The organism is Mesorhizobium sp. ISC11 (assembly GCF_037162595.1).
GTDB lineage: Bacteria > Pseudomonadota > Alphaproteobacteria > Rhizobiales > Rhizobiaceae > Mesorhizobium > Mesorhizobium ciceri.
The window spans coordinates 2,358,011-2,415,681 of record NZ_JAVSPW010000001.1; the positions used below are offsets into that span (position 1 = coordinate 2,358,011).

A 57,671-nucleotide genomic window follows, 5' to 3' on the forward strand; every position below is an offset into this window, starting at 1 on the left:
ACGAGATGCTCCAGTCGTTGCGGTAAATGTCTTCGAACAGAAAATTGATGGGATGCATGACACAACTCCCTACTTGATGTTGAATCGATCCAATTCTGCCAGCAGACGTTTCCTTGGATCGATTCAAACATAGGCCCTGTCGAAGCCTCGATCAAGCCAAAATTTGAACCGATCCAACGAAAGTGTTAAATGGGAAGAATTCAGGAGACGAAGATGGCGCCACTTATCTCTGCAAAGACAAGACCGGTCCGGCTGGCGGACATTGCCAAGGCAGCCGGCGTGTCGCACGGCACCGCGTCCAACGTCTTCGCCCGTCCGGAGATCGTGCGCGAGGAGGTCCGTGAACGGGTCAAGGCGGCAGCCGAGGCCATGGGATATGGCGGACCGGATCCCAAGGGCCGGCTGCTGCGCGCCGGCAAGGTCAATGCCATCGGTGTCGCGACCGCGGAACCCCTCTCCTATTTCTTCGACGATCCCTTTGCCCGGGTGATGATGGCCAGCATCTCGCAGGCTTGTGACGCGACCGGTGCGGGGATTTCGCTGGTCTCCGCCGTCAATGGCGAGCAGCTCGCGTGGAACATCCAGAGTGCGCTGGTCGATGGCTTCATCGTTTTCTGTGTCGATGGCGGCTCAAAGCTGGTCCAACTGGCACGTGAACGCAAGCTTCCCTTTGTGGCGCTGGACCTCGATTCGGACGACGACGATGCGGTCGCGGCGATCGGCGTCGACAACATCGCCGGTGCCGGCCTGGCGGCCCGCCACCTGACCGAACTCGGACATCGCCGCTTTGCCGTGCTTACCCTGCCCTGTGCCGACGCAGGCTTCGGCCCTACCACAAGGGAGCAGGTGGAAATGGCCCTCTATTCCGCTACGCGGGACCGCTTGCGTGGCTATCTCGCGGAACTCTCCCGCGTCGACATCGACGTCTCGCGTGTGCCGATCTACGAAACCGTCAATGACGAGAAGAGCGTGTGGGCCGGCCTCGACCATATTTTCGCCGGTGCCGAGGCGCCGACAGCCATCCTGGCGATGTCGGACAGGATGGCGCTCCATGCGCTGGACTGGCTGCGGCAGCACGACATTGCGGTACCGGGCGATGTTTCTGTCGTCGGCTTCGACGGTGTTCCGGAAGGGGCGGTTTCCAAGCCGCCGCTGACCACGATCGTCCAGCCGATCGCCGAGATGGGCCGCCTTGCCGTCAAGGCGATCCTTGAAAATGATGGTTCGTTCAGCCGGCAATCGCTGCCGGTCGAACTCGTGGTGCGGGCCTCATCCGGCCCCTCGCCCGCCTGAGCTCAACGGCCCATTCTTGTCGCCATGCCCGGCATCGCGAAGGATGCAGCATGGACGGGCGGTGCGGCGCTGTGAGCCGGCCTGCTTTTGGCGGACCAGCCAAGGCCCGATAGCCATTCGAGATAATAGGCGAGCGCGAACTGCATGACGATGCCGGCCGATATCAACAGGCTGTCATAGGCAAATCCGCCCGGATTGATCAGCTTCAGTACCTGCGCCGCCATTGCAAGCACCGTGCCGGCAATGAAAACCGGCAGCGATCGTTTGCCCAATATGGCAAGCGGATGATCGCGCCCGGTGCGAAACAGATTCGAGATCGCCGGGAATGCCACGATCAGGTAGCTCACTGCGAGTATATGCAGGAGCCTCGGCAGCGACAGGAACGTCTTGTCGAAACCGGTCAGCACCGGAGGCAGGCCAAACCAGGAGATATGCCCCCAAAGCGGGCTGTGCACCCAGACCAGGGCCACAACGGTGTAGGCCAAGGCCGCCCCAACCAGCCAGCGATTGACCGGGATGGTGCCGCCGCGACGCACATGCAGCGTGCCCGCCAGGCCGATGTTGAAAAGGAACTGCCACGACAGCGGGTTGAGAAACCAGAAGCCGGGCTCGGGGTAGTTGGGCGGAGCAATCTGATAAATCCCCGCGACCAGCCACAGGGCGCCGGATGCCACCAGTGCCAGGACCGGCCGATAGCTGACAATGAGCAGGAACAGCGGCGCCAGCAAGAGCAGCACCGCATAGACGGGCAGGATGTTGTTGTAGCCGAGCTGGTGGCCGAGCGTCACGATGCCGATCAGCACCTGCGGCGTATTCTTGATCAACGGCTCGATGTTGATCATCGTCAAAAGCTCCGGCCGCCTGGCAAACACCGCCGCAGCGCAGAAAATGGCCATCACCACCATGGTGGTGACGATGTGGGTGGCATAAAGCACACCGGCGCGGCGCAACATCTTCAAAGTTGCCAGCAGCCGGTTTCCAGGCTGGAATTTCTTGCCGTAGGCGAGCGCGACCGAGATTCCCGAGATCAGCACGAAGACCTCCGCCGCATCCGAAAAGCCGAAATTCTTGTATGTCAGATACTCGAAGGCGGTACCTGGCACATGGTCGACATAGATGGTCAACAAGGCGAGAGCACGGATCACATCGATGCGCGTGTCGCGCTCAGTGCGGTCCGGGACACGCGCCTCGCGGTCTGGGACACGCGCATCGCGGTCCGGGGAAATCTGGGTGGTCATCGACAAAAAGGCCTCAAAGCTGGTTGTTCATACCGGCAATGCGACCCCCGGCGCACCGCTTCGATTCCTCCCGAAGGATGTTATCGGCGGAGAAACGGACTGTAATGCGCCCGGTTCAATCAACTTTCGCGGAGCTTGAAAATATTGCGTTTTGAAGCCGGCAAATTGAGCGAAACGTCATATAATCAAGAGGATGGTCGATGATCGACGAGACCTCACAAGATGGTGCGTTGCGGCGTGATCTCGCCTTCCACTACCGGCTTTACGGCGCGGCGGATTCAACGGGCGACTGCTTCTTCCTGCTGCATGGGTCGGGTGTCGACGAGACGACATTGGTGCCGCTGGCGCGAGAGATCGCACCGCGTGCCACGCTCATCGCGGTGCGTGGCCGCGTTGTCCAGGAGGATGGTTTCCGCTGGTTCGCGCGGATCACGCCGACGCGCTTCGAACAGGCGAGCATCCGCACCGAAACCGAGGCCTTTGCGGGCTTCGTCGCTGACGCGGCCACACGCCATCATCTCGACCTCTCGCGCACAATTTTCCTCGGCTATTCGAACGGCGCCAATCTGGTTTCGAGCCTGATGCTGCTGCATCGGGCCTTGTCGAACGCGCCGCGCTGCTGCGACCGATGCCGGTGCTCGATGATGTGCCGGCGACGGATCTGTCAAAGGTGCGGGTGCTGATGATCGCCGGCGCCGCCGACCTCACCTATGCGCCTTTCGCCCCTGCTCTGGTGACATTGCTCAGTCGGCATGGCGCCGAGATCGACGCCAGGATTGTCTCATCAGGTCATGAATTCGGCAGCGCCGACGCGGCAATCGTCAGGCAATGGGTGGCGGGACCGGCGGCGGTGGCGCAGGCAGGCTGACAGGCTCGCCGCCACGACCAGCCGGCCTACCCTCTTCCCATCCGGTTCCAGGCATCCAGCCCGGCGATCTTGTAGGCTTCGGCGAGCGTTGGATAGTTGAAGGTGTTGTTGACGAAGAAGTCGACGGTGCCGCCGAGATTGATCACCGCCTGGCCGATGTGGATGAGCTCGGTGGCGCCCTCGCCGATGATGTGCGCGCCGAGCAGACGGCGCGTTTCGATCGAAAACAGCAGCTTCAGGAAGCCGGTGTTGACACCCATGATGTGGCCGCGCGAGGTCTCGCGAAAACGCGCCACGCCGACCTCGTAGGCCGCACCGCTCTCACGCACCTGTTCTTCGGACTGGCCGACCGTCGAGATTTCCGGCACCGCATAGATGCCATAGGGGAAGGTTTCCGGCGGCGGCGGCAAGGGCACTCCAAAGGCATGGCAGGCGGCCACCCTGCCCTGCTCCATCGAAGTCGAGGCCAGGCTCGGAAAGCCGATGACGTCGCCGGCGGCATAGATGTTGGGCACGCTGGTCTGGAAGGATTGCGGATCGACCTTGATGCGCCCTCTGGAGTCGGCGTCGATGCCGACGACATCCAGGCCCAGGCTGCCGACATTGCCGGTGCGGCCGGCGGCGTAGAGCACAACCTCGGAACGGATGGTGCGGCCATCGGCCAGTTCCACTTCGGCGGCGTCCGGCTTGGAGCGGATCTCCTTCACCGCGCTGCCCAGCCGGATGGTCATGCCGCGATCGCGCATCTGGTGGATGAAATCGTCGACGATCTCGCGGTCGACGAAATCGAGGATGGAGTTGCGCGGCTCGACCAAGGTTACCGGCACGTCGAGCGCGGAAAAGATCGTCGCATATTCGACGCCGATGACGCCGGCGCCGATCACGGTCAGCGTGCGCGGCAAGCGATCAAGCTCCAGCATCTCGTCACTGTCGAAGACGCGGGTCTTGTCGAAAGGCACGTCGCGCGGGCGGTGCGGCCTGGTGCCGACCGCGATCAGCGCGTTGGCAAAACCGACCTCGCTGTAATCGCCGGCATCTGATGTCAGGCTGACCTTGTTGGGACCAAGGAATTTCACCGCGGCGCGAGCGCTCTTGACCGTGTTGCGCATGAACTGGTGCTGCAGCACCTCGACCTCATGGTCGAGCGTCTTGTGCAGGCGCTCGACCAGATCGCCGACCGAAATATCCTGCTTGACCCGGTAGCCGCGCCCGTAGAAGCCGCGCTCGCGCCAGCCCGAAAGATTGAGCACCGTTTCGCGCAGCGTTTTCGATGGGATGGTCCCGGTATGCACCGAGACACCGCCCAGACGCCGGCCGCGGTCGACCACCAGCACGGACTTGCCGAGCTTGGCCGACTGCACCGCGGCACGGCGGCCGGAAGGGCCGCTGCCGATGACCAGCATGTCGTAGTCCATATTGCCCCGTCCCCTGTGCGCTCTGCTGCGCCGCAACAAGCTAATGCTATCCGCGCCGCAAATTCAACCAGTTCACATCGGGCCCGACGCCATCGAAGCTGGAGCACCGCTGGAAGCGCGATCTTGATTCCGCCACAGGCCTTCACCATTTCATGGCTGAGCGGTCCGCACCCTATGCCGTGGCCCTGTTACGAGGAAATGACATGAACGCGCGCGTTCTCGACGGCGAAATCATCACCAGCAGGCTCGACGATGTCAGGGCCTATGACGGCGTGCGCACGAAGCGCATCTTCGCCTTCATGATCGACTATGTCATCGTCGCGCTGCTCACCATCCCGTTTGCCATTCTGGTGTTCTTCCTCGGGCTCTTGACCCTCGGGCTTGGCTGGATGCTGTTCGGCATCCTGTTGCCGACTGTGGCCATCCTCTACATCTGGAACACGCTGGGCAGCACCGATCAGGCCACCACGGGCATGAAGATGATGGGCATCCGGCTCGACCGGCTCGACGGCAGGCCGATCGACGGCCTCACTGCGGTTGTCCATTCGGTGCTGTTCTGGGCCGGCAATGTCATCCTGTCGCCGCTTGTCCTGCTGGTAACGCTGTTTTCCGACCGCAAACGCACCTTGCACGATCTTTTACTTGGCACGGTCGTCAGCCGCACCGACCGCTGAAACGGCCCTCTGAAGAGCAGTCGCTACCGATTGAGCACAAATGTGAAGGCGTCGAGTCGACCGCGCCCACATAATCCTGTTGAATTTTTCGCCATCCGCGCCAAAGGTAGAGCGATTCGAAGGAGTGTTTCCAAGGCTCGATGACGCAGCATCCGACCCAGTCGCCGCAGTTCTTCCTGACCGCGCCGTCGCCGTGCCCCTATCTCGACGGCCAGTTCGAGCGCAAGGTGTTCACGCACCTGGTTGGCGACAAGGCGGCGGAGATGAACGACCTGTTGACGCAAGGCGGCTTCCGGCGCTCGCAGAACATCGCCTACAGGCCGGCCTGCGAGACCTGCCGCGCCTGCGTTTCGGTACGCATCCTCGCCCAGGAATTCGTCGCCAGCCGCAACATGAAGCGCGTGCTGCAGCACAATTCCGATCTCGTCGGCTACATGCACAATGCCGAGCCCTCGACCGAACAATATTCCCTGTTCCGCAGCTATCTCGACGCCCGCCACCGCCGTGGCGGCATGTCCGACATGACGGTGCTCGACTATGCGATGATGGTCGAGGACACCCATGTCGACACCAAGGTGATCGAATATCGGCGGCGCGGACCTGACACCTTCATCACCGGCAAGGGACAGGGCGAGCTGATCGCGGTGGCGCTCACCGACAAGATGGCCGACGGCCTGTCGATGGTCTACTCCTACTTCAATCCCGATTTCGAGGAGCGGTCGCTCGGCACGTTCATGATCCTCGACCACATCGCCCGCGCCAGGGCGATGGGCCTGCCCCATGTCTATCTCGGCTACTGGGTCAACGGCTCGCGCAAGATGAATTATAAGATGCGCTTCATGCCGCAGGAGCATCTCGGCCCCAAGGGCTGGGAGCGCTACACCAACGAAGCGGTTTCACGCTGAGCTTTTCCAAGGTCCGCTTTAAACTGTTTCAAGGCAGGGGATGCTGGTCTTTCAGCCGGTTGGCTGGAGAGAGTGCGCCATTGCACCGGCCGGCCGCCAGCCTGCATTTCATTGCGAAAGTTCCTGCATGTCCTCTCATCACGATCACCAGAAAGGTCTTTTGATAACCGCCATCGGCGGGCTCACGCTGACTGTCGACATACCGTTGATCCGCCTCGCCGACGGTGGCGCATGGACGATCATGCTGCTGCGCACCGGCACAACTTTCGTCGCGGCCATGGTCATCTGGTCGGTCTGGCGGGCACTCAGCCGAAACGCCCCGCCGCTGATCCCCGGCTGGTCCGGCCTGATCGTGGCGATATGCTACGGGCTGACCGGGATCACCTTCGTCACCGCCGTCTACCACACCTCGACCGCCGACCTGGTGTTCATCCTGGCCTTCAACACCGTCTTTGCGGGGTTGCTGTCCTGGATATTCCTGCGCGAGAGGCCGCGGCTGGTGACCATCGCGGCGATGGCGATCATGATCCTCGGCGTGCTGGTCATCGTCGGCGGCTCGGTCGGCACCGGCAAGCTGTTCGGCGATTTCATGGCGCTGTGCTCGGCCTTCTTCATCGCGGTGGCCATCACCATCTCGCGCGCCAGCGGCAAGGACATGGGATTCACCTCGCTCGTCGGCGTCCTTCTGCCGCTCGCGCTGGCGGTCTTCATGGTGTCAGGCGAAGGCTTTCATGTGAACGCGCCATGGTGGATCGTCTTCAACGGCGCCATCATCATGCCGATCTCGTTCTTCTGCCTTGCCGCCGGGCCGAAATACATTTCAGGACCGGAAGTGGCGATGTTCTACCTGCTCGAAACGGTGCTGGCGCCGGTCTGGGTGTGGATGATCTTTGCCGAGGCACCGACCCGCAACAGCCTGATCGGCGGCGGGATCCTGATCGTCACGCTCGTCGCACACTCGCTCTGGCAGCTGCATGAAGGGCGTAAGCGCCGGGTCGACTTCGCGGTGCATCACCCGGTCTAGCGACAATTCGGCTTACGGCGCAAAGCCGGTCGTTATCAGGCGCTGGCTTTCTTCGCCGCATTGGATTCCGGCAGGACCTCGATCTGCGGACCGGACTCGATTTCGGCCGCCGAATCGGCGGCCGTCTCGTCGGCCATTTCCACCTCGCGCAGCCATTCGCGCCAGATAGCCACCAGCAGGGCCATCAGCACCGGGCCGATGAACAGGCCGAGAAACCCCATGGTCTTGACGCCGCCGATCAGACCGAAAAAAGTCGGCAGGAAGGGCAGTTTTATCGGGCCACCGACGAGCTTGGGGCGCAATGTCTTGTCGACGATGAACAGTTCGACCGCCCCCCAGAGGAACAGCGCCAGCCCGGCCATCGGCGAGCCGCTGGCGGCGAGGTAGATCGAGACCAGCGTGAAGGACAGCGGTGCGCCGCCGGGGATCAGCGCCATGACGCCGGTCAGGGCGCCAAGCGTGACCGGCGACGGCACGCCGGCCAGCCAGTAGGCGATGCCCAGCACCAGCCCTTCGCCGATGGCGATAACGGTCATGCCGGTCACGGTCGAGGAGATCGTCGCCGGCACGACGCGCGAAATCCGCTCCCATCTGGTCGGCAGGATGCGCTCGCCGAGACGGTCGACCTGGCCGGCAAAGTGCTCGCCGTCGCGATAGGCGAAGAACAGCGCGATCATCATGAACAGCAGCGTCAACAGCAGGCCGAAAGCACTGCCGCCTGCGGCCAGCACGCCACGATAGATGCTGCCGATATTAGCGCCGCTGACCAGCTGGATCAGCTCACCAATGCCGCCGGGATGGCCGAAATTGGTGGTCCACTGTTCGTTCAGCCACTCGCCCACGACAGGCATGGTGGCGATCCAGTGTGGCGTCACCGCGCCGTGGCGGTTGGTCTCGATCGCCCAGGCGACCCATTCGCGGACCTCGTTGATCGCATAGGTGCCGGCGAGCGCGATCGGGATCACCAGGAAGGCGAGGATGAACAGGATGGCGAAGGTCGCGGCGATGGTGCGGTTGCCGCCGACCGCGACAAGCAGGCGGCGGTAGAGCGGCCAGCTGGCGAAAGCGATGACGAGCGCCGCCAGCACCGGAAACAGGAAGCCGTGGAAGAAATAGACGCCGGCGGCAACGATCAGCACCAGCAGCCAGCGTGCCGCCGACAGCGGCGGGATGACGGCTGCCCTGAGCGGCGTCGACAGGCCGAAGAGGCGCTGCTGCCGTTCCGGTTTCTGGATTCTTGCTTCCTTCAAACGCCTGGCTCTCCCAAACACCCCTCCTGTCTATGCACTGATATAGTGCAGCAATCGTGACGATAGTCCAAATGAGATGGTGAAGCTGCCAATCTCCACCCTCGTGGGGGAGATGCCCGGCAGGACAGAGGGGGGTGTGAAGGATCGCGGCCTTGGATTTGGACCGTGAGCCGCAAACCAATCGAGTATCTGTGAACTCGACCGTCGGCGGGACAGCGCCCCCCTCTCCCTGCCGGGCATCTCCCCACGAGGGGGGAGATCGGCAGCTTCACTCGCTACCCAAATTTCCCCGTCCTCGGGAATCCCTTCGGCACCATGCGTCCGGCCGAGGCACGGGCGCCGATCCATTCAGCCAGTTCCTCGCGCGACCTTGTGAAGGTGCGGTCGGCTGAATCCTGCCAGGAGAGGCCGCTCTCAAGCGTGAACGGCTTGAGGTCGAGAAGGCCGCCATCCTTGTATTTCTGCAGGCGCACGCCCTTGCCGCGGCCCATCTCCGGAATCTCTGCGAGCGCGAACACCAGCATTTTGCGATTCTCGCCGACGATGGCGAGATGGTCGCCGGTGACCGGGATGCAGCGCTTGGCTTCGTCCGGCGCCTTGACGTTCATCACCTGCTTGCCCTTGCGGGTGTTGGCAACGACTTCCTCCTCCGGCACGATAAAACCGTTGGCGTCGTGCGAGGCCAGCAGCAGCTTGCGCTTCGGATCGTGAACGAAGGCGGTGACGATGTCCTGGTCATTGTCCATATCGACGATGATGCGGATCGGCTCGCCATGGCCGCGCCCGCCAGGCAGCCGGTCGGCGCCGATGGTGTAGAACTTGCCCCCGGTGGTGAAGACCAGCACCTTGTCAGTGGTCTGCGCATGGAAGGCGAGCTTGAGGCTGTCGCCCTCTTTGAAGGTCAGCGTCGAGAGATCGGCCAGATGCCCCTTCATCGCCCGCAGCCAGCCCTTTTCCGAGACGACGACGGTGACCGGCTCGCGCTCGATCATGGCATGGGCGATGTCGGTCAGATCATGCTCGGGCGCGTCGGCGAACTGGGTGCGGCGCTTGCCGAGCTCGGTCTCCGGACCGAACTTGTCGCGGATGTTGGTGACTTCCCACTTGATCGTCGCCCACTGCTTCTCGTTTGAAGCAAGCAGTGCCTCGATCTGCTTTTTCTCCGCGCTCAGGCCGTCGAATTCCTTGCGGATCTCGAATTCTTCAAGCTTGCGCAGAGCGCGCAGCCGCATGTTGAGGATGGCTTCGGCCTGGGTGTCGGTGAGCGACCAGCGGGCCATCATGACCTGCTTTGGCTCATCCTCCTCGCGGATGATCCTGATCACCTCGTCGATGTTGAGGTAGGCGATCAGGTAGCCGGCAAGTATCTCCAACCGTCTTTCGATTTCGCCGAGGCGATGTTTCGAGCGGCGGACCAAAACCTCGCGGCGGTGCTCGAGCCACTCCTGCAGCACGCCCTTCAGCGACAGCACGTTGGGCACCTTGCCGCGCGACAGCACATTCATGTTGAGCGGGAAGCGGCTTTCGAGCTCGGTCAGCTTGAACAGCGATTCCATCAGGATGCCGGGGTCGACCGAACGGCTCTTCGGCACCAGCACGACGCGGACGTCCTCGGCGCTTTCGTCCCTGATGTCCTCGAGCAGCGGCAGCTTGCGCGCCATCAGCAGCTCGGCGATCTTCTCGATCAGCCGCGCCTTCTGAACGCCGTACGGGATTTCGGTGACGACGATGCTCCAGGTGCCCCTGCCCTGGTCCTCCTGGAACCACTTCGAGCGCACGCGAAAGCCACCGCGACCGGTTTCGTAGGCTTCGAGGATCGAGGCGCGGCTGTCGACGATGATGCCGCCGGTCGGGAAATCCGGCCCCTGGACAAAGTCCATCAGCTTCGCCACCGGCGCGTCCCGGTTTTCGATCAGGTGAAGTGCGGCATCGCAAAGCTCGGCGGCGTTGTGGGGCGGGATCGATGTCGCCATGCCCACCGCAATGCCGGACGAGCCGTTGGCCAGCAGGTTCGGAAAGGCGCCGGGCAAAACCACCGGCTCCTCGTCTTCTTCATTGTAGGTCGGCCGATAATCGACGGCATCCTCGGTGATGCCGGACAAAAGTTCGGTCGCCACATCGGTCATGCGCGCTTCGGTGTAGCGCATGGCGGCGGCGTTATCGCCATCGATGTTGCCGAAATTGCCCTGGCCGTCGACCAGGGGATAGCGCATCGAGAAATCCTGCGCCAACCGCACCAGCGCGTCATAGATCGACTGGTCGCCATGCGGGTGGAACTTGCCCATCACCTCGCCGACGATGCGGGCGCATTTGGCAAAGCCCTGATCGGGGTTGAGCCGCAGCAGGCGCATGGCGTGCATGATGCGGCGATGGACCGGCTTCAGTCCGTCGCGCACGTCGGGCAGCGCCCGGTGCATGATGGTCGACAGCGCATAGGCCAGATAGCGCTCTTCCAGCGCCTTCTTCAGATCGACCGGCTCGATGTGATCGCCACCGCCATTTTCAGGCGGCAAAAGCCTTTTTCCCATGGGCTCGGACTAGCCGAGTGGGTGATTCGCGGCAAGAGCCCGACGGAGATACCGGCCTTTCTGCAACATGAAACCATACCCCAGCGGATGTCGGCCAACATCAGCCTGTTACATGCGGGCTCTATCGCCAAGCGCGACGATATCCGGCTATCGGCTCTTCATGACAAATTCACCGGTTTGCGCAAAGACGGTGGGATCGGGTTTGCCTTTCACCGCGATTTTTGACCAATGTGCCGGGACACGCCTTTTTCCGGTCCAGTTCGTCACGGAATGGTGATGGCGCAAATAATTGAAAAAACAATTTCAGGACACTCTCAGGGACCTTGCGATGACAATCAAACGCTCAATTCTCAAGAAACTGGCTTTTTCGACCTTCTTGCTCACGCTGCCGCTGAATGCGGCCCTCGCACAGGATACGGCAGTGGCCGACCGGCTGAAGGCAGCGCTTGTCGCACAAGGTGTCGACATCACCTGGACCGGGGTGACCGGCGACAACACCAGCATGGTGCTGCAGGGCGTTGCCATCAAACCGGCGGCGGAGAAGGAAGCGCTTCCCATCGGCGACGTCAAACTCGAAGGCGTGACCGAGGCAAATGGCGGCTATGACATCGCCACCGTATCAACGGCTGCCTTCACACACAGCAAGGACGGCGTCACCCTCGACCTCAGCCCCTTCGTCATCCACGACATGACAGTTCCGGCCGACGGCGCCACCGGCCCGCTGGGCTCGCTGATGATGTACAAGTCCGCCGAACTCTCGAACATGACCGTCAAGGTCGCCGACAAGACCGCCTTCTCGATGGACGGGCTTGCCATCGAAATCACGCCGCCGGCGGACGGCAAGGCGATGGAATTCACCGCCACCACGGAAAAATTCAATGCCGACCTGACGCTGGTGGACGATCCCAAGTCCAAGGAAGTCATCAACGCGCTCGGCTACCAGAACATCGCGGGCAATCTCGAAATGGCCGGCACTTGGCAGCCCACGGACGGCAAGATGGCACTGTCGAAATACGACATCTCGGTCGAGAATGCCGGCACGCTCGGCATGACCTTCAATCTCGGCGGCTACACGCTGGACTTCATCAAGTCGCTGCAGGAAATGCAGAAGAAGATGGCGGCACAGCCGGAAGGCGCCGACAATTCGGCGCAAGGCATGGCCATGCTCGGCCTGTTGCAGCAGCTTTCGTTCAACAGCGCCTCGATCCGCTTCGACGACGATTCGCTGACCAACAAGGTTCTGGACTATGTCGGCAAGCAGCAGGGCATGTCCGGCAAGGACATCGCCAACCAGGCCAAGGCGATCGTGCCGTTCGGCATGGCGCAGCTCAACAATCCGGAACTGACTGCGCAGGTTACGGCCGCGGTCAGCAAATTCCTCGACGATCCGAAGAGCCTCGAAATCTCGGCCGAGCCGCCGGCATCCGTGCCGTTCGCGCTGATCATGGCGGGCGCCATGTCCAACCCGCTCGATCTGCCCAAGACGCTCGGTGTCACCGTCAAGGCCAACGAAGACTGATCGAAGCGATCTCGCTATGCGAAAAGCCCGGCAGCGATGCCGGGCTTTTTCTTGGGATTAGCGAATTGAAAGAATCGGTTCGGGCGGTTCTTTAAAGCATCGCCCGAAGCGCGATCAGGCGTCCTTCCTGGGCACGGCAACGCGCAGCGCCAGGTCGCGAAGCTGCTGCGGGCTCGCTTCCGAGGGTGCATTCATCAACAGATCATAGGCCTGCTGGTTCATCGGGAACATGGTGATCTCGCGCAGGTTCTTGGCGCCCACCAGCAGCATGACGACGCGGTCGACGCCGGCAGCCATGCCGCCATGCGGCGGCGCGCCATACTGGAAGGCGCGGTAGAGGCCACCAAAGCGCTCCTCGACCGTGGCACGGTCGAGGCCGACCGTCTCGAACGCCTTGACCATGGTTTCGGGCAGATGGTTGCGGATACCGCCTGAGGCGATCTCGAAGCCATTGCAGACCATGTCGTACTGGAACGCCTTGATGCCGAGCAGATCCTCGCCGTTCAGCGCATCGATGCCACCTTGCGGCATCGAGAACGGGTTGTGGGCGAAGTCGATTTTCTTCTCTTCCTCGTTCCATTCGAAGAACGGGAAGTCGACGATCCAGCACAGTTCGAAGCGCTCGCGATCGACGAGGTTCAACTCCTCGCCGGCGCGGGTGCGCGCGGCACCGGCAAACGAGACGAACTTCTTCGGATCGCCGGCGACGAAAAACGCGGCGTCGCCGTCGGCAAGGCCGAGCTGAAGGCGGATCGCCTCGGTGCGCTCCTCGCCGATGTTCTTGGCGAGCGGACCGGCGCCTTCGAGCTTGTCGCCCTCCTTGCGCCAGAAGATATAGCCCAGCCCCGGCTGGCCCTCGCCCTGCGCCCAGGAATTCATACGGTCGCAGAAGGCGCGGCTGCCGCCGGTCTTGGCGGGAATGCCCCACACTTCGGCCTTCGGGTCGTTGGCCAGGATGTTGGCGAACACCTTGAAGCCGGAATCGCGAAAATGATCGGAGACGGCCTGCATCTCGATCGGGTTGCGCAGGTCCGGCTTGTCGGAGCCGTATTTGCGCATGGCCACATCATAGGGAATGCGCTGGAAGTTCTGCGTCACCGGTTTGCCGTTGGCGAAGGTCTCGAAGACCCCGCGCATGACAGGTTCCATGGTCGACAGCACGTCGTCCTGCTCGACGAAGCTCATTTCAAGGTCGAGCTGGTAGAATTCGCCCGGCAGACGATCGGCACGCGGGTCCTCGTCGCGGAAGCAGGGCGCGATCTGGAAATAGCGGTCGAAGCCCGACACCATGATCAGCTGCTTGTACTGCTGCGGCGCCTGCGGCAGCGCGTAGAAGGTGCCGGGATGGATGCGCGACGGCACCAGGAAGTCGCGCGCGCCCTCGGGCGAAGACGCGGTCAGGATCGGCGTCGAGAATTCGGTAAAGCCGACCTCGCCCATGCGCTTGCGCATTTCCGCGATGATTTTGGTACGCGCAATGATGTTCTTGTGCAGCGTCTCGCGGCGCAGATCGAGGAAGCGGTACTTCAGCCTTATATCCTCGGGATAGTCGGGCTCGCCGAACACCGGCAGCGGCAGTTCCTTGGCCGCCGACAGCACCTCGATCTCGCGGGCGAAGATCTCGATCTCGCCGGTCGGCAGATTGGCATTGGTCGTCTCGGGCAAACGCGCCTTGACCTCGCCGTCGACACGGATGACCCACTCGCCACGCACGGTCTCGGCGACCTTGAAGGCCGGCGAATCCGGATCGGCGACGATCTGGGTCAGGCCGTAATTGTCGCGCAGGTCGATGAAGAGCAGGCCGCCATGATCGCGCACGCGATGCACCCAGCCGGACAGACGAACGGTCGAGCCAACGTCGCTCTTCCTCAACTGGGCACAGGTATGGCTGCGGTAACGGTGCATTGTCATTGATAAAGTCCGGGGTGCTGGGTTGCAGGCCAAGCATCAAGCCCGGCCTCAAAATTTGCGCGAAAAGCGCATGGGAGGCCGGATTTGTCAAGGCAAGCGGCTTCGACAGGACATCCGTTGTAAACTTGGGCGGCACAATGGATAGCGATATCCTCTACCGCTACGTTTACGGCAAATGAGATCAGGATATGCAAAACCAGAAGCTCTTTCTGACACCTCAAGAGCGCAGCCGCATCGTCAACCTGCTTGACGCGGCTCGCATAGACGATTGGGCGCGGTTCAAAGCCCTCTCCGACGGTGACTTTCCGAACGACGAATCGATGCGGGAGCAGTTCGACGGATCGCGGCTCATAATCGACTACGATCGTATCGACCCGGAACAGCAATTCGCTGTTGGCGTAGATCCCGACGGTTTCCGGCTCATCACCGGTCAGTTGCCTCCGCGCGACGATCAACGGCAACAGGTGATCATGACGATCTATAGCAAGAACCTAAACGACGGCCCGTTCATAAGCGTTTGGACCTTCCACGAAGAGTTGGACATATCCTCGCTGTAGTTTGCCGGGAATTGCTGCTGGCGTTGGCCAGGGCGATGGTCCAAGAAGGGATCACCGACACGTGATCGCCTCTTCATGTCCTCCATCCGCCCGATGATCCCGCTTCTTCTCGCCGCAGGCATACTGCTCGGCGGCAATGGGCTGCAGAGCACGCTGATCGCGCTGCGCGGCGCGCAGGAAGGGTTTTCGGCTTCCGACATCGGCCTGATGGGCACCTTCTACTTCGCCGGCTTCCTGCTCGGCTGCCTTGCCATCACCCGCATCATGAAGGCGGTCGGCCATATCAGGGCATTTTCGGCGCTGGCGGCAATCGCCTCGGTCGGTACTTTGCTCCTGGTGCTGGTCATCGATCCGGTGATGTGGTGCGCGGTGCGCCTAGCGGGGGGTTTTTGCTTCGCCGGGCTGTTCACCATCGTCGAAAGCTGGCTGAATTCCGGCGTCAGCAATCACGACCGGGCACGCGTGCTGGCGATCTACCGGATGGTCGACATCGGTTCGGTGACATCAGCCCAGTTCCTGATCCCGATCTTCGGCGCCGGCGGTTTCGCTATCTTCGCCATCATGTCGATGATGATCACCCTATCGCTGGTGCCGGTGTCGCTCGGCGACCGCTCCAACCCGACACCACCCGAAGAGGTCAAGCTCGACCTGGCGCGCGTCTGGCGGATTTCGCCGCTGGGCTGCTTCGGCTGCATCGCGGTCGGCGTCACCAACAGCGCCTTTCGCACCTTGTCCCCGGTCTATGCCGAGCAGATCGGCATGTCGGTCGCCGATGTCGTCACCTTCGTCAGCGTCGGCATTTTCGGCGGCGCCATCATCCAGTATCCGCTGGGTTACCTTTCCGACCGCTGGGACCGGCGCCGGGTGCTGTTGATCACAACCTGCTGCGCGATGCTTTCGGCACTGGCGCTGGTGTTCATTGCCGGCAGCAATCCGGCGCTCAACTTCATTTTCATCTTCATCTTCGGCTGTTTCGCCATGCCGCTCTATTCGCTGTCGGCGGCGCATTCCAACGATCGTGCCGACACGGGCGAGTTCGTGCTGATCAATGCAGCGCTGATGCTGTTCTATTCCTTCGGCGCGATTGGCGGTCCGTTCGCCGCCTCGACGGCAATGCAGTATTTCGGACCGGGCGCCCTGTTTGTATTCAGCGCAGTGGTCTACGCGATCTTCATCGCCGTCATCCTTTACCGCATGCAGGCCCGGTCCGGCGTGCCGGCGGGCAGGCGCGGCCGCTTCATTGCGCTCCTGCGCACTTCAACGGTTTTCGCACGGCTGGCCAAAAGAAACAGCGATTCCGATGGGCCGGCGGAGCCGTGACCACGGTGCCAAAGCTTGACGAAAGCCCCGGCGGCTGAAATCTAGGAAGACCTTACTCCTGCCAAAAGCGATTTGATGCACGTCATCACCACCCAGAAAGAACTCGAGACCGTTCTCGCCGCTTTCGAAAAGTCGGATTTCGTCACTGTCGACACCGAATTCATTCGAGAAACGACGTTTTGGCCGATCCTGTGCCTGATCCAGATGGCCGCTCCCGGCGTGACGGCACTGATCGATCCGCTGGCTCCCGATATCGACCTGAAGCCGTTCTTCAGGCTGATGGCCAACGAGGCGGTGGTCAAAGTCTTCCACGCCGCGCGGCAGGACATCGAAATCATCGTCCATCTCGGCGATCTGGTTCCGCATCCAGTGTTCGACACGCAAGTGGCGGCGATGGTCTGCGGCTTCGGCGACAGCGTTTCCTACGATCAGCTCGTGCAACGCATCACCGGGGCCCGGCTCGACAAGTCGTCGCGCTTCACCGACTGGCGCCACCGGCCGCTTTCCGACAAGCAGCTTGACTATGCGCTGGCTGACGTCACCCATCTGATCGAGGTCTATCAGCACCTCAGCGCCGAACTGGCGCGCGAAAACCGCGCCCATTGGCTCAACGAGGAAATGGAGGTGCTGACCTCGCGCGAGACCTATGATCCGCACCCCGAGGACGCCTGGAAACGGCTGAAGATGCGGCTGCGCAAGCCGCAGGAACTGGCGATCGTGCAGGGCGTTGCGGCGTGGCGCGAGCGCGAGGCGCGCGAACGCGACGTGCCGCGCGGCCGCGTACTCAAGGACGATGCGATCTACGAGGTGGCGCAACAGGCGCCGCGCGACGCGGCAGCCCTTGGCAAGCTGCGCACTACCCCAAAAGGCTGGGAGCGCTCTTCGACGGCAACGGCGTTGCTTGGAGCGGTCAACACCGCCCTTGCCCTGCCCAAGGAGCAGATGCCAAAGCTGCCGAAGAGTTTCCAGCCGCCCGAGGGCTCGAGCGCCGCGGCGGAACTGTTGAAGGTGCTGCTGCGGATCGTCGCCGAAAAGGAAGGCGTCGCCTCCAAGGTGCTGGCCTCCAGCGACGACATCGACCGTATCGCCGCCGAGGGCGAGGACGCCGACGTACCGGCCCTGCAGGGCTGGCGGCGCGCGGTTTTCGGCGAGGCCGCGCTCAAGCTGGTGCGCGGCGAGATCGGCATCAAGTTCGACAAGCGCAAGATTGCGGTGTTCGACCTGTAGACGTCCCTCGCGGATTTTCCTTCTCCCCTTGCGGGAGAAGGAAAAGGTGCCCTGCTCAAACCATGCCGAGCAGGTGCAGCGCGAACCAGATCCATCCCAGCAGGAGAATCCCCGCACTGACGAAGAACGAGCGGCTGCGCAGCAGCAGATTGTTGCTGGTCAGGTGAACCCAGGCGTGGAAATAGCGCGATGCGACGAAAATCCACATCAGCGCCAGGGTCAGATAGTTGACGCCGTTGGTCAGGTGCAGCGTCAGGCACAGCACATAGAACAGCACCGGCAGCTCGAACTGGTTGGTGAGATTGGCGGCAACGGTGACGCCGGAGGCCGGCTCGGTCGAACGCACCTTGAACTGAGCTGGCTTCGCCTCGCCTGACCTGATTGCGCCGTATCTGCGGCGACCCAGGATGCAGTAGACGATGTAGATCAGCAGCACATGCGCCAGAACAGGCCAGAAGATCGTGGTCTGGTTCACGAAGTTTCCCCTACCCGGCTGAGCTTTGCGCGCGGCATCAGGCCAGGCGTTTCTGGCCTGCCAGCCAGAAGGCGGCAATGACGATCACCGGGACGGCGAAAAGCGCGAATTTGGTGACGGTGAGCGCCGAAGCCAAAGACAGCGAGTCCGGATTCGCCGACAGGAAATCGGACAGAAGCCGCGCTACCGCGATGTTCTGGGCGTAGTCGGCAAGCGTGTAGGGCAGCACCAGGACCAGCGCGAAGATCGACTGCAGCTGCACCGGCTGCACGCGGAAAGCCTTCAATCGCCGGCCGGTGGCCAGGATCAGGCTGACCAGTGTCACTGACAGCAGCGCCGGGAACAACAGATCGAAGGTCAGATAGTGCCAGACGAGAATGATCTCGCCGCCGCGCCGGCCGAGTGCCGTCAGCCAGGCCATGCCTTCGTCCGGAGTGAAACCGAAAATACGCATGTCGAGTGATGGCAAGCCGCCGCTCAACTGGCGGAAGTAGAGGAATTCCATAGCCGTCATGGCGATGAAAACGACCGCCGACAGGAAACAGAGTGCGCCTGCGTGGCGCGGCAGCCGCAGGATCGTTGCCGTCAGGCTCCGCCCGAGCCCGTACTGGTCAGGCTCCGCCGGGATAGTTCGGGCTTTCGCGGGTAATCGTGACGTCATGGGCGTGGCTTTCACGAAGTCCGGCATTGGATATGCGCACAAAAGTGGCGCGCTCGCGGAAATCGGCAAGATCGCGGCCACCAACATAACCCATAGCGGCTTTCAAGCCGCCCGCAAGCTGGTGCAGCACGCCAGACACAGGTCCTTTGTAGGGAACCTGCCCTTCGATGCCTTCCGGGACCAGTTTCAGCGTGTCGCGCACCTCGGCCTGGAAGTAGCGATCGGCGGAGCCGCGGGCCATGGCGCCGACCGAGCCCATGCCGCGATAGGCCTTGAAGGAGCGGCCCTGGTGCAGATAGACCTCGCCCGGGCTTTCGTCGGTTCCGGCCAGCAGCGAGCCGATCATGGCCGCACTGGCGCCTGCGGCGAGCGCCTTGGCCAGATCGCCGGAATATTTGATGCCGCCATCGGCGATCACCGAGACGCCGGATTTGTGCGCCGTCTCGACCGCCGACATGATGGCTGAGAGCTGCGGCACGCCGACGCCGGCAACGATGCGGGTGGTGCAGATGGAACCCGGGCCGATGCCGACCTTGACGGCGTCGGCGCCGGCGTCGATCAGCGCCTGCGTGCCCGCGGCGGTGGCGACATTGCCAGCCAGGATGCGGACGGAGTTGGATAGTTTTTTCGCCCGCGTGACGGCGTCGAGCACGCGCTGCGAGTGGCCATGCGCGGTGTCGATCACCAGAAGGTCGACGCCGGCATCGATGAGGCGTTCGGCGCGCTCGAAACCGTCATCGCCGACGCTGGTGGCGGCGGCGGCGCGCAGGCGGCCCTGTGCGTCCTTGGTGGCGTGCGGATTGAGCTGCGACTTCTCGATATCCTTGACGGTGATCAGTCCGACGCAATTGCCTTGCCTGTCGACGACGACCAACTTTTCGATCCTGTGCTGGTGCAGGAGGCGCTTGGCCTCGTCCTGGTCGACGTTCTCCTTGACCGTGATCAGGTTGTCACGGGTCATCAGTTCATGGACCTTCTGCGCCGGATCGGACGCAAAGCGCACGTCGCGATTGGTCAGGATGCCGATCAGCCGGCCGATCTTGTGGCCGCCGCTGCCGCCGTTCTCGACCACCGGAATGCCCGAGATCGAATAGCTGCGCATCAGGCCCAGCGCGTCGGCGAGCGTCGCGTCGGGGCCGATGGTGACGGGATTGACCACCATGCCGGATTCGAATTTCTTGACCTGCCGCACCTGCTCGGCCTGTTCGGCCGGCGAGAAATTGCGGTGGATGACGCCAATGCCGCCGGCCTGGGCCATGGCTATGGCAAGCCGCGCCTCGGTGACGGTGTCCATCGCCGCCGACAGGATCGGCACATTCAGGTCGATGTCGCCGGCGATGCGGGTGCGGACATCGGTTTCGCCAGGCATGACCTCGGAATGACCCGGCTGCAGCAGCACGTCGTCAAAGGTCAGCGCCAATGCGCCGGTGGACGTTTCGATGATTTTTGCCATGGCCAGTCCCTTGAACATAAAAACGGTGGGGGAATACAAAAAAGCGCTGGACCGGAATGGACAGCGCCGACTCGTTTCTTCCCTTTCAGGATTGGCGCTGGCTGGTACCACGTCCAAGCACCGATGAAAAGCGGATGATTTCACGCTCCCGGAAAGGTGACTTTCCGGCGAAGGGATGCCAGCTGTGGTTGCCGGTCGCACAAAAGTGACAGCAAATTAATGCGACATCCCGGCGAAGGCATGATAACCGCCCGCCTCAAGGCCGACATGCAACCGGCAACGCAACATTCAAGTCTGGACGCGTTCCTTGAACCGCACCATTCCGCTCATCCTGGCGGTCGCCCTTTTCATGGAAAACATGGATTCGACCGTCATTGCGACATCGCTGCCGGCGATCGCCATCGACATCCACACCAGCCCGATCGCGCTCAAGCTGGCGCTGACCGCCTATCTGGTCTCGCTGGCGATCTTCATTCCGATCAGCGGCTGGATGGCCGATCGTTTCGGCGCCAAGAACATCTTTCGCGCCGCGATCGCTGTCTTCATCGTCGGCTCGATCGCCTGTGCGCTGTCCGGTTCGCTGCCGGCTTTCGTGGTCTCGCGCTTCCTGCAAGGCATTGGCGGCGCCATGATGACACCGGTCGGGCGGCTGGTGCTGGTGCGCGCGACACCGAAGAGCGAACTGGTCGCGGCGATGTCCTGGCTGACCGTGCCTGCACTGGTCGGGCCGTTGGTCGGCCCGCCGGTCGGCGGCTTCATCACCACCTACTTCACCTGGCACTGGATCTTCCTGATCAATGTGCCGATCGGCCTGATCGGCATCTGGCTGGCGACGCGTTTCCTGCCGGAGACCGAATCGATGGAGACGCCGCCGCTCGACTTCCTCGGCTTCGTGCTAAGCGGGCTGGCGGCATCCGGCGTGGTTTTCGGCCTGTCGGTAGTGAGCCTGCCCTATTTGCCGCCGGCCACCGGCCTTATCACCGTAGCGGTCGGCCTGCTGTCGGGCGCGCTGTATCTGCTGCACGCGCGGCGCGCCAAAAATCCCTTGCTGGCGCTCGAATTGTTCCGCAACCAGGTGTTCCGCTCCTCGGTGCTTGGCGGCGGACTGTTCCGCATCGGCATTGGTGCCGTGCCGTTCCTGCTGCCGCTGATGTTCCAGATCGGTTTTGGGCTGACGCCGTTCCAGTCCGGCATGATCACCTTCGTCTCGGCGATCGGCGCCATCGGGATGAAGTTTGTCACCGCGCTGATCTTCCGCGTCGCCGGCTTCCGCCGCGTCCTGGTTGTCGGTTCTCTGGTCGCCGCCGCCTCGATCGCCATCAACGGCCTGTTCACACCCGACACACCCTATCTCTTGATGCTGGCCATGCTGCTCGTCGGCGGCTTCATCCGCTCGATGTTCTTCACCGGCGTCAATGCGCTCGCCTATGCCGAGGTTTCGGCTGAAGACACCAGCAAGGCGACACCGATCACGGCGGTGTTCCAGCAGTTGTCGGTCGCGCTCGGCGTGGCGCTGGCCGGCGGAATCCTGGAAGTGTCCACAAGCCTGCACGACCGGTCACTGACGCTGGCGGATTTCCACACCGCGTTTTTCGTCGTCGCGGCGATTTCGGCCGCCGCGTCGCTGTCGTTCATGCGGCTGGCGCCCGATGCCGGCAACGCCATCTCCGGCCACGGCCGCCTGACCACACCCAAGACGCTGGAAACGAGCACGGCGGGGAAGTAGTTTCCTCTTGCCTTCTCCCCTGTGGGAGAAGGTGGATCGGCGCGAAAGCGCCGAGACGGATGAGGGGTGTTCCAGCGGAGTGAAACGTTGGCGCTCCCTGGAGCTCATCCGTCGCCTTCGGCGACACCTTCTCCCAGGGGAGAAGGAAGATCTCGCCCTTTGAAATCCTTGGCCAAGAGATAAAGCTCGACCGATTCATCCCGCGACGCCGGCGGCTTGACGTGATGGACCGAGCGGAAGTTCTTCTTGAGCATGGAGAGCAGTTCGTTTTCGGCGCCGCCCTGGAAGGTCTTGGCGAGGAAATGCCCGCCCGGTTTCAGGACGGAGAGCGCGAAATCGGCCGCCACTTCGCACAGATGCATGGTGCGGATATGGTCGGTCCGCTTGTGGCCGGTGGTCGGTGCCGCCATGTCGGACAGCACGATATCGGGATCCCCACCCAGCGCCTCGGCCAGCTTCTGCGGCGCCTGCGGATCGAGGAAATCCATCAGCAGCACCGGTGCGCCGGGCACGGCGTCCATTTCGAGATAATCGATGCCGATGACATGCGGCTTGTCGGCCGTCGATTTCGTCCGCGCGGCGGCGACCTGGCACCAGCCGCCGGGGGCGGCACCGAGGTCGATCACCTTCATGCCGGGTTTCAACAGATGATGCTTGTCGTCGATCTCGATCAGCTTATAGGCCGCGCGTGAGCGATAGCCGTCGGCCTTGGAGCGCTGGACATAGGGATCGTTGATGTGGCGCTGCAGCCAACGGCGCGACGATTCCTTCAGCCCGCTCTTCTTCTTGATCCGCGTCTTCAGCACGCGAATGCTGGCGGATCCTGGTTTTTCCGGTTTCTTGGTCATTGCCTGATTTCTGGTCCGGGTTTTCTCGCTCGTCGAGTTGTGTTCATTTTTCGACGTCTGCGCGTTTCGTGAACGGCTTCCCCCACTCCGTCTCGGCTTCGCCGAGCCACCTCTCCCCCCTCCGGAGGGAGAGGAAGGGAGCCAGCCTGCATAAGTTCACGCCTTTCCTCTCCCCCGTCGATCGGGGAGAGGTGTCGAGCGAAGCTCGACGGAGTGGGGGTCGACTGTTCACGCTTTGCCACGCCCATCGTTGCGCCAGACGCCGTCATCGGCCATCAGTTCGCTCAAAATACCTTCGCGCAGGCCACGATCGGCGACTCGCAGCCGCTCCGACGGCCATACCGCGCGGATCGCTTCGAGGATAGCACAGCCGGCCAGCACCAGATCGGCGCGATCGGCACCGATGCAAGGATTGGCGCAGCGCTGCTGGAAATCCCAGCCAACCAGTCTTTCGACCATGCGATCGACGCTGTCGCGGTCCATCCACAGCCCATCGACACGGCGGCGATCGTAGCGCTCGAGCTCAAGGTGGACACCGGCGAGCGTCGTCACCGTTCCCGACGTGCCCAGCAGATGGAAATTCGGGCTGGCCTTGAGATGGCTCAGCCGGTCGCGGCCGTCGAAGCTGGCCAGCCGGCCGGCGACATCATCGACCATGGCGGCGAAGATCTCGCGCGTCACTGTGCGGCCGCCGAAGCGCTCCGCCAGCGAGACGACGCCGACCGGCAAAGACGTCCACGACACGATGTGATTGGCGAGCCTTGGCGAACGGCGGCCGGCGAGATCGATCAGCGCGATTTCCGACGAACCGCCGCCGATGTCGAACAGCACGACACCTTGCGTATCGCGCTCGACCAGCGAGCCGCAGCCGGAAACCGCCAGCCGCGCTTCGGTCTGGCGGTCGATGATCTCAAGCTTCAAGCCGGCCTCGCGTTCGACGCGGTCGATGAACTCGACGCCGTTTTCGGCCGTACGGCAGGCCTCGGTGGCAATCAGCCGGGCTTTTCTGATCTTGCGGTTGCGCAATTTGTCGCCGCAGATTTTCAGCGCCTCGACCGCGCGGTCCATCGCCGGCTGGCCGAGCCGGCCATTGGCGGTGAGCCCCTCGCCCAGCCGGACGATGCGAGAAAAGGCGTCGATGACGCGGAACTGGCCATGCCGTGTCGGCACGGCGACCAACAGCCGGCAATTGTTGGTGCCAAGGTCAAGCGCCGCAAACACCGGAAGCTCCTGGACCGGCGGCCGACGGGCGCTCTGTTCCGGCCGTGGCACTACAGCGGCGGGCGAGGCCACCGATTCCGACGGTCTGTGGGCCTCCGCCGCCGGGACACCGGTCTTGCCCGGCGCCGGCGATCGATTCTCCGTGGGACGCGCTTCGTCGCGCGCAAAAACCTTGCGCCCGCGCCTTCGCTTGCGCCGCTTCTTGGGCTTGCCTTTGTGGGGTGCGTCGCCCGCCTGCCCGTCTGCGGAGCGGAGCTCCGTCGGGCGGCGTTGCTGCCAGCTTGCGTTCCCCGGGTCAGCCGACCGCCGGGAAGCGCTGGACACGCCCACCTCCGGCGCGCCGGCGCCGGTGTCGTGGTCTTCCACTATCGTTCCTTCCGGCGCCGCGCGAACCTATGATGGACGCAGCAGGCGCTTCAGTGTTTTAAGTTGCCGCCAGACTAACAGCGCCGCGCCCGATCACCAAGAGCCGCATGCCGAATTTTGCCGGCAGGCCGCTGACCGCCGTTCCAGCGCGGCCGCTCACTGCGGCAAATCTTGCCGGCCGGCGCTGCGACAAGGGTTCGCGGTTGAATAGCCGGCTTCGATGAGGCATTTCTGAAATGAGCGGAAGAATCCGGCAAAACCGGCCTCCCACCAGCCACGAAAAGGAAGCGGACCCGCAACGCATGGCAGTCAGGCAATGAACTGGAGACGCTATTTCTGGCCGGTCGTCGGCATCGCCGCGGTGATCTTCTCGCTGCTGCTGCTCTGGCACGAATTGCGCGGCGTTTCGCTCGACGATGTGTGGGACGGTATCACGGCCATTCCGACCCGCGGCTGGGTTCTTGCCGCGCTGAGTTCGATCATCGCCTATGCCTCGCTCGCCGGTTACGACCACATCGCGCTCCTGCACATCGGCAAGCGCGTGTCGTGGCTGTTCGTCACGCTGTGCTCCTTCACCACCTATGCGCTGTCGCACAACATCGGCGGTTCGGTGTTCTCGGGCGCCGTCATCCGCTACCGCGCCTACGGTACGAGGGGCCTGACCGGACAGGATGTCGGCGTGCTGGTGGCGGTTTGCTGGATCACCTTCGTGCTGTCGACGATTTTTGCCTCGGGCCTGGTTCTGGTGTTCGAGCCTGAGATACTCGACCGGTTTTCCGGCATCGCCCATCATGGCCTGTCGGAAGCGGCCGGCATCGCGATGCTGCTGCTCGTCGCCGCCTATGTCTTCGGCAGCTGGCTGCATCTGCGCCCGCTGAAGGTCGCCAGTTTTCAGCTCCACTATCCGGCGCTGCCGATCGTCGCGCGGCAGTTGCTGATCGGCCCGATCGAACTGCTGGCCGCCGCCGCGATCATCTTCTTTGCCCTGCCCGCAGCCCACAATCCCGGCTACTTCGTCATACTGGGCGTCTTCCTCGTCTCCTTCTCGATCGCGCAGATCTCGCATGCGCCGGGCGGGCTCGGCGTGTTCGAGGTGGTGTTTCTCGCTGGCCTGTCGGACATGGATCCGGTCGGCGTGCTGGCGGCGCTGCTGGTGTTCCGGCTGTTCTACCTGATCATCCCGCTGATTCTGGGCCTGGGCGTGGTGCTGTTCTTCGAACGTTCGCAGTTCAGCCGGACGGAGGGTTGAGACGCGGGATTGGACTGGGAGCTGCGCGCCGGCATCTGAAGTGGGCGTCTGAAATCACGTGACGAAACGTGCCATTGAACCACAGAGCAGGCTTGACTATTTTCCGCTGGCGGCTACAAGGCAGCGCTCACAGCGGCTTGCCCGCTCGGCCCGCACGGTTCATGACCGCGCCTGCTGGGGAATAGGTTAACGGTAGACCCACGGACTCTGACTCCGTTAGTCCTGGTTCGAATCCAGGTTCCCCAGCCAGAACCTTGTTTTTTCATTGGCGCGAATTTGCCTATCCCCGCACAAACGGGCGCGCGATGTCGGAAGACAACCAGTTCCTCTTTCGTAGACTTGTGCCGGAACACCTTGAAAGCCGGATGGGCTGCAAGGAGATCTACTGCAACTTTTAGAACCTGGGTGATAAGAGCGGCCCAGCAGCGCAGCGACGCGTTTTTGGCTGCCACATAAAGATTGGCAGGGGAGGCTCGGGCGGGCGGTCGACGGCGGGACACTTGGATATCTTCAGAACCATGAGGGAATCCCGAGGCTCGCCTCCGGCCATACGACAACACTGCGAAACCGATAGATTTTAGAACCCATGTGTCCGCCCATGCTTCCCATACAGTTGTGCTGTTGCAAATCGACCAATAACCCTGCACGGTGCCACTCAAAGCGTTGAGGATCAATTTATGCCTGATTTTGAAGAAGATGTGGACGAAATTCTCACGGAACAAGAAACGGTTCCAACAACTGCGAGTTCGCTTCCCAAATCCGACAACGAGATTGAGAAAGCGTATGCAGACATTTCCTTTCGCGTCGTATACCAATCGAACAACTTTTTTCTTCCACAAATTAGTCAATTAATAAACGGACGCGAGGTAATCAATCTACGCCCGGAATATCAGCGTAGACTGCGCTGGTCTCGCCAGAAAAAATCCCTTCTGATCGAATCTCTGCTACTAAATATTCCTATACCACCGATATACCTTTTCGAGAGTGATCTAGCCCGCTACGAAGTTATGGATGGACAGCAACGATTGAATGCAATCCACGAGTTTATTGAGAATGATTTCTCACTCAACGGTTTGGAAAAACTAGGTTTCTTGAACGGTCGCAGATACAAACAGCTTCCACCGCTAGTCCGGCGCGGGTTGGACCGCTCAAGCGTCAGTGCAATTGTACTTCTTCAAGAAACTAGATCGGATACCGACGATCCGTACCTTGTTCGACGATACGTTTTTGAGCGGCTGAATACTGGCGGAGAAAAGCTTAACCCTCAGGAACTAAGAAATAGTATTTACCGTAGTGATTTTAATAATCTCATCGTTAAAATGGCGAGAAACGACAACTTTTGCACGATATTTGGTATTCCTAAATATACAGAAACAGACGAAAACGAATATTATGAGAACCCAGATCGGCAGAACAACTCACTTTACAGCAAGATGGCCGACTGTCAGATCGTCCTGCGCTTTTTTACCCTTCTAGATGAGAAATATATCATCGGATCAATGAGATCGATGCTGGATAATTGCATGAAGCGCAATATGGCTGCTTCGACTCAGGAGTTGCAGGCACACCGGTCGCTTTTCGAACGGACTATCGAGGCATCCGCCAAAATATTTGGCAATGAAGCATTTCTGCTTCCACCTGATGAAAAGGGTATCCGAAGAATTTCTATCGCGCTTTTTGACGCGTTCACAGTCGCCATCGCTAGGCGTGAGCAGCGTATTCAAACATTCATCGATAAGAAGCAGCAGGTTCACGATGCAATTAATCAGTCGCTTGCACAAAACCTGGAGTTACTTACGGGAAAAGCTAATACCGCGGAGTCCGTCAGAGAGCGCATCAAGCATGTCGGCGGCCTCCTCGATGCAATCCCCGCCTAGCGCCGAATCGTTGGTGCCCGATATATCGTCAGGTCGCCTTGAAGCCATTGTATCCGACTTTCGGAAAGCCATCGATACTCTCCGGTCGGTTCTTGATTTTACTGAGACGAGCAGACCGTCCGGCAGTCTTCGCGTGGTGATATTCAATAATACGATTGTCGGCCTCACAGCTTGGATTGAGGAGTCGATACGGCTGATTTCCCAAGAATACCTGTCATTACTGGAGGAGAACATAGGTGATTTTAGGAAACTTCGGGCGAATATCCAGCAGTCTAACATCGATAGCGCGATATACATAATAAAGAATGCACGCAAATCCAATGATCACAACCTAGCTTCTCAATGCTCTAAGAATCTTTCTAATTGCCTTGACGGGTCGGCAGGATATTACCTTCACAAGGTGAATATTACATACAACCAAGGAAATTTTCGGTCCCAGCAATTCACCGACGCGTCCAAGTCTATAGGACTGGAGAAGATATGGGAAAAATTGGCAAACTCCCACCTTGTTGAACAATTCACAGGTGCGTCAAAGATTGAGACGCGCGTGACTGTATTAATTGCAAAATGGAACGAGATATTCGACGAAAGAGACCTCGTGGTTCATCGAGTGTCTCAAGCGAGCGGCTGGGGCCCGGAACGGATTCGGCAGGCGATTGACCTGAGCTACCTAGTGGTCTCGCGACTAGCGGAATGCCTAGCAGCGGACTGCAATAGCTTTGTCTTCGAATTGGCGAAAAACTCCGATCAGAGACTGCTACGAGCCTCCAGCGCTAGCGCAGACGAAACGTGACAACCCCACAAAAGGCACACCCACACTGCCAATGAAAGTTCCGATAGGCAATTGAAAATATTCATTTTCTTGGTTCGCAAGTCTGAATCAATCCAGGTTCCCCAGCCAGAATATTACCGCGCACCGCCTGTGATGTTCATCCCATGAACTCATTCGTCGAGCTTGCCGCCGCCTTGCGTATCAGTCGCACCTCGCGCATCACTTTTGGGCTGATTGTGGCAGGCGAGATTCCCTGAGCAAAAAAGATTGTTGGCCGCCGGTACGCGCTACTGGCTAAGCTCCGTGAAGGTTCCTCCACGAGGCCGCGTCATGCTCACTGACAGCCAGTACATTCTCGAACGCATCAGCCAAGGCTGCGTGACGCTCTCCGACGACGAGTTCGTCATCGACAGACTGGTCAAGTATTTCGGCAACGGCAGGATCCGCTGGCATGTCGAATTCCGTGGGCATCGCATCGAGCTGACGACAGGCCAGCTTAAGAAGCAGCCGACTTTCCGCAGGAAGATACTCGAACAGGCCGGGGTGCTGCCGCCCCAGCGTGCCGGAACCGACTACAGGCGATGGGCACTCGACCTGAGAAGGAATGCCGTCGAGCTTCCGTGGCGGGATAAGCCGGTGGATGTCGGCTTCGCCATCGACAGGCTCACCAGCCACGGCGACGGGCGCTGGACGGTCGAATACCAGGGCAAGGCCATCAAATTCACGACGACCAAACTCCGCAGGCAGGTGAGTTTCCGCAAACGCATGCTGGCCAAGGCCAAGGTGCTGCCGCCCGAGTTGGCCCCGGCTGCCTATCGCAAGTGGATGGACTGGCTCATTCAAAACGCCACCGAGGCTGCTCCGCAGGCCGGCGATGCTTTGGTGACCGAGAAAAGCTGGCTTGACGACCTGCCTGAGCTAGCCGGCTGGCAAGACGAAACGGTGCCCGAAGAGACCAGCTAAGAACGGCGATAGTCTCCAAATGCAAGCAGCGATGGCACTCGTTGCGTTTGCCATGCCTGCCAGTTTCGGCACACATTGATGGCGACGGAGTCTGACCAGAGCTGGCTCGCTGGCAATCAGAATTGAAATGAGACCACATGGACCGCTTCGACCTCGGTACCTACCGCCGCTCCATCTCCACTCGCTCCACAGAAACCCAGCGTTGGTTCGATATCGGCCTCAACTGGTGCTACGGCTTCAACCATGAGGAAGGCATCAAGTGTTTTGAGAAGGCGCTCGAAACAGATCCGGACTGTCGATGGTCCATTGGGGCATCGCCTATGCCGCCGGGCCTTTCTACAATCTGACCTGGAAGGAGCATGGCGAGGCCGAAGCCGACAGCGCGACCAAGCGCTGCTTCGAGCATGTCCAGCTGGCGCGGGCCAATGCGGCTGCCGCCAGTAAGATCGAGAAGCGGCTGATCGAGGCGCTGGCCGCCCGCTTTCAGAAGCCACACCGGGTGAGCCCGGACGAATTCGAACGGTGGGATGACGCCTATGCCGCCGCGATGCGGCTTGTGTACAGGGACTTTCCCGACGACCATGATGTGATGGCACTGCTGGTCGAAGCGCTGATGATGCGCACGGTGCGGCGGCTGTGGAACCTCAAGACCGGCGCGCCGGCGCCGAATTCCGATGTCGTCGAGGCGCTCGACGTCTGCGAGCGGTCGATCCGGCTTGCCGATGAGGCCGGCGCAGCACAACATCCGGCGATCGTCCACCTGCACATCCATCTCCTGGAAATGTCCACCATGCCGGAGCGCGGCATCCGGTCGGCGGATCTGCTCGGCGAGATGTGCCCCGATGCCGGGCACATGAACCACATGCCGGGGCACATCTATGTGCTGTGCGGCGAGTATGAGAAAGCCAAACGCGCCAGCGAAAAGGCGGTGCGCGCCAACGACCTCTATCTGGCCTATGCCGATGAGCCGACCTACTATTTGCTCGGCTGCTGCCACGATCTGCATCTGATGATGTTCACCTGCATGTTCCTGGGCCAGTACCAGCCTGCACTGTGGGCAGCCGACAGGGTGCGCAGCTTGGTCGGGCGCAACGTGGTCGCCATCCCCGGCCGGCCCAAGCTCACGCAGACGGTGGAAGGCTACCATGCGATGAAATCGCATGTGCAGGTGCGCTTCGGCCGCTGGCAGGAGATCATCGACGAACCGGCGACCGCGGAGCCGCGCCTCTATGTACTGACGGCGGCCATGCAGCACTACGCCAAGGGTGTCGCCCATGCGACTCTCAGGCAATTTGCTGAAGCCGAGCGCGAGCGCGAAGCGTTCCATCGGCATCTGAAAGGCATTGCGCCCGAGCGGCGCTTCCTCAGCAACCCGACGCAGGCTTCGCTGGCTGTCGGTGCCGCCCTGCTCGACGGCGAGTTGGCGTACCACCAGGGCCGGTATGAGGAGGCGTATGGCCATTTGCGGCAGGCGGTCGAGCTTGACGACAATCTGTCCTACACCGAGCCGTGGGCCTGGATGCACCCGCCGCGCCATGCGCTGGCGGCGCTGCTTCTCGACCAGGGTCACGCGCAGGAAGCAGAACAGGTCTATCGCGACGATCTGGGCCTGAGCGGCACGGTGCAGCGCTGTGCCCAGCATCCGAACAATGTCTGGGCATTGCACGGGCTTGTGGAATGCCTGAAACGGCGCGGCGAGACCGATGAATTGCCGACATTGCAGACAAGCCTTGCAGCGGCGCTGGCCAAGGCGGACGTACCGATCACCTCGTCCTGCCTGTGCAGGACGAGCGCGCAGCAAGGCTGCTGTCACTGACGCGAAGTCTGCCTGTCGCCACTGTTGCGGCCGATCGGCTAGAGCAATTCCAGGAAAAGTGTGAAACGGTTTTCCGTCCGGAATTGCGTCAAAACAAGGAGTTAGAGCGGGTCGCCGTTTCCGTGAAACGGTGAACTGCTTTAGCCAAACAAATTGTCGACCAGATCGTCGTTGGCGGTGGAAACCTCGCCGCCCGGGTATGTCACCTGCCGATCAGCCAAGGCTCCATGCTGCGTCGTCCCACGCCTTCGATCAGCACGGAGCAGTCTATCTCATCGTGAAGTTGGGCGTTTGGGTCAGACGAAAGCCAGGAAGCATAGGAGCGAAGCTGCTTGAGCCTGGCTGTTTTCTCAAGCCGTGCCTGGCGCTCATCCTCGGCTGGTTGAGCCGGTCCTTTGTTCTTCTGGGCAGGAAATTGCATCCTGGCTCTCCTCGGTCACCGAGCCTGTGGAGACGGACTCAATCGGGCGTTGGCCCGTTGTCGCTCCGGTCTCTGCGGTTCTGAAGCCAACACATGCGCTGACGGGAGTCGCCATTCATCTTGATGATGGCGGACCCTTATCAACAATGCACCCGCGCCACCGCCGGGTGCTCCTGGTCCGGGTTCACTGCGCGCACGGCACTCGGCAGTCGGACGCAACTGCAGGAAATGGAACCAGATCGGCCGTGCGACGTCATAGAAGCAGGTGCCCATACGGGAGTGTGACCTCCATGATCAGGCTCGTTCTTGCCGCGGTCGCCATGCTCGTCATCGCATGCGATGCAACGGCGGCGGCAAAACTGGACGCGGCCGCCGTCAACAACGCCCAATTTGACGGCAGCGAAGCGAAAGGCGTCAGTGCGACCGTGCTGAAGGCGCAAATCCTCCTGGATCGTGCACGCTTCTCGCCAGGCCTGATCGATGGCCGCCAGGCAGAGAACTTCACCCGGGCAGTCAGTGCGTTCCAAGCGGCCAACGGATTGCCTGCCGACGGCAAGCTCACCCGCGAGACATGGGACAAGCTGGTCGCGACCTCCTCGCGCCCCGCGATTGAGACCTACGATTTGACACGCAAGGATGTGCATGGGCCGTTCACCAGGCGAATTCCGGCACGCATGGAGAGGATGGCCCGCCTGCCCAGGCTGGCTTACCACAATGCCCTGGAAAAGATGGCGGAGCGCTTCCACATCAGCGAGCAACTGCTTGAACGGCTCAATCCCGGCATCGGCTTCAGGAGGGCGGGGCAAAAGCTGCTCGTGCCAGCTGTCACCCGAGGTGATCCGCCGCAAGACATCGCGAGCGTCGAGGTCGACAAGAGCGCTCGCCAGGTTCGGGTGCTTGACCCTTCGGGCAAAGTGCTTGCGACGTACCCCGCCTCGATCGGAAGCCAGGAGAAGCCCGCGCCGAGTGGCCAGGCGGAGGTCAAACGCGTGGTGCACCACCCAACCTATCATTACGATCCCGAGTTTGCCTTCAAGGGGGTGAAGACCAAGCGCCCCTTCACGATCGCTGCCGGGCCAAACAATCCGGTGGGATCGGTCTGGATCGACTTGTCCATCGATAGCTACGGCATTCACGGGACGCCGGACCCAGGCAAGATCGGAAAGACCTTCTCGCATGGTTGCATCAGGCTGACCAACTGGGATGCCGAAGACCTCGCCTCTGAAGTGCAAAAAGGCACAAAGGTCGTCTTCAAGGACGAAGCGGCAGGATCGGTCGAACAAGGATCGCAGTAGGTAGGCGCTACGGCCTACCCACTTTCGACCGTGCGACTAGTCACACGGTCGTGTGACTGGCGTCGCCGAGGGCGTGGAGCGGCCCCTTACCCCAGCCACTTCTCGTAGTCGGACACCAGCAGATGGATCGGGGCAACGTCTTCGTCGATGTTGGAAAAACGCCCGATCGGTTCGCGAAACACATTGTCGGTGAGATCGTCATTGACGGTCGAGACCTCACCGATCAGCACGTCCTTGCTCTCGGCCCAGAAGGCATGCCAGACGCCGGGCAGCAGCGTGACGCTCTGGCCCGGGTCGAGCTTCAGGAGCCCGCCCGCAGGCAGCCTGTGGATGGTTCCGTCGACCGGCACCGAAACCTCGGCCTTGGGATCGATGCCGCCGTCGCGGTCGTGCATGAACAGTTCCAGCACCAGCTTGCCGCCGCCACGGTTGATGATGTCCTCGGCCTTGATGTTGTGGCGATGCATCGGCGATAGCTGATCCTTGCGCGAGATCATGATCTTCTCGGCATAGAGCATGCCCATGCCCTTCTTCATGTCCTCGTAGCGGCCATTGCGAACGGTGAACAGGAACAGGCCGAGTTCCCTGAATTTCTCTTGCCCGTAATCGGTGATGTCCCAGCCGAGCCGCGAGGTGAACACCGCCGACGAGTCGACCTGGCGCGCCTTCGCCTCCTGCGGCGACCAATAGGCGAAGGGCGGCATGATGTAGCCGAACGAGCGGATGAAAGCGTCGGCTTCGCGGATGATGTCGTTGATGGCGGAGCGCTTCATGATCATGATCCCTTCGTATCGATTTGTCTGGCAAATCGCATAGCCGAACGTCGATGCGGTGTCGATCCATCTCGCCGCCCTGCCCGGTCTTGCGCTTAGGCGCATGAACCACAGCTCCGCTTCGCTGGCCGCGTGACATCGCGGATTTTCAGGGCCATAAAACCCGCGGATTCCTCATGGGGTGAAAGATGATGCCGACCGTCCACGACCTCGATACGCCGTCGATTCTCATCGACGCCGCGCGCGCCGAAGCCAATATTGCCCGCGCCCAGGCGCATGCCGACAAGAATGGGCTGAAGCTCAGGCCGCACATCAAGACGCACAAATTGCCCTATTGGGCGAAGAAGCAGGTGGCGGCCGGCGCCGTCGGCATCACCTGCCAGAAGATCGGCGAGGCCGAGGTGATGGCCGATGCCGGGCTGGCCGATATTTTTCTTCCCTACAACATCCTTGGGCGCGCCAAGCTGGAGCGGCTTCTGGCGCTGCACGGGCGCGTCACCCTGTCGGTGACAGCGGACAGCATGGAGACGCTCGAAGGGCTGGCAACCACCTTCACCGATGCCGGTCATCGTCTACCGGTGCTGGTCGAATGCGACACCGGCATGGGACGCTGCGGCGTGCAGTCGGCCGATGAAGCGGTTGCGCTGGCAAGACAGATCGACAGAGCCGGTGGCCTCGCCTTCGGAGGACTGATGACCTACCCGGCCGCCGGGAAGGCAACGGAGGCCGAAGCCTGGCTCGCCGACGCCAAGCAGGCGCTGGCCGCATCGGGCCTCGCCTGCGAACGCATCTCCAGCGGCGGCACGCCGGATATGTGGCGCTCCAGCGATACATCTGTTGTCACGGAGTATCGTCCAGGCACCTACATCTATCTCGACCGCTATCAGGTCGCCAAAGGCGTCGGCACGCTCGACGATTGCGCGCTGACGGTGCTGTCGACGGTGGTCAGCCATCCCACCGCGACGCGCGCTATCCTCGATGCCGGCAGCAAGGCGCTGTCCAGCGACACGCTGGGTCTCGCCGATTTCGGCGAGTTGCCCGGCGTGCCGGGAGCGCGGGTGACGGGCCTGAGCGAGGAGCACGGCACCGTCACGCTTTCGGGTGACGGCAAATTGCGCATCGGCGAGCGCGTGCGTGTCGTGCCCGACCATTGCTGCGTCGTCACCAACCTGTTCAACGAGGTCAATCTGATCGACGGCGACAAAGTGCTGGAAACGCTGCCGGTGGCGGCGCGCGGAAGGATAGGGTGAGACCGACGCGCCCGAACTGAACGCCAGATACACTCAGCGTTGAAGAACTGGACCCAGCGCGGCTTTCAATGGATCGAGGGCGTCGCCATACAGTTTCCAGCGCTCGACCGATGATGAATAGATCGGCTGGCGCACCTGCCAGCGGCTCGGCGTCCGCACCGTGCGCTCGGTTTCATGGAAACGGAGGCAGGCATCATCCCATTCGATCCCGAGGAACCCGATCAATCCACGGGCGCGGTTTTCGAAATCGGACACCGTTTCTTCATAGGGCATGTCGAGGATATCAAGTGGAATGACCTTGGCCCAATGGCGCATCAAGCGATCATACTGCCGGTAATACTGCCCGAGCTTGGTCAGATCGGCATTGTAGCCATGTGCTTCGGAAAAATTATGCATGAAGCAGGACGTGCAATTGTCCATCGGGTCGCGCCGGCAATGGATGATGCGGGCATTTGGCAAGATGAGGCTGATGAAGGCCAGCATCTCAAAATTATGCGGCATCTTGTCGACGACCAGCCGCGCCTTGCTGTTGCGCTTGCTGAGATCGTCAAGATATTTCGAGCCAAGCTCTTTCGCCTTGGCCGGAGTGAGTGCCGCCATGGCCTTGGTGAAGACAGAAGGATCGAGTTTGTCGAACCCGAGTTCACCGGCCAACGAGCGAATGGTCGACAGTTCGCCCGCGCCATAGATATCGCGATGACTGGCGCATATCTGCTCGGTCAGCGTTGTTCCCGACCGCGGCATGCCGACGATGAAGACCGGGCGTCTCGACGGATTTCCCATTTTCGGCCGCGCCGCGAAGAAGTCGGCATCGAAAGTGCCGATGAAGCTGTCGTAAAGCTGGGTGTGCCGGTCAATGTCGAAATCATTGCCGGAAATTGCCTTGGCCTGCGCGAAATGGCGGATGGCCAGGCGATACTCGCGCTGATCGTTGAGGATCTTGCCGGCGGCGTGGTGCAGCACCACCCGCTCGCGATCGGTTGTCATGGGCAATTCCAGGCGAGCCCGTATTAAAGGCAACGCTGGATCGTCCTTGACCGCCCGGCGCGCCAGCGCCATTCCGGCCAGCGCCTCGACATGGCTCGGGTCGATGGCAAGCGCGCGGCCAAAACATTCGACCGCCTCGGTCTGCCGGCCTATGTCGGTGAGCAGATCGCCCATACCGGCAAGGGCTGTCAGCGATTGGCTGTCTACCGCCAGCGCCCGGCGATAGAAACCTTCGGCGATGTCACCCTCGAGCTGGCTACGGTAGGACCGGCCGAGATTGCACAAAGCTTCGATGAGCCGGCCGTCAAGCGCGATCGCTTTCTTTAGATGTTTACGGGCGCGCTCGATGTCGCGGGTGACATTGTAGGCGTTGCCGAGATTGTTGCGGAAGATGGCATTGTCCGGTTCGAGCTTGACCGCCTTTTCCATATAGGCAATGGCGGCGTCATAATGCTCGGCCTCGATGGCCAGAGTGCCCATCAGGTTCAGCGCCATGGCATTTTTGGGCTGCGTGCGAAGCACCGTCTGGTAGCAAAACTCGGCCTCGCGAAAACGCTTGCGCCGTTGCAGGTCGATGCCGCGCTGCAATGTCTTTTCCGCCGGTTCACCGGCGGTCGGAAGAGAGGCTGGGATCATTGCCGGCAGACCCAAGGGCTGCCGGCGTGGCAAGAGCGGCATCCGTCAAATCCCGGTCGCGGCGTGCGACAGCCTGATCAAATCAGAATTTGAGGGTAACGCCCAGTTGGAGATTGTGGGAATACAGCTTGGCATTCTCGTATGTGCCGCCGCCATCATTGTCATCCAGATCCACGCTTGTCACCGCCTTGAACCGGTAACCGAAGTCGAGGTCGACATTCTGCGTTACGGCGTAGGTAATGCCGGCGCCCACCTGGCCGGCAAAGCCCCAGCCGCCCGGCCCATAGCCATAGTCGTTACCGTCGAAATTCGTGTCTGCAGTAACGTAGGCGGCACCGAGGCCGCCGCCGACATAGAGCTTGGCATCGCCAAAGTGCGCGACGTCGGCCCAGACATTGGCGAGAAGGTAAGTAGCCGACAAGTTGCCGGAAGCCGGATAGTTATTCGGGCCGCCGTAATTGTACTCGCTTGCCTTGTAGCGTGCGTAGGACAGTTCGCCTTCGACACGGAACACATCGTTGATGCGTCGGCCGACAGCGCCGCCGATCACGAACCCGGTCTTAAGATCAACCGAATACTGGTCGCCATAGAAGTCGGTCTTCACATTGTTGGGGAAACTGGCTCCGCCAAACAGGGTGACATACCAGAGATCCTCCGCCCTCGGGGTGTCGACGATAGCATCGGCGGCGTGCGCCGAACTCCAGCCAAGTCCCAATGCGAATATCGATACCCCAGTCAGTAAACGCAATTTCATCGTTGATTCCCCGCCGAATAACAGTGACTGGCACTTGGCTCGGTTCAGGGGAAGATGTCAATGGACGGTCTAGTCGAGGCGACCTTTTGGGACATCTCGTTGCTGTACAGCAACACAGCAGCATTGTTTAGGCGAAAGCAGGAATAAGATTGCTGTTGGTTGCAATTCGAATGGCGAGAGGGGAAACCTAGTCCTGTCTTTCCGCCTGCCGAGCCGCGACCCTGCGCATGGCGATAATCCTGCGACGGCGGATTTCGGTGCGCATCGCCATCAGGTGCAGCGCGAAGAACAGCACGGTGAAGCCGAGCGCCATGACCAGCAGCGGCCACAGCAGGCTGGGGTCGATGGTGGAGCCGCCCATGCGGAACACCGAGGCCGGCTGATGCAGCGTGTTCCACCAGTCGACCGAGAACTTGATGATCGGGATGTTGATGAAGCCGACCAGCGTGATGATGGCGGCGGCCCAGGCGGCGCGGCTGGCATCGTCGAGCGCACGGGTCAGCGCGATGATGCCGAGATACATCAGGAACAGCACGAAGACCGAGGTCAGCCGCGCATCCCAGACCCACCAGGTGCCCCACATCGGCTTACCCCAGATCGAACCGGTGATCAGCGCCAGCGCGGTGAAGACCGCACCGATGGGGGCGGCTGATTTCAGCGCGACATCGGCCAGCGGATGCCGCCAGACGAGCGTGCCGAGTGCGGAAACCGCCATCAGCGTGTAGCACATCATGGCCAGCCAGGCGAAAGGCACGTGGATGTACATGATGCGAACGGTGATGCCTTGCTGGAAATCCTCAGGCGCGGCGAAGCTCATATAGAGCCCGACGGCGAGGATCAGTGCGGCGATCGTGGCCAGCCATGGCACGACCTTGTCCGCCAGCCCGACGAAGCGCGTCGGGTTGGCGAGATCCATCCAGCTTGTCAGGCGTGAAGTCGTGTCGCTCATGCGGTTCTACATAAACCGCCGCGGCGTTCGGGGCAATCGAGCGGTGGTGTCGCAGGGCTGCAGCGCTTTGCCTTCTCCCCTGTGGGAGAAAGCAGAGACGTGCCTGATCAGGCGGCCGCTTCCTGCTGTTGCAGCACGGTGCGGCTGAGGCGGCGGACCTCCTCGTCGTTGAGCAGGCCGCCAGCGCGCAGCAGGCTGGCAAAGCGGCCATTGCGCAGCGACAGCTCGGTGAAGCCGCCCATCTCGACCACCCTGCCCTTGTCCATGAACACGACCAGATCGGCGTCGCGAACGGTGGTCAGGCGGTGGGCGATGATGAAGGTGGTGCGGTCGCGGCGCAGTTCGTCGATCGCTTCCTTGACGCGGTCCTCGGTCTCGACGTCGAGCGCGCTGGTCGCCTCATCGAGCACCAGGATCGGTGCGTCCTTCAGCACGGCACGGGCAATGGCGATGCGCTGACGTTCGCCGCCCGACAGCTGGCCGCCACGTTCGCCAACCACCGTGTCGTAGCCATTGCTCTTGGACAGGATGAAGTCCTGTGCGGCAGCCGCATTGGCGGCGGCATGGATCTCGTCATTGCTTGCATCGGCGCGGCCGACACGGATGTTGTCCTCGATCGAGCGGTTGAGCAGGCCGGCATCCTGGAACACCGTGGCGATCGAATGGCGCACCGACTTGCGGGTCACGGTGCGGGTGTCGATGCCGTCGATCAGGATACGGCCATGGGACGGCGAGAAGACACGCTGCAGCAGGTTGATGAGCGTGGTCTTGCCGGCACCCGTCGGGCCCACTATGGCGACGGTCTGGCCCGCCTGCACCTCGAAGGACACGTCGTCGATGCCTTGGCCGGAATTGGCGAATTCAAAGCCGACATTCTCGAAGCGCACATGGCCGGTGACGTTGGAAAGATCGCGCAAGCCGTCCGGCTCGGCGGAATCAGCCGCGGAGTCCTCGAGATGGTAGAAATCCTCGAGCTTGGCACGGGCCTCGGAAATCTGGTTGGCGAAAGCCGACATCTGGTCGAGGCGAGCGATCAGCATCGTGGCAAAACCGGTGAAGGCAATGACGTCGCCGACACCCAACTGACCATGAGTCACGAGATAGGAGCCGATCGACAACACGATCAGCATCGAGATTGCCGATGACAGACGGTGCAAGGCATTGGCCAGCGCCCACCAGTCGAGCACAGGGTTCTGCGCGTCGAGCAGGTTCTTGACGTAGCGGCGCAGCGTATCGGCCTCGTGGCCGAGGCGATTGTAGCTCTGCAGCACCGCAACGTTGCTGACCGAGTCGGTCACATGCGCGAACACCTTGTGGTAGTGGCGCTCGACCGCGGCCTGGCCCGCCTTGGTGCGGCGCATGACCATCCGGCCGATGCCGACATAGAGCAGCCCGAGGCCAAGCAGCACCAGCGACATGCGCAGGTCCATGCTGATCGCGGTCGGGACCAGCAGCACGAGGGCGACAGCCGTGGACAGATGCTGGCGCATGAATTCGAGCCAAAGGCTGAACAGGGTTTCGACGGCGCGCAGCATCGTGTGCAGCGCATTGGAGGTGCCGTGCTGATGGTGCCAGGCGAGCGGCATGGTGATCACGCGCTCGAACGACTCGCAAAGCACTTCGCTGCGCCGAGCATGGGCGAAACGGTCAGCGCCGCGCGCCACCATGACGAAGGCAACGATGTTGAAGGCGCCGAGACCGGCCCACATGACCAGCGTGGTGAAGACAGAGCCACGCTCGGAGATGGCGCCGATGACGCGACCGAACATAATCGGCTCGAGAAGCGCTACGATGGCGAGAGCCACGTTGGCCGAACAGATCAACGCAACGCGTTTCCTGTCCGCGGCCAGATAACCGAGAGCTCGCCAGTAGATTTGCAGAAGGGTCACCCCAGTTACTCCGCCACGCTGTTTATTGTGCACTGCATCATTTTATTCGTACCGGTTGATACGTCGCAAAACAATGGCCGTGTACCCCTTCAGTTCCCTTAGAGCGAACAAAAGATGGCGACGTTCCGAAATCTGCCGTGATCACCTAACGGTTTGAGAAGACAGGTAAAATGTCAGGCATGCGGCGAAATCATGGCAGTTGGCACGTGCTGCCATAATTTTAATCAGCAACAATGTCGGGCGGATGACTGAGGCCGAAATCGCCTTTCGCGAAGTATAAAGCAAAACAAAGCTGCAGGATGCCCTTCCAGGCGAAGGGTGGCCAAAGCCTCATCGCTCGCGGCTACTCCTATGGGGCGCCTCAAACCTTTGATTTCATAGACTTCTCGGCGGGATGCCCGTCAACGGCAGACGGCAACGCCAGGCGGGATGGGGCCTCTCATCCCGCCTGGCGTGACAAAAGTCGCGGTCGGGGCCTCAGCCCCGAGCGCATGCTTTTTGGGCAACAGGCCTCAGGCCGGAATCCTGACGACAACCTCGGCAACTTCGCCGTCCTTCAGCTCGACTGCCGAAGCCTTGGTCTTTGCCCCATTCACCTCCAGCGACACGGCCTTGGCCTTATTGTCGCGGATGACACGAACCTTGAGTTCCGCCCCCAGCATTTTGAGATTTGCCGAGTACCCATCCCAGTGGCTTGGCAGCTTCGGCTTGAACTGGACACGCTTGCCGCGCCGTTCGATGCCCAGAATGCCTTCGACCGCAGCCCTGTAGAGCCAGCCGGCAGAGCCGGTGTACCAGGTCCAGCCGCCACGGCCGCCCTTGCCGTTGCCGGCATTGTCGTCCCCGGCATAGATGTCGGCCGCCACGACATAGGGCTCGACTCGATAGTGCTCGGCCGTGGCCTCGTCGGTCGCGTGGTTGACGGGATTCAGCATCGAGAAACAACGATAAGCCTCGTCGACCTGCCCCATCTCGGCAAGCGCGATGACGAACCATGTGGCGGCGTGGGTGTACTGGCCGCCATTCTCGCGCACGCCAGGCGGATAGCTCTTGATGTAACCGGGGTCCTTTTCCGTCTTCGAGAATGGCGGCGTGAACAGCTTGACGATCTTCAGCTTGTCGTCGACGAGCAGCTTCGTTGCTTGCTCCATGGCGGTGGTCGACCGTGCCGGGTCGCCCTCTCCCGAAAGCACGCTCCAGGACTGGGCGATCGAGTCGATCTTGCACTCCTGCGAGTTGCGAGACCCCAAAGGCGTGCCGTCGTCGAAACTGCCGCGCCGGTACCATTCGCCGTCCCATGCGGTGCTCTCAAGCGCCCGCTTCAGAACATCGGCATGCTTTGCCCAGGCCTGTGCTCGCTTGGCATCACCCTCGGTCTTGGCGACGGGCGCGAAATCGCCCAGCGTCTTCAGCAGGAACCAGCCGAGCCAGACGCTCTCGCCCTTGCCGTGCTCGCCGACGCGGTTCATGCCGTCGTTCCAGTCGCCGCCGAGGATCAGCGGCAGGCCCGCGGGGCTGCTGCGCTTGATGGCGAGATCGAGCGCACGCGCGCAATGGTCGTAGAGCGTCGCTGTCTTCTTCGAGATTTCCGGGGTGAAGAAGGCATCGTGCTCGCCCTCGCCCAGCGGCTGTCCATCGATGAAGGCCAATTGCTCCTTGAGGATGGAGGCATCGCCAGTGACCAGCAAATAGCGCGCCGTAGCGTGGGCAAGCCAGACCACGTCGTCGGAGATCAACGTGCGTACGCCAGCACCCGTGCGCGGCAGCCACCAGTGCTGCACGTCGCCTTCGGGGAACTGCCGCCGCGCCGCGTTGAGGATCTGGTCGCGCGCCAGCTGCGGGTCATGTGCCAGCAGCGCCAGCGTATCCTGCAACTGGTCGCGGAAGCCGAAGGCGCCGCTGGCCTGATAGAAGGCCGAGCGGGCGCGGATGCGGCAGGCCAGGCTTTGATAGGGAAGCCAGTGGTTGACCATGGCGTCGAGCGCCTTGTCGGGCGTCTCGACCTGGATGGTGTCGAGGAAGCCGCGCCATTCGCGCTCATTGTCGGCCAATCGCTGGTCGAAGTCCTTGGCCCGATGCTCCTGCACCAGCGCGCTCGCCTCCTCGACCGACTCGGCGTCGCCGAGCAGCCAGAGCAGCGTCACGTCGCCGCCTGCCGGGATCTCGACGTCGCGGGCAATCGCCGCGCACGGATCGTCGCCGGCCTCGACACGGCCAGACAGCGCCGCACCGCTCAGCACCGCCTGCGGTAGCTCGCTGGAGCCATGCCGGCCCAGGAACTCCGATCGGTCTGTCGTCACCGAATGGACGCCGCCGTCGGCCGCCAGGAACGCAACCCGCTCGCCGAAATCCAGCCCGTAGGGGTTTTGTGCGAGCAGCGCCCCACTGGCGGCATCCCGCGACGGGACGATGGTTGCCGCAGTGCGCGACCGATGCCCGCCGAGCACCCATTCGGCATAGGCATAGACACGCAGCCGCGCCGGCACCGAGCCGGAATTCTGGATGCGCAGCCGCGAGATTTTCAGGGAATCGACCGGATCGACGACATGGGTAAGGTCCATCGACAACGGTCCGCGCTTCGAGCGGAAGGTCGAGAAACCCTGGCCGTGCCAGGCCTCGTAGGTCATCGAGGGATCGCGCACCATGGCGGCGAGCGGCGAGAATGCCTTGCCGCTGGCCTGATCGTAGATATAGAGGCCCTCGCCCGGGCGGTTCGAGACCGGATCATTCGACCACGGCGTCAATTGGTAGTCGCGGCTGTTTCGGCTCCAGGTGAAGGCTGCGCCCTCGGCGGAGGTGTGGAACCCGAACGAGGCGTTGGAGACGACGTTGATCCACGGCTGCGGCGTCGTGCGCCGCCCGGCCAGGCGCACGACATAGTGCCGTCCGTCGCCGTCGAAACCGCCAAAGCCGTTCCATTGGCTGAGTCCGCTGCCATCGGCGCTGACATTGGCCACCGCCTGCGAGGCAGGAGTATGCGTCGTGGGTGTCGGCGACGGCAATTCACGCGGAATCGGCAACGTTGCCAGAGCATCCCGCGCCTGCAGGGCCGCCGCCTCGGCGCGCTCGATCTGGTCGAAGATGGTGCCGTTGCGCGTGTGCAGGACGACGCGGGCGACGGCGAGCAGCGTCTTGTAGGTGGTCTCGTCCATAAGATCGCGGCGCACCGCGAAAATGTGCTGGCGCGGCCCGAGCTCCTTGCCGCGCAGACGGCTGTTTTCGCACAGCGTCTCGACCGCCCGCTGCAGGTCCTGGACATAGGAGGACGCCTGCTCGTTGACGACGACGAAGTCGATCATCATGCCGCGGGTGCGCATATATTCCTGGAACCGCAGCGCCTGAGCGACGATTTCGAGATCGGCGACATCGCCGATCCTGACCAGGAAGATCGGGAAATCGCCGGAAATGCTTGTCGGCCACAGGCTCGACTGCTTGCCCAGCCCCGAGGCGATGGATTCGGCGGGAAGACGCAGGAACGGATCCGGATAGATCAGATAGCGCGCCAGCTTCTGCACATTGGCGGCATCGGTCAGGCTGAGGCCCATGTGGCGGGTCTGCACCTGGCTGCGCGTCCAGGCAAGCATGGCCTGGCGGGCAAAGCTCTCCGGATGGTCGAGGCGGGCGATGGCTTCGTCCAGTTCGGCACGGCCGGCGCCGACAACCGTCCAGAAGGTCAGCGATATCTTCTTGTTGGCCGGCACGCGCACCTGGCGGCGCAGCGAGGCGACGGGATCGAGCGTAAAGCCTGAGTGGCCGCCCAGCCTGGCGCCCGGGTCGAAAGCGGCTGCGTCGACGATGGTGCGGCCACGGCCGATGAAGGCGCGCCTGTCGGTCTCGGCCTCGGCGTCGCGCGCCGATCCGGACGGATCGGTGACGAAATGCACCATGGCGATATCGGGCTCGCTGGTCTCGCGCTTGCGCCGCGTGGCGAAGATCGCCGCGTTGTTCGCAGAGATTTCGGTTTCCACGAACATCTTCGAGAAGGCCGGATGCGCGTTGTCGGACGCCTCCAGGCCGAGCACCAGTTCGGCAAAGGACGTCACTTCGATGTGACGGTCGGACGGACCGTCATTGTAGAGCGTGACCCGACGGCCCTCGCCATTGCCTTCCGAGATGACGATGCATTCGACCTCGGAGCGCAACGTGCCCACCGATTTGACGAAGCTCGCCTTGTCGTCGGAGAACAAGGTCTGCGCCTTTTCCTCGGCGGCTCGCTTCGGTTCGGCTGTAGCCGACCACCAGTCGCCGGTGCCGGCGTCACGCAGGAAGATGTAGGAGCCGAGCCGGTCCTCGGTCGGATCCGGCTGCCAGCGGGTGACGGAGAGATCGCCCCAGCGGCTGTAGCCCGAGCCGGTCGCGCTGACCATCACCGAATAGCGGCCGTTCGACATGACGTTGGTCGACCGCAGCGACTGCAGCGGATTGAGCACGATGCGGGTGTCGGGGCTGTCGACTTCGGTCTCGTCCTTGGAGCGTTCGTCGGCCTCGGTCCTGACGGTCGCGGTCGGGATGTCGCGCGGCGCCCTCTCCTGCAGCAAGAGTTCGGCCGATTCGATGACCGGATCGCTGTGGAAGCGGTCGCGCATGCGACCTTCGAAGATGGCGTCGGCAACCGCCGCGATCGACATGCCCGAATGGTGGGCCATATAATTCTGGACGACGACATGGTCCGTGCCTTCCGGCACGCGTTGCGGCGTGAAGTCGACGGCATCGTAGTAGCCGTGGCGGCCGAGCGCCCCGATCTCCCGCAATCGGGCGAGATTCAGCACGGCTTCACGCGGATTGAACTGGGCCGCCAGTATGGTGGCGTAAGGCGCGATCACCGTGTTCTGGCCAAGACCGCGCTTCAGCCCGAGGCCTGGAACGCCGAAATTGGTATATTGGTAGGTCAGTTCGCGGTCGCGGGCATTGTAGGCGGCCTCCGAAATGCCCCACGGCACGTTCTTCTGGCGGCCATACTGGATCTGGCGTTTGATGATCAGCTTGCTGGTCTGGTTGAGGATCGAGCCCTGCGGCTCCTTCATCACCAGCGGCGGCATCAGATATTCGAACATCGAGCCGGACCAGGACATCAGCGCGCCCTGGAAACCGATTTCGACGATCGGCCGGCCAAGCCTGAACCAGTGCTCGGTCGGCAGATCGCCCTTGGCGATGGCGAACAGGCTGGTCAGCCGCGCTTCGGAAGCCAGAAGGTCGTAGCAGCTTTCGTCGAGCTGGTGTTCCTCGACCCGGTAGCCGATCGACAGCAGCTTGCGCTCCGGCCGCATCAGGAAGGAGAAATCCATCTCGAAGGCATAGCGGCGGGTGCGCTCGCGTAAGGTGAGCAGCTTGGCACGCAGCGCCTCGACGGCATTGTCGTCGCTGTGCGCGTCATGGACGTGCGCTTCGCAGGTGGCTTCCAGCCTTGCCGCCCAGTCGACGATGACGTCGCTTTGGGGCGACACCGCCTCGGTATGGATGGCGGTGGCCAATTTGCGGATTTCGCCTGCCAGCACGGCCAGGTTGATGGTGCGGATCGACGCCATTTCGGGCTGCGCCTTGATGGTGTCGACAGCGCGCCGCATGCCGTCGAGACGGTCGGCGAGGCGCTGGCGCAGCGGGCGCAACTGACGGCGGTCGTCGGGCAGATCATCGAGGCTTTCGCTGAGGATGGTGACCGTGTCGAGAATGCCTTCGAAATCGCCCTGGAGGTGCACGGAGGGCGCCTCCGCCCATTCGGCGCAGGCCGCCGCCACCGCCACCAGATGGCCGGCGAGGTTGCCGCTGTCGACAGCCGAGATGTAGAGCGGATAAAGCGGCTTCAGCGTCGTGGTGTCGTACCAGTTGAAGAGGTGACCGCGCTCACGCGGCATGCCCTCGATCGTGGCCATGGTGGCGTCGATGCGGGTGATGGCGTCGGACAGGCTGATCCAGCCGAAGTCGCGGGCGGAAACGACGGACAGCAGGTAGACGCCGATATTGGTGGGCGAAGTACGAGGCGCCACCACCGGTGCCGGGCTTTCCTGGAAATTGTCGGGCGGCAGATGGTGATGCTCTGCCGTCACGAAGCTTTCGAAATAATGCCATGTGCGCCGCGCCACCGTGCGCAACGTATGGATATCGGCCTGCGATATGCGCAAGCGATCCTCGGTTTCAGCCGAACGGCTGATCCAGCTGGCGATGGCGGGCGAGCCAATCCAGAACAGCGCGAAGAAGAAGGCAACGAAGGCGCCGGTCGAATCGGCCAGCACCGGAATGGCAAGGCCGACGAAGCCGATGATCACGGCGCCATACATCATGCCGTAATACGACCCGACATCGTTGTCGCCCGCCTTGTGCGCCTGCGAGGCGGTGCGCCATTCCAAAAGGTTCTGGCGGCTGACGAACAACCGATAGAGCGTGCGCACGATGGCATCGCCCATCATCCAGGCGTTGTGCGCCATCAGGACGATCTTCAGCGCCACCATGGCGGTGCCGAAGGCGACGTCGCGTGCCAGGGCCGAGAAATGGCCGCGTGGCGTCTGGTCGCCGCTCTTGGGCAGGATGGCGTTGACGATGTCGAATGTCGGCGCCATGAACAGGCTGAGGATCAGCAGGGCCTGCCATTGCGCGGCCTGTGTGAAGGGCAGCAGCGTCCAGCCGGCAATCGCCGCCATCACCCAGAAGATCGGCGTCAGCGAGCGGCGCAGATTGTCGATCATCTTCCAGCGCGACAGCGCAGGCACGCCGGAGCGCGGATCGAGCATGAAGCCGAGCAACTGCCAGTCGCCGCGCGCCCAGCGATGGTGGCGCGAGGCGTCGACCGAGTAGCGGGTCGGATAGTCCTCGACCAGTTCGACATCGGTGACCAGCGCCGATCTCGCCAGCGCGCCCTCCAGCAGATCATGGCTGAGGATGGTGTTTTCCTCGATGCGGCCCTGCAGGGCGGCCTCGAAGGCGTCGACGTGATAGAGGCCCTTGCCGGTGAAGGACCCGTCGCCGAAGACGTCCTGATAGAGATCGGACACGGCAAAGACATAAGGGTCGAGGCCGCGATTGGCCGAAAACACCCGCTGGAAGAACGACGCATCGTCGCCTGATGTCAGCGACGCGGTGATGCGCGGCTGCAGGATCGCGTAGCCGGCGGTGACGACGCGCTTGCTGGCATCGAAATGCGGCCGGTTGAGCGGGTGGCAGAGCTTGCCTACGAGGGTGGCGACCGCGTCACGGGTGGTGCGCGTGTCGGCATCGAGCGTCATCACGTGGACGACGTTCTCCGGCAGCGGCACGTCGAGCGGCAGGAACGTGGTGTCGCTGTCGCCGCGCAGCAGAAGGTCGAGTTCATGCAGCTTGCCGCGCTTGCGCTCCCAGCCCATCCACGACCCTTGCGCCGCATTGAACAGCCGGCGCCGGTGTAGGACGTAGAAACGCGGCGCGCCTTCGGAGGGATAGCGTGCGTTGAGACGAGCGATCTCGGCACGCGCGAATTCGAGGATTTCGGTGTCGGCAGCATCGATCTCGGTCTTCGAGTCCGGCCAGTCCGACAGCAGCGCGAAGTGAATTTCTTCGGCCGTGTTGGCGAGATGATGCACCTCGATATTGCGGATGTTTTCCTCGACATCGTCGCGCGAGCCGATCAGCGACGGAACCACCACCAGCGTGCGCGCCTCGGGCGGCACGCCGTGCCGGTAATCGTAGCCGACGAGGCGCGTCGGTTTCAGGAACAGCGAAACGACCGTGTTGAAGAAGGCGAGCGCGCCCTCGCTGGCCGGCACGGCAAAAAGCGCCAGCATCAGGACGATCGAGGGCACCGACAGGCCGAGATTGGCGAGTGCGTTGCCGGAGAGGACGAGAAGCAGCGCCGTCAGCGCAAACACGGGTACGACGATGCCGAGCCAGCCGGTCTTGCGGAAGGCACGCTTGACTGTCTGGCTGATGGTGGGTCGATAGCCGATCGCCTTCTCCAGCTCGAGCCGGCGTGGGCCGACGAGAAAGAAGCCGACATCGGTGTGGGCGGACCCGGTTAAAACGACGTCGCCGTCGCCATCGCTGGCGGCGTGGCCGGCCAGCTCGATGGCCTTCTCGGCGACGCGATATTCCGAAAGGTTCGAGCGGCGCGCCAATTCCTCGATCGCGGTCCGGTACTGGTCGCGCGAGAAGAAGTCGAGCGCGGCGAAATCGGTGCGCTCGCGCAGCACGGTGTCGATGCGGCTGACGCCTTCGAACCACACGGTCCAATCGACGTCGTTGATGAGGCGCAGGCCACGAATGATGTTGCCCGTCGTCACATTGCCGCTGGACAACGTGTGATGTTCGGAAATGATGATTTCCTCGGCATCGGAGCCGGTCTTTTCGAGCTCGCCTTCCAGCCATTCCAGAGCCTTGCCGGCATTCTGCGAGCCATCGCGCAGGCGATAGAGCAGCTGGGTGGCGAAGGTGGTGTCCTGTGCGTGTGCGCTGAAATTGGACAGGATCGACTGCCGGTCGGCGCTGTCGTCGGTGGCCAGGACCTTGTCTGCCACATCGTTGGCGATCTGACGCATCTGACGGGTTCGATTGACCCTGACCGCCAGCCGGCGCAGATTTTCGATCAGCACGAAGCGCAACAGCGAAGGCAGCGCCCAGAGTTCGCCGATCTTCAGCGGCTCGACCGACTGAAAACCCTGGACGATGGACTTGAACATCGTCGCCGAAACGGAACTGTCCGAATGTGCGACATAGGTCCAGGCCAGCGCCAGCGCGCGCGGCACGCTGCCGCCGTCAGGCAGTTTCAAGGTCGGCAGCTGGCGATAGAAGCGGCGCGGCAGGTCGCGCTTGACCTGGAAAATGGTCTCTTCGACCAGGTAATTGTTGTCGAGCAGCCATTGTGCCGCCGGCGTGATCGTCTCGCCCCTCGCCTGCGCCGCATTGGTCGACCGGTAGACTTCCAAAATCTTCTTGGCGCTGTCGCGGATACGGGCCTGAAAATCGAAGGGCGTCAGCCCGAACAGATCTGTGAGGTCGCCTTTCGCCAGGCTTTCACCGAGCAGCCGAAGGCGCTCTTCGGGCAGGTAATTGGAGCGGATCGGCTCTTCGGTGATGGCCGGGAAGCTCGCGCTTGTCTTCTCGATTTGGGCAGGATTCGTCTGAATATTCATTGAAAATTCCGTAAGCGGGCACTGAGCGGCGTCACCGCCACGGCAATGGCCCTAAAACCGGTTCAAATGCAATTGGTTGCATAAACCCCACTTGCCGAAAGTTTGTTTCCGCACCACGACAGGGCGTCGTCTCTCAGCAAAACTCAAAGACAAGCACCCCACTTCCCGCCAGCCAGATCGGCGGAGAGGATTCAGGCTTTTTCGTGATGCCGCCAGCAGCTTACGCTATATTTCGCCGGTACCGCGATCATGTTTGGAAACAAGCGTTAATCGTTGCCGGCGATGGCGCGGATCCGGATCACGTACAGCGTTGCCTCATGGGCGGGTTGGACAAGCAGGCCGGTGCTGACCGGCCCGGACAGCAGCGTGTCAAGCGGCCCGAGGCGAACCGGTTCAGCGGCGGGCACACTGATGTCGCCGTCCAAGCACAGGATGAGCGTTGTGCCGGCTTCAGTCCGGATTTCCACGGGGGCCGAAATCACCAGGCGTTCGACCGAATGCGTCATCCGGCTTCGGCGGGTCATGACATTGAGATCTGTGATCGGTCCGCCGATCAGCGCGGCCGAGGTCTGCACGTCGGCCGGGAAAGAAAACAGGGCGGTCGTCCTGTTTATAGATCTCGGCGGGTAGCCGGCAATCTCGAGGACGATGCCCTCGCCTTCGAGCACGGCAAGGGTGCGATCGATGCCGGCGAATTGCGAGAACGGACCGCTCGATTCGACACGGGCCATCGACACGCGCCAGTCGAAATCGTTTAGCCCGGCACCGGGCGGCGAGACGGCGATTTCCGTCGTCACGCCGCCGCCGTTCTTCCACGGCATCGACCGGTATTCGGCTGCCCGCAGGATGCGCATACCTAGCCCTCCGCTATGGTTACGGGCGTTCGAAACTCGAAAAGCCGATTCCGCGGCTTTTCGCCTGCCTGCGGCCGGACGTTTCTCACCCGAGAATGCCGGGCAGGTTGAGCTGGTGCTCCTTGGCGCATTCGACGGCGATTTCGTAGCCGGCATCGGCGTGGCGCATGACACCGGTCGCCGGGTCGTTCCACAACACCCGCTCCAGGCGCCTGGCGGCTTCGCGCGTGCCGTCGGCGACGATGACCATGCCGGCGTGCTGCGAGAAACCCATGCCGACGCCGCCGCCATGGTGCAGCGACACCCAGGTGGCGCCCGACGCCGTGTTGAGCAGCGCGTTGAGCAGCGGCCAGTCGGATACCGCGTCCGATCCGTCCTTCATCGATTCCGTTTCGCGGTTCGGCGAGGCGACCGAGCCGGAATCGAGGTGATCGCGACCGATGACGACAGGCGCCTTCAGCTCACCCTTGGCCACCATTTCATTGAAGGCGAGGCCGAGCCTGTGGCGGTCGCCAAGGCCGACCCAGCAGATGCGCGCCGGCAGACCCTGGAAGGCGATGCGCTCGCGCGCCATGTCCAACCAGTTGTGCAGGTGGGTGTTGCCGGGCGTCAGTTCGCGCACCTTGGCGTCGGTCTTGTAGATATCTTCCGGATCGCCCGACAGAGCCGCCCATCGGAAGGGACCTATGCCGCGGCAGAACAGCGGACGGATATAGGCCGGCACGAAGCCGGGGAAGGCAAAGGCGTTCTCGAACCCCTCCTCCTTGGCCACCTGGCGGATGTTGTTGCCATAGTCGAGCGTCGGCACGCCGGCGTTCCAGAACGCCACCATCGCCTCGACATGTTCGCGCATGGAAGCGCGGGCCGCCTTCTCGACCGCCTTGGGGTCGCTGACGCGCTTCTCGCGCCACTCGGCCATCGTCCAGCCCTTCGGCAGATAGCCATTGATGGGATCATGCGCCGAGGTCTGGTCGGTGACCATATCGGGGCGAATGCCACGCCTGAACATCTCCGGGACGATCTCGGCCGTATTGCCAAGCAGTCCGACCGACTTCGCCTCGCCGGCCTTGGTCCAGCGTTCGATCTTTTCCAGCGCCTCGTCGAGCGTCTCGGCGCGCTCGTCGACGTAGCGGGTGCGCAGGCGAAAATCGATCGAGTCCGGGTTACATTCGATGGCGAGACAGCAGGCGCCGGCCATGACGGCGGCGAGCGGCTGGGCGCCACCCATGCCGCCGAGGCCGCCGGTCAGGATCCATTTTCCCTTGAGATTGCCGCCATAGTGCTGGCGACCGGCCTCGACGAAGGTCTCGTAGGTGCCTTGCACGATGCCTTGCGTGCCGATGTAGATCCACGAGCCGGCCGTCATCTGGCCGTACATCATCAGGCCCTTCTTATCGAGCTCGTTGAACTTTTCCCAATTCGCCCAGTGCGGCACCAAATTGGAGTTGGCGATCAGCACACGCGGGGCGTCCGGATGGGTGCGGAAGACGCCGACCGGCTTGCCCGACTGGACCAGCAAAGTCTCGTCATCGGCCAGCGTCCTCAAGGAGGCGACGATGCGGTCGAAATCGTTCCAGGTGCGCGCCGCCCGGCCGATGCCGCCATAGACGACCAGTTCGTTGGGATTTTCAGCAACATCCGGGTCGAGATTGTTCATCAGCATGCGCAGCGGCGCTTCCGTCAGCCAGGAGCGCGCGCTGATTTCGGTGCCGCGCGGGCTGCGGACTTCGCGGATGTTGTGGCGAGGATTGTTCATGGCGTCACTCCATAAGAGGATCTGATGTCAGACGCGCGCCCAGGATGTCGCGGTCTCGAGGATTTTCCGCAGGGTGGCGCGGATCGGTGCTGCGAACTCGGCGTCATAGGGCACCGGCCAATTGTCCGGCGTGCCCTTGCCATCGGGCTCGCGCATATAGATGCGGTTGGAGAGTTCCATCTGCAGTGCGTGCACGCCTTGTTGCGGCTGGCCGAAATGGCGTGTGATCCAGCCGCCCTTGAAGCGGCCGTTGATGACAAAGGTTTCACCGGTTTCGGCCATGATCTGGCCGACCATCGCCTGCAGCGTCGGATCGGCGCTCCTGCCGTCATTGGTGCCGAGATTGAAAACCGGCAGCGTGCCTTCAAACAGGCGCGGCAGCACTGAACGGATCGAGTGGCAGTCATAGAGCACGATCTTTTCGTGTAGCCCGCGCAACCGGCCGATCTCGGCCTGCAAGGCGGCATGGTACGGCACGAAGAATTCCTCGCGACGCTCGTCGATCTCCGACGGCCCCGGTTCTTCGCCCTCGCGATAGAGCGGATCGCCATCGAAGGTCTCGGTCGGGCAAAGGCCCGTCGTCGCCTGGCCGGGGTAAAGCGAGGCGCCGGAGGGATCGCGGTTGACGTCGATGACGGTGCGGGAGATCGCGGTGTGCACCACCGTCGCCCCGAGGCCGGCGGCAAAGTCATAGAGATTATCGATCCACCAATCGCAGTCGCGGCGGCCGAGCCAGGGTGAGACCAGCCGATTCTCAAGGCCGGCGAGGTCGATGCCGGTGTGTGGTATCGACACCAGCAACGGGGCTGTGCCGGGCGTGACCGTCAGCCAGGGCGCGCTTGCCATCACACCGCTCCGGAAATCGACGGCAGAGCCACACCGCCGGCGGCCTCGATGGCCGCACCGCTGCGCACCATGGCGATGGCTTTTTCCATATCGGGGTGGAAATGGCGGTCATTGTCGAGATGCGGCACTTCGGCCCGCACCAGCCTGCGCACCGCCTCCAGGGCGTCGCTCGAGGCCAGCGGCGCGTGGAAATCGCAGCCTTGGGCCGCGGCCAGCAGTTCGATGCCGATCACCGCGGTGGCGTTCTCGACCATGCCGATCAGCCGGCGCGCGCCGTGCGCGGCCATCGAAACATGGTCCTCCTGGTTGGCCGAGGTGGGGATCGAATCGACTGATGCCGGATAGGCTTTCTGCTTGTTTTCGGAAACGAGCGCCGCCGCCGTCACCTGCGGGATCATGAAGCCGGAGTTCAGGCCGGGCTTGGGCGTCAGGAAGGCCGGCATGCCGGAAAGTGCCGGATCGACAAGCATGGCGATGCGGCGCTCCGACAGCGAGCCGATCTCGCAGACGGCGAGCGCGATCATGTCGGCGGCGAAGGCCACCGGCTCGGCGTGGAAATTGCCGCCGGAAAGCGCGGTGTCATCCTCGGCGAAGATCAGCGGATTGTCGGTGACGCCGTTGGCTTCGGTGCCCAGCGTGTCGGCCGCCTGGCGCAGCACGGTGAGTGCAGCGCCCATCACCTGCGGCTGGCAGCGGAGGCAATAGGGATCCTGCACGCGTTCGTCGCCAACCCGGTGCGATTCACGGATGGCGCTGCCGGCCATCAGATTGCGCAGGGCGTCGGCCGTCTCGACCTGCCCGGGATGCTTTCTCAGCACATGGATGCGCGGATCGAAGGGGGCGTCGGAGCCTTTTGCCGCGTCGGTCGACAGGGCACCGGCGACCAGCGCCGATTGGTAGAGCACTTCGGCCTCGAACAAGGCGGCCAGCGCATAGGCGGTCGAAAACTGGGTGCCGTTGAGCAGCGCCAGGCCCTCCTTGGCGCCCAGTGTCACCGGTTCCAGGCCATGCGAGACGAAGGCGACCTTGGCCGGGAAACGGCCATGTGGGGTAAAACATTCGCCGACGCCGATCATCACCGCCGTCATGTGCGATAGCGGGGCAAGGTCGCCGGAGGCGCCGACCGAACCTTGCGCCGGCACCACCGGGATGACGTCGTTGGCCAGCATCGCTTCCAGCAACTCGATGGTTTGCGGCCGCACACCCGACGCGCCCTGCGCCAGGCTGGCGAGCTTCAGCGCCATCATCAGCCGGCAAACGGCAACCGGCATCGGCTCGCCGACGCCGGCGGCGTGCGACAGGACGATGTTGCGCTGCAAGGTCTCGAGATCCTCGGCCGGGATGCGGACGCTGGCCAGTTTGCCGAAGCCGGTGTTGATGCCATAGACCGGCTCGCCCTTGGCAACTATCCTAGCGACGGCCTCGGCGCTCGCCTTGATTTTCGGCCGGCAGGCATCGTCCAGCTTGGGCACGGCGCCACGATAGATGGCGCGCCAGTCGGCCAGCGTCGCATTGCCGGGCTTCAGGGTCAGTTCGGTCATTGTCCTCTCCAGATGCGGGCATGCAGCGGGTTGAAGCCCATGCGATAGACGAGTTCGGCGGGGCGCTCGATGTTCCAGATCGCCAGGTCGGCGGATTTTCCGGCTTCCAGCGTGCCGGTTTCTCCCAGCAAACCAAGCGCGCGGGCCGCCTCCCGGGTGACGCCGGCAATGCATTCATCGACGGTCAGGCCGAACAGGGTCGCGGCCATGTTCATGGTCAGAAGCAGTGAGGTCAGCGGCGAAGTGCCGGGATTGTTGTCGGTGGCTACAGCCATCCTGACGCCGTGCTGGCGAAACAGGCCGATCGGCGGCTTCTTGGTTTCGCGAATGAAATAGTAGGCGCCGGGCAGGATCGTCGCCACGGTTCCGGCCTTGGCCATTGCCGCTGCACCTGCCTCATCGGTGTATTCGAGATGGTCGGCCGACAGCGCACCGTAACGGGCGGCGAGTTCGGCGCCATGCAAATTGGACAGTTGGTCGGCATGAAGCTTGACCGGCAGGCCGGCCGCCTTTGCAGCATCGAAGACGCGCGCCATCTGTTCCGGCGAAAAGGCGATGCCCTCGCAGAAACCGTCGACGGCATCGGCCAGCCCCTCGGCGGCAACCGCCGGGAGAATTTCCCTGGCGACCAGATCGATAAAGGCGTCCTTGTCACCCTTGGCTTCCGGCGGCAGCGCGTGGGCGCCGAGGAAGGTCGTGCGGATCGTCACCGGCCGCTGGTTGCCCAGCCGCCGTGCGGCACGCAGCGACTTCTTCTCGTTTTCGAGGTCCAGGCCGTAGCCTGATTTTACCTCCACGGTCGTTACGCCCTCGGCGATCAGCGCATCGAGGCGTGGCAGTGATTGGGTGACCAGTTCGCTCTCGCTGGCGGCGCGCAGCGACTTGACCGAGGAGACTATGCCGCCACCAGCCCGGGCGACCTCTTCATAAGTGGCGCCGGCCAGCCGCATCTCGAATTCGTTGGCGCGGTTGCCGGCATGGACCAGATGGGTGTGGCAGTCGATCAGGCCGGGTGTGATCCAGCGGCCCTCGCAATCAACCGTCTCGGCGCCCTGGGCAAGTGTCGGGGGCAGCTCCGACTCGGGGCCGGCATAAACAATGCGGCCGTCACGCGCAGCGACCGCGCCATGTTCGACGACGCCAAGTCCGGCAGACCCGTCGGCCATTGTCGTCAGCCGCGCATTGCGCCACAGACGAAGATCCCCAGCCCGGCTTTTGCTCTTTGCAGCCATCATCTTTTCCGTTTCAATCGATGACGATTATGTATATACATATTGAAACGCACTGCAAGTGCCTTCATCGCATGAGACACAGAGAACCGGAGAGAAAAGTGGCAGCGATCTTTGCGGAACAGGCGCTCCTTCCCGATGGCTGGCGCGAAAATGTGCGGCTTACCCTGGCCGAGGGACGCATCACAGCCGTTCAGCCTGGCGCTGCTGCGGCAGCCGGCGACGAACGTCACGCGATCCTGTTGCCCGGCATGCCCAATTTGCACAGCCACGCCTTCCAGCGCGGCATGGCCGGCCTTGCCGAACTTCGCGGCCCCTCCGCCGACAGTTTCTGGAGCTGGCGCGAGGTGATGTACCGTTTCGCCCTGTCGATGACGCCCGATCAGGTCGAGGCGGTTGCCGCACAACTCTATGTCGAGATGCTGGAGGCCGGGTTTTCGCGTGTCGGCGAATTTCACTATCTGCATCACGACCGCGACGGAAAACCCTACGCCAACCTCGCCGAGATGGCCGAGCGCATTGCGGCCGCGGCCGGCGAGGCAGGCATCGGCCTGACGCTTTTGCCGGTGTTTTATGCGCACTCGTCTTTCGGCGGTGCCGCACCAAACGAAGGCCAGCGCCGATTCATCAACGATGTGGGCAGGTTTTCCCGGCTTGTTGAGAAATGCCGCGAATCGGTTCGCGCGTTGGATCAGGCTGTTGTCGGCGTCGCTCCGCACAGCCTTCGCGCCGCGACACCGGAAGAACTGATTGACGTGACTGCCCTAGCGCCGGACGGGCCGATCCACATCCACATTGCCGAGCAGGTGAAAGAAGTCGAGGATTGCCTTGCCTGGTCGGGCGCGCGGCCGGTCGAATTTCTGCTGGCCAATGCCAAAGTCGACAAGCGCTGGTGCCTGATCCACGCCACCCACATGACCGATGCTGAAACCGTTGCCATGGCCAAAAGCGGTGCCATCGCCGGCCTGTGCCCGATCACCGAGGCCAATCTCGGTGACGGCACTTTTGCCGCGCCGCTGTTCAGGGAACATGGCGGCCGCTATGGCGTCGGCTCCGATTCCAATGTGCTCATCGGCCTGCCCGACGAGTTGCGCCAGCTCGAATATTCGCAGCGCCTCGCCCACCGCGCCCGCAATGTGCTGGCGGTCGCCGGCGGCTCGACCGGCCGCGCACTGTTCGACGCCGCGCTCGACGGTGGCTGCGTCGCGCTTGGCGCCGGTGCTTCCGCGATCGCCGCCGGCGCATCCGCCGATCTTGTCTCGCTCGATCCCCAAAATCCCTCGCTGGCCGGCAAGAGTGGCGACGCGATCCTCGACGCCTGGATCTTCGCCAATGGCAGCAAGGTCGACTGCGTCTGGGTGCATGGCCGCAAACAGGTCAGCGGCGGCAGGCATGTGAAGCGAGAGGCCATCGCTGAGCGTTTTCGCAACGTGATGACGGCGCTTTCGGCATGAGCATGGCCGGCACTGTGGAGGCGGAAGGCGGCGGCTCGCTGCACCAGCGCATCCTCTCCTACATCAGCGAGAAAATCCTGTCCGGCGCCTGGGCGCCCGGTCATCGCATCCCGTTCGAGCATGAGTTGAGCGTGCAATACAATTGCTCGCGCATGACGGTGAACAAGGCGCTGTCGCAGCTTGCCAAGGCCGGACTGATCGAGCGCCGCCGCCGCTCAGGCAGCTTTGTGCGCCGGCCGCAGTCGCAGGCCGCGGTGCTGGAAATCCACGATATCCGCATCGAGGTCGAAGCGCTCGGCCTGCCCTATCGCTACGAGCGCGTCGCCCGACACAAAAGGCGCAGCAGCGCCGGGGATCGCGCGCTGCTGGAACTCGGCGTGGCCGGACCGGTGCTGGCGCTGGAGTGCGGTCATTTCGCCGGCGAGCGGCCGTTCGCGCATGAACAGCGGCTGATCAATCTCACCGCCGTGCCCGAGGCAGCGGACGAGGAATTCGTGGCCACCGCACCAGGACCATGGCTGATTGGCCGCGTGCCGTGGAGCGAAGCCGAGCACCGGATTCGTGCTGTCGCCGCCGACAGGCATATCGCGGCTGCACTCGATATAGAAACCGGTGCGCCCTGCCTGGTGGTCGAGCGACGGACGTGGAGCGCCGAGCACCCGGTCACCCATGTGCGCTTCACCTACGCGGCCGAGAGCCACACGCTGGTGGCGAGGTTCAGGCCGCAGGGGTGAGGCTGACCTCCCCCCACGTGGGGGGAGATTGGCAGCTTCAACGCCTCAAATC

General features: G+C 62.5%; 41 protein-coding genes, 1 tRNA gene and 2 pseudogenes (2 of these 44 running past the window's edge). 21 read left to right on the forward strand and 23 right to left on the reverse strand.

The window, feature by feature from the left end; genetic code table 11:
- Positions 1-58: the 5' portion of a hypothetical protein gene (locus tag RPF88_RS11850; protein WP_337122465.1), read on the reverse strand. Its footprint begins 86 nt before the window's first position; 58 of the gene's 144 nt are visible here — the first part of the coding sequence; it begins with the start codon at positions 56-58; the stop codon falls past the left edge of the window.
- A gap of 155 nt (positions 59-213) precedes the next feature.
- Between RPF88_RS11850 and RPF88_RS11855 the strand changes: the two genes are divergently transcribed.
- Positions 214-1,293, forward strand: coding sequence for a LacI family DNA-binding transcriptional regulator (locus tag RPF88_RS11855; RefSeq protein WP_027162434.1), 1,080 nt, complete (start codon positions 214-216; stop codon positions 1,291-1,293).
- 2 nt (positions 1,294-1,295) lie between these two features.
- Here RPF88_RS11855 and RPF88_RS11860 read toward each other — a convergent pair whose 3' ends face one another.
- On the reverse strand, positions 1,296-2,531 hold the full coding sequence (locus tag RPF88_RS11860) for an OpgC family protein (RefSeq protein WP_224620252.1): 1,236 nt from the start codon (positions 2,529-2,531) through the stop codon (positions 1,296-1,298).
- 200 nt (positions 2,532-2,731) lie between these two features.
- On the opposite strand from RPF88_RS11860, the pseudogene RPF88_RS11865 reads away from it, so the two are divergent.
- Positions 2,732-3,399: pseudogene (locus RPF88_RS11865) on the forward strand (alpha/beta hydrolase).
- A 26-nt stretch (positions 3,400-3,425) separates the two neighbouring features.
- On the opposite strand, the gene sthA reads toward RPF88_RS11865, so the two are convergent.
- Positions 3,426-4,814, reverse strand: coding sequence for a Si-specific NAD(P)(+) transhydrogenase (gene sthA / locus RPF88_RS11870; protein ID WP_013532272.1), 1,389 nt, complete (start codon positions 4,812-4,814; stop codon positions 3,426-3,428).
- A 203-nt stretch (positions 4,815-5,017) separates the two neighbouring features.
- Between sthA and RPF88_RS11875 the strand changes: the two genes are divergently transcribed.
- The 3 genes from RPF88_RS11875 to RPF88_RS11885 all read left to right on the forward strand — a co-directional run bounded on the left by RPF88_RS11875 (position 5,018) and on the right by RPF88_RS11885 (position 7,417).
- Positions 5,018-5,488, forward strand: coding sequence for an RDD family protein (locus RPF88_RS11875; protein ID WP_063167757.1), 471 nt, complete (start codon positions 5,018-5,020; stop codon positions 5,486-5,488).
- A gap of 140 nt (positions 5,489-5,628) precedes the next feature.
- A complete protein-coding gene (locus RPF88_RS11880; RefSeq protein WP_013532274.1) occupies positions 5,629-6,393 on the forward strand; it encodes an arginyltransferase in 765 nt (254 codons plus the stop codon).
- 127 nt (positions 6,394-6,520) lie between these two features.
- Positions 6,521-7,417 (forward strand): DMT family transporter, encoded by an 897-nt coding sequence (locus RPF88_RS11885; protein ID WP_063167756.1) that lies wholly within the window; start codon positions 6,521-6,523, stop codon positions 7,415-7,417.
- A 35-nt stretch (positions 7,418-7,452) separates the two neighbouring features.
- On the opposite strand, the gene RPF88_RS11890 is transcribed toward RPF88_RS11885, so the two are convergent.
- Together RPF88_RS11890 and parC are read right to left on the reverse strand one after the other, a co-directional pair.
- The gene (locus RPF88_RS11890; protein ID WP_337122466.1) at positions 7,453-8,667 is read right to left on the reverse strand and encodes an AI-2E family transporter; all 1,215 of its coding nucleotides are present in this window, start codon (positions 8,665-8,667) and stop codon (positions 7,453-7,455) included.
- A 275-nt stretch (positions 8,668-8,942) separates the two neighbouring features.
- Positions 8,943-11,195 carry a DNA topoisomerase IV subunit A gene (gene parC / locus RPF88_RS11895; RefSeq protein ID WP_024504699.1) on the reverse strand — a complete coding sequence of 751 codons (2,253 nt, stop codon included), beginning with the start codon at positions 11,193-11,195 and terminating at the stop codon, positions 8,943-8,945.
- Between parC and RPF88_RS11900 the strand changes: the two genes are divergently transcribed.
- Entirely contained in the window at positions 11,151-11,420 is a 270-nt protein-coding gene (locus RPF88_RS11900) for a hypothetical protein (RefSeq protein WP_164890489.1), read from the forward strand. The two genes, parC and RPF88_RS11900, sit on opposite strands and share 45 nt — an antisense overlap.
- Before the next feature lie 103 nt (positions 11,421-11,523).
- The gene (locus RPF88_RS11905; RefSeq protein ID WP_337122467.1) at positions 11,524-12,714 is read left to right on the forward strand and encodes a hypothetical protein; all 1,191 of its coding nucleotides are present in this window, start codon (positions 11,524-11,526) and stop codon (positions 12,712-12,714) included.
- Between the two features lie 114 nt (positions 12,715-12,828).
- On the opposite strand, the gene aspS is transcribed toward RPF88_RS11905, so the two are convergent.
- Positions 12,829-14,619: an aspartate--tRNA ligase gene (aspS, locus tag RPF88_RS11910; protein WP_337123872.1), complete on the reverse strand. Its 1,791-nt coding sequence runs from the start codon at positions 14,617-14,619 to the stop codon at positions 12,829-12,831.
- 194 nt (positions 14,620-14,813) lie between these two features.
- On the opposite strand from aspS, the gene RPF88_RS11915 reads away from it, so the two are divergent.
- The 3 genes from RPF88_RS11915 to rnd all read left to right on the forward strand — a co-directional run bounded on the left by RPF88_RS11915 (position 14,814) and on the right by rnd (position 17,729).
- Positions 14,814-15,182, forward strand: a complete 369-nt coding sequence (locus RPF88_RS11915; RefSeq protein ID WP_024504702.1) for a hypothetical protein — start codon at positions 14,814-14,816, stop codon at positions 15,180-15,182.
- Between the two features lie 75 nt (positions 15,183-15,257).
- Complete coding sequence (locus RPF88_RS11920; RefSeq protein WP_337122468.1) at positions 15,258-16,502, forward strand: MFS transporter; 1,245 nt, start codon at positions 15,258-15,260, stop codon at positions 16,500-16,502.
- A 75-nt stretch (positions 16,503-16,577) separates the two neighbouring features.
- The gene (gene rnd, locus RPF88_RS11925) at positions 16,578-17,729 is read left to right on the forward strand and encodes a ribonuclease D (protein WP_063167751.1); all 1,152 of its coding nucleotides are present in this window, start codon (positions 16,578-16,580) and stop codon (positions 17,727-17,729) included.
- A gap of 55 nt (positions 17,730-17,784) precedes the next feature.
- Here the strand turns inward: rnd and RPF88_RS11930 are convergent, their stop codons facing one another.
- The 3 genes from RPF88_RS11930 to guaB are packed head-to-tail and all read right to left on the reverse strand — an operon-like array spanning position 17,785 to position 20,318.
- The gene (locus RPF88_RS11930; RefSeq protein WP_337122469.1) at positions 17,785-18,204 is read right to left on the reverse strand and encodes an MAPEG family protein; all 420 of its coding nucleotides are present in this window, start codon (positions 18,202-18,204) and stop codon (positions 17,785-17,787) included.
- 37 nt (positions 18,205-18,241) lie between these two features.
- On the reverse strand, positions 18,242-18,865 hold the full coding sequence (locus RPF88_RS11935; RefSeq protein ID WP_082826435.1) for a hypothetical protein: 624 nt from the start codon (positions 18,863-18,865) through the stop codon (positions 18,242-18,244).
- Positions 18,816-20,318, reverse strand: coding sequence for an IMP dehydrogenase (gene guaB, locus RPF88_RS11940; RefSeq protein WP_013532286.1), 1,503 nt, complete (start codon positions 20,316-20,318; stop codon positions 18,816-18,818). Before guaB ends, RPF88_RS11935 begins: the two co-directional genes overlap by 50 nt.
- Positions 20,319-20,625: 307 nt before the next feature.
- Between guaB and RPF88_RS11945 the strand changes: the two genes are divergently transcribed.
- Positions 20,626-22,044, forward strand: a complete 1,419-nt coding sequence (locus RPF88_RS11945) for an MFS transporter (RefSeq protein ID WP_337122470.1) — start codon at positions 20,626-20,628, stop codon at positions 22,042-22,044.
- A gap of 104 nt (positions 22,045-22,148) precedes the next feature.
- Here the strand turns inward: RPF88_RS11945 and RPF88_RS11950 are convergent, their stop codons facing one another.
- Positions 22,149-22,892: an RlmE family RNA methyltransferase gene (locus RPF88_RS11950; RefSeq protein WP_013532288.1), complete on the reverse strand. Its 744-nt coding sequence runs from the start codon at positions 22,890-22,892 to the stop codon at positions 22,149-22,151.
- A gap of 228 nt (positions 22,893-23,120) precedes the next feature.
- Entirely contained in the window at positions 23,121-24,479 is a 1,359-nt protein-coding gene (locus tag RPF88_RS11955) for a Ppx/GppA phosphatase family protein (protein ID WP_337122471.1), read from the reverse strand.
- 316 nt (positions 24,480-24,795) lie between these two features.
- On the opposite strand from RPF88_RS11955, the gene RPF88_RS11960 reads away from it, so the two are divergent.
- From RPF88_RS11960 to RPF88_RS11985, 7 genes and pseudogenes are all read left to right on the forward strand, one after another.
- Positions 24,796-25,728, forward strand: coding sequence for a lysylphosphatidylglycerol synthase domain-containing protein (locus tag RPF88_RS11960; RefSeq protein WP_337122472.1), 933 nt, complete (start codon positions 24,796-24,798; stop codon positions 25,726-25,728).
- 175 nt (positions 25,729-25,903) lie between these two features.
- A tRNA-Gln gene (locus RPF88_RS11965) sits at positions 25,904-25,977 on the forward strand.
- Positions 25,978-26,405: 428 nt separating this feature from the next.
- Positions 26,406-27,605 (forward strand): DUF262 domain-containing protein, encoded by a 1,200-nt coding sequence (locus tag RPF88_RS11970; protein ID WP_337122473.1) that lies wholly within the window; start codon positions 26,406-26,408, stop codon positions 27,603-27,605.
- Positions 27,589-28,398: a HEPN domain-containing protein gene (locus RPF88_RS33400; RefSeq protein ID WP_442921298.1), complete on the forward strand. Its 810-nt coding sequence runs from the start codon at positions 27,589-27,591 to the stop codon at positions 28,396-28,398. The genes RPF88_RS11970 and RPF88_RS33400 overlap by 17 nt, the downstream gene beginning before the upstream one ends.
- Before the next feature lie 309 nt (positions 28,399-28,707).
- Positions 28,708-29,340: a hypothetical protein gene (locus tag RPF88_RS11975; RefSeq protein ID WP_337122474.1), complete on the forward strand. Its 633-nt coding sequence runs from the start codon at positions 28,708-28,710 to the stop codon at positions 29,338-29,340.
- 137 nt (positions 29,341-29,477) lie between these two features.
- Positions 29,478-31,156, forward strand: a pseudogene (locus tag RPF88_RS11980) (hypothetical protein).
- A 711-nt stretch (positions 31,157-31,867) separates the two neighbouring features.
- Positions 31,868-32,872 (forward strand): L,D-transpeptidase family protein, encoded by a 1,005-nt coding sequence (locus RPF88_RS11985; RefSeq protein ID WP_442921299.1) that lies wholly within the window; start codon positions 31,868-31,870, stop codon positions 32,870-32,872.
- Between the two features lie 86 nt (positions 32,873-32,958).
- On the opposite strand, the gene RPF88_RS11990 is transcribed toward RPF88_RS11985, so the two are convergent.
- Positions 32,959-33,645, reverse strand: coding sequence for a D-lyxose/D-mannose family sugar isomerase (locus RPF88_RS11990; RefSeq protein ID WP_224620259.1), 687 nt, complete (start codon positions 33,643-33,645; stop codon positions 32,959-32,961).
- A 191-nt stretch (positions 33,646-33,836) separates the two neighbouring features.
- On the opposite strand from RPF88_RS11990, the gene RPF88_RS11995 reads away from it, so the two are divergent.
- Positions 33,837-34,895, forward strand: coding sequence for a D-TA family PLP-dependent enzyme (locus tag RPF88_RS11995; RefSeq protein WP_337123873.1), 1,059 nt, complete (start codon positions 33,837-33,839; stop codon positions 34,893-34,895).
- A 33-nt stretch (positions 34,896-34,928) separates the two neighbouring features.
- On the opposite strand, the gene RPF88_RS12000 is transcribed toward RPF88_RS11995, so the two are convergent.
- The 10 genes from RPF88_RS12000 to hutI all read right to left on the reverse strand — a co-directional run bounded on the left by RPF88_RS12000 (position 34,929) and on the right by hutI (position 55,434).
- Positions 34,929-36,518, reverse strand: coding sequence for a tetratricopeptide repeat-containing sulfotransferase family protein (locus RPF88_RS12000; RefSeq protein WP_245265431.1), 1,590 nt, complete (start codon positions 36,516-36,518; stop codon positions 34,929-34,931).
- Positions 36,519-36,600: 82 nt separating this feature from the next.
- Complete coding sequence (locus RPF88_RS12005) at positions 36,601-37,272, reverse strand: outer membrane protein (protein ID WP_024505769.1); 672 nt, start codon at positions 37,270-37,272, stop codon at positions 36,601-36,603.
- 187 nt (positions 37,273-37,459) lie between these two features.
- Positions 37,460-38,221, reverse strand: coding sequence for a heme ABC transporter permease (locus tag RPF88_RS12010; RefSeq protein WP_024505770.1), 762 nt, complete (start codon positions 38,219-38,221; stop codon positions 37,460-37,462).
- A 107-nt stretch (positions 38,222-38,328) separates the two neighbouring features.
- A complete protein-coding gene (locus RPF88_RS12015; RefSeq protein WP_013532297.1) occupies positions 38,329-40,110 on the reverse strand; it encodes a glucan ABC transporter ATP-binding protein/ permease in 1,782 nt (593 codons plus the stop codon).
- A gap of 512 nt (positions 40,111-40,622) precedes the next feature.
- The gene (locus RPF88_RS12020; protein ID WP_337122476.1) at positions 40,623-49,205 is read right to left on the reverse strand and encodes a GH36-type glycosyl hydrolase domain-containing protein; all 8,583 of its coding nucleotides are present in this window, start codon (positions 49,203-49,205) and stop codon (positions 40,623-40,625) included.
- A gap of 266 nt (positions 49,206-49,471) precedes the next feature.
- Positions 49,472-50,059 (reverse strand): HutD/Ves family protein, encoded by a 588-nt coding sequence (locus tag RPF88_RS12025; protein WP_013532299.1) that lies wholly within the window; start codon positions 50,057-50,059, stop codon positions 49,472-49,474.
- A gap of 85 nt (positions 50,060-50,144) precedes the next feature.
- Positions 50,145-51,815 carry a urocanate hydratase gene (gene hutU, locus RPF88_RS12030; protein WP_013532300.1) on the reverse strand — a complete coding sequence of 557 codons (1,671 nt, stop codon included), beginning with the start codon at positions 51,813-51,815 and terminating at the stop codon, positions 50,145-50,147.
- Positions 51,816-51,842: 27 nt separating this feature from the next.
- Positions 51,843-52,661 carry an N-formylglutamate deformylase gene (gene hutG / locus RPF88_RS12035; protein ID WP_013532301.1) on the reverse strand — a complete coding sequence of 273 codons (819 nt, stop codon included), beginning with the start codon at positions 52,659-52,661 and terminating at the stop codon, positions 51,843-51,845.
- The gene (gene hutH / locus RPF88_RS12040; RefSeq protein ID WP_027162456.1) at positions 52,661-54,202 is read right to left on the reverse strand and encodes a histidine ammonia-lyase; all 1,542 of its coding nucleotides are present in this window, start codon (positions 54,200-54,202) and stop codon (positions 52,661-52,663) included. Before hutH ends, hutG begins: the two co-directional genes overlap by 1 nt.
- On the reverse strand, positions 54,199-55,434 hold the full coding sequence (hutI, locus tag RPF88_RS12045; protein WP_337122477.1) for an imidazolonepropionase: 1,236 nt from the start codon (positions 55,432-55,434) through the stop codon (positions 54,199-54,201). The genes hutH and hutI overlap by 4 nt, the downstream gene beginning before the upstream one ends.
- Positions 55,435-55,532: 98 nt before the next feature.
- Here hutI and RPF88_RS12050 point away from each other — a divergent pair, with 98 nt between their 5' ends.
- On the forward strand, positions 55,533-56,885 hold the full coding sequence (locus RPF88_RS12050; RefSeq protein WP_337122478.1) for a formimidoylglutamate deiminase: 1,353 nt from the start codon (positions 55,533-55,535) through the stop codon (positions 56,883-56,885).
- Positions 56,882-57,619 (forward strand): histidine utilization repressor, encoded by a 738-nt coding sequence (gene hutC / locus RPF88_RS12055; RefSeq protein ID WP_337122479.1) that lies wholly within the window; start codon positions 56,882-56,884, stop codon positions 57,617-57,619. Before RPF88_RS12050 ends, hutC begins: the two co-directional genes overlap by 4 nt.
- A 45-nt stretch (positions 57,620-57,664) precedes the next feature.
- Here the strand turns inward: hutC and RPF88_RS12060 are convergent, their stop codons facing one another.
- Positions 57,665-57,671 carry the 3' portion of a RidA family protein gene (locus RPF88_RS12060; RefSeq protein WP_013532306.1) on the reverse strand. Its footprint extends 338 nt past the window's final position, so the window shows 7 of its 345 coding nt (coding positions 339-345); its start codon lies beyond the right edge, outside the window; it ends in the stop codon at positions 57,665-57,667.

What these genes read in the sequence shown, in the direction of transcription:
- RPF88_RS11855 (WP_027162434.1), top strand. Translation starts at nt 214, where the DNA reads ATGGCGCCACTTATCTCTGCAAAGACAAGACCGGTCCGGCTGGCGGAC.
- RPF88_RS11860 (WP_224620252.1), bottom strand. Translation starts at nt 2,531, where the DNA reads ATGACCACCCAGATTTCCCCGGACCGCGATGCGCGTGTCCCAGACCGC.
- sthA (WP_013532272.1), bottom strand. Translation starts at nt 4,814, where the DNA reads ATGGACTACGACATGCTGGTCATCGGCAGCGGCCCTTCCGGCCGCCGT.
- RPF88_RS11875 (WP_063167757.1), top strand. Translation starts at nt 5,018, where the DNA reads ATGAACGCGCGCGTTCTCGACGGCGAAATCATCACCAGCAGGCTCGAC.
- RPF88_RS11880 (WP_013532274.1), top strand. Translation starts at nt 5,629, where the DNA reads ATGACGCAGCATCCGACCCAGTCGCCGCAGTTCTTCCTGACCGCGCCG.
- RPF88_RS11885 (WP_063167756.1), top strand. Translation starts at nt 6,521, where the DNA reads ATGTCCTCTCATCACGATCACCAGAAAGGTCTTTTGATAACCGCCATC.
- parC (WP_024504699.1), bottom strand. Translation starts at nt 11,195, where the DNA reads ATGGGAAAAAGGCTTTTGCCGCCTGAAAATGGCGGTGGCGATCACATC.
- RPF88_RS11905 (WP_337122467.1), top strand. Translation starts at nt 11,524, where the DNA reads ATGACAATCAAACGCTCAATTCTCAAGAAACTGGCTTTTTCGACCTTC.
- aspS (WP_337123872.1), bottom strand. Translation starts at nt 14,619, where the DNA reads ATGCACCGTTACCGCAGCCATACCTGTGCCCAGTTGAGGAAGAGCGAC.
- RPF88_RS11915 (WP_024504702.1), top strand. Translation starts at nt 14,814, where the DNA reads ATGCAAAACCAGAAGCTCTTTCTGACACCTCAAGAGCGCAGCCGCATC.
- RPF88_RS11920 (WP_337122468.1), top strand. Translation starts at nt 15,258, where the DNA reads ATGTCCTCCATCCGCCCGATGATCCCGCTTCTTCTCGCCGCAGGCATA.
- rnd (WP_063167751.1), top strand. Translation starts at nt 16,578, where the DNA reads ATGCACGTCATCACCACCCAGAAAGAACTCGAGACCGTTCTCGCCGCT.
- RPF88_RS11935 (WP_082826435.1), bottom strand. Translation starts at nt 18,865, where the DNA reads ATGACGTCACGATTACCCGCGAAAGCCCGAACTATCCCGGCGGAGCCT.
- guaB (WP_013532286.1), bottom strand. Translation starts at nt 20,318, where the DNA reads ATGGCAAAAATCATCGAAACGTCCACCGGCGCATTGGCGCTGACCTTT.
- RPF88_RS11950 (WP_013532288.1), bottom strand. Translation starts at nt 22,892, where the DNA reads ATGACCAAGAAACCGGAAAAACCAGGATCCGCCAGCATTCGCGTGCTG.
- RPF88_RS11960 (WP_337122472.1), top strand. Translation starts at nt 24,796, where the DNA reads ATGAACTGGAGACGCTATTTCTGGCCGGTCGTCGGCATCGCCGCGGTG.
- RPF88_RS11970 (WP_337122473.1), top strand. Translation starts at nt 26,406, where the DNA reads ATGCCTGATTTTGAAGAAGATGTGGACGAAATTCTCACGGAACAAGAA.
- RPF88_RS33400 (WP_442921298.1), top strand. Translation starts at nt 27,589, where the DNA reads ATGCAATCCCCGCCTAGCGCCGAATCGTTGGTGCCCGATATATCGTCA.
- RPF88_RS11975 (WP_337122474.1), top strand. Translation starts at nt 28,708, where the DNA reads ATGCTCACTGACAGCCAGTACATTCTCGAACGCATCAGCCAAGGCTGC.
- RPF88_RS11985 (WP_442921299.1), top strand. Translation starts at nt 31,868, where the DNA reads ATGATCAGGCTCGTTCTTGCCGCGGTCGCCATGCTCGTCATCGCATGC.
- RPF88_RS11990 (WP_224620259.1), bottom strand. Translation starts at nt 33,645, where the DNA reads ATGAAGCGCTCCGCCATCAACGACATCATCCGCGAAGCCGACGCTTTC.
- RPF88_RS11995 (WP_337123873.1), top strand. Translation starts at nt 33,837, where the DNA reads ATGCCGACCGTCCACGACCTCGATACGCCGTCGATTCTCATCGACGCC.
- RPF88_RS12000 (WP_245265431.1), bottom strand. Translation starts at nt 36,518, where the DNA reads ATGATCCCAGCCTCTCTTCCGACCGCCGGTGAACCGGCGGAAAAGACA.
- RPF88_RS12005 (WP_024505769.1), bottom strand. Translation starts at nt 37,272, where the DNA reads ATGAAATTGCGTTTACTGACTGGGGTATCGATATTCGCATTGGGACTT.
- RPF88_RS12010 (WP_024505770.1), bottom strand. Translation starts at nt 38,221, where the DNA reads ATGAGCGACACGACTTCACGCCTGACAAGCTGGATGGATCTCGCCAAC.
- RPF88_RS12020 (WP_337122476.1), bottom strand. Translation starts at nt 49,205, where the DNA reads ATGAATATTCAGACGAATCCTGCCCAAATCGAGAAGACAAGCGCGAGC.
- RPF88_RS12025 (WP_013532299.1), bottom strand. Translation starts at nt 50,059, where the DNA reads ATGCGCATCCTGCGGGCAGCCGAATACCGGTCGATGCCGTGGAAGAAC.
- hutU (WP_013532300.1), bottom strand. Translation starts at nt 51,815, where the DNA reads ATGAACAATCCTCGCCACAACATCCGCGAAGTCCGCAGCCCGCGCGGC.
- hutG (WP_013532301.1), bottom strand. Translation starts at nt 52,661, where the DNA reads ATGGCAAGCGCGCCCTGGCTGACGGTCACGCCCGGCACAGCCCCGTTG.
- hutH (WP_027162456.1), bottom strand. Translation starts at nt 54,202, where the DNA reads ATGACCGAACTGACCCTGAAGCCCGGCAATGCGACGCTGGCCGACTGG.
- hutI (WP_337122477.1), bottom strand. Translation starts at nt 55,434, where the DNA reads ATGGCTGCAAAGAGCAAAAGCCGGGCTGGGGATCTTCGTCTGTGGCGC.
- hutC (WP_337122479.1), top strand. Translation starts at nt 56,882, where the DNA reads ATGAGCATGGCCGGCACTGTGGAGGCGGAAGGCGGCGGCTCGCTGCAC.